This is a genomic window from Bradyrhizobium sp. SEMIA, from assembly GCF_014844175.1.
Lineage (GTDB): Bacteria > Pseudomonadota > Alphaproteobacteria > Rhizobiales > Xanthobacteraceae > Bradyrhizobium > Bradyrhizobium arachidis.
The window spans coordinates 2,662,661-2,719,365 of sequence record NZ_CP046601.1 but is presented as its reverse complement, the minus strand read 5'-3'; the positions used below and the strand labels follow the sequence as shown (position 1 = coordinate 2,719,365).

General features: G+C 64.3%; 51 protein-coding genes and 2 pseudogenes (2 of these 53 running past the window's edge). 21 read left to right on the top strand and 32 right to left on the bottom strand.

Translation table 11 applies throughout. The annotated features are described in order from the left end of the window. Positions 1-721 carry the start of an IlvD/Edd family dehydratase gene (locus tag FOM02_RS13175; RefSeq protein ID WP_265442180.1) on the bottom strand. The gene continues 992 nt to the left of window position 1, outside the view, so 721 of the gene's 1,713 nt are visible here — the first part of the coding sequence; its start codon is at positions 719-721; the stop codon falls past the left edge of the window. Positions 722-895: 174 nt separating this feature from the next. Here FOM02_RS13175 and FOM02_RS13170 point away from each other — a divergent pair, with 174 nt between their 5' ends. Beyond that, on the top strand, positions 896-1,582 hold the full coding sequence (locus tag FOM02_RS13170; RefSeq protein WP_027558520.1) for a GntR family transcriptional regulator: 687 nt from the start codon (positions 896-898) through the stop codon (positions 1,580-1,582). Positions 1,583-1,599: 17 nt separating this feature from the next. On the opposite strand, the gene FOM02_RS13165 is transcribed toward FOM02_RS13170, so the two are convergent. From FOM02_RS13165 to FOM02_RS13155, 3 genes are all read right to left on the bottom strand, one after another. Continuing rightward, positions 1,600-2,058, bottom strand: a complete 459-nt coding sequence (locus tag FOM02_RS13165; RefSeq protein WP_051377995.1) for a MaoC/PaaZ C-terminal domain-containing protein — start codon at positions 2,056-2,058, stop codon at positions 1,600-1,602. A 99-nt stretch (positions 2,059-2,157) separates the two neighbouring features. Beyond that, entirely contained in the window at positions 2,158-2,571 is a 414-nt protein-coding gene (locus FOM02_RS13160; protein ID WP_027558518.1) for a hypothetical protein, read from the bottom strand. 21 nt (positions 2,572-2,592) lie between these two features. Next, positions 2,593-2,856, bottom strand: a complete 264-nt coding sequence (locus tag FOM02_RS13155) for a GlsB/YeaQ/YmgE family stress response membrane protein (protein WP_027558517.1) — start codon at positions 2,854-2,856, stop codon at positions 2,593-2,595. A gap of 192 nt (positions 2,857-3,048) precedes the next feature. On the opposite strand from FOM02_RS13155, the gene FOM02_RS13150 reads away from it, so the two are divergent. The 4 genes from FOM02_RS13150 to FOM02_RS13135 all read left to right on the top strand — a co-directional run bounded on the left by FOM02_RS13150 (position 3,049) and on the right by FOM02_RS13135 (position 6,852). Then, the gene (locus FOM02_RS13150; protein ID WP_027558516.1) at positions 3,049-3,954 is read left to right on the top strand and encodes a transglutaminase family protein; all 906 of its coding nucleotides are present in this window, start codon (positions 3,049-3,051) and stop codon (positions 3,952-3,954) included. Positions 3,955-3,985: 31 nt separating this feature from the next. Further along, positions 3,986-4,816 (top strand): potassium channel family protein, encoded by an 831-nt coding sequence (locus FOM02_RS13145; protein WP_181411689.1) that lies wholly within the window; start codon positions 3,986-3,988, stop codon positions 4,814-4,816. Positions 4,817-5,259: 443 nt separating this feature from the next. Then, positions 5,260-6,252, top strand: a complete 993-nt coding sequence (locus FOM02_RS13140) for a TAXI family TRAP transporter solute-binding subunit (RefSeq protein ID WP_265441822.1) — start codon at positions 5,260-5,262, stop codon at positions 6,250-6,252. Between the two features lie 36 nt (positions 6,253-6,288). Continuing rightward, entirely contained in the window at positions 6,289-6,852 is a 564-nt protein-coding gene (locus tag FOM02_RS13135) for a hypothetical protein (RefSeq protein ID WP_027558513.1), read from the top strand. A gap of 81 nt (positions 6,853-6,933) precedes the next feature. Here the strand turns inward: FOM02_RS13135 and FOM02_RS13130 are convergent, their stop codons facing one another. Then, complete coding sequence (locus FOM02_RS13130) at positions 6,934-7,758, bottom strand: NAD-dependent epimerase/dehydratase family protein (protein ID WP_027558512.1); 825 nt, start codon at positions 7,756-7,758, stop codon at positions 6,934-6,936. Positions 7,759-7,853: 95 nt separating this feature from the next. On the opposite strand from FOM02_RS13130, the gene FOM02_RS13125 reads away from it, so the two are divergent. Beyond that, positions 7,854-8,846: an SMP-30/gluconolactonase/LRE family protein gene (locus tag FOM02_RS13125; RefSeq protein ID WP_027558511.1), complete on the top strand. Its 993-nt coding sequence runs from the start codon at positions 7,854-7,856 to the stop codon at positions 8,844-8,846. A 266-nt stretch (positions 8,847-9,112) separates the two neighbouring features. Here FOM02_RS13125 and FOM02_RS13120 read toward each other — a convergent pair. Next, positions 9,113-10,545 (bottom strand): annotated as a pseudogene (locus FOM02_RS13120) (aldehyde dehydrogenase family protein). 261 nt (positions 10,546-10,806) lie between these two features. Beyond that, the gene (locus FOM02_RS13115; RefSeq protein WP_027558509.1) at positions 10,807-13,170 is read right to left on the bottom strand and encodes a transketolase; all 2,364 of its coding nucleotides are present in this window, start codon (positions 13,168-13,170) and stop codon (positions 10,807-10,809) included. A 133-nt stretch (positions 13,171-13,303) separates the two neighbouring features. Here FOM02_RS13115 and FOM02_RS13110 point away from each other — a divergent pair, with 133 nt between their 5' ends. The 3 genes from FOM02_RS13110 to FOM02_RS13100 all read left to right on the top strand — a co-directional run bounded on the left by FOM02_RS13110 (position 13,304) and on the right by FOM02_RS13100 (position 16,380). Next, positions 13,304-13,765, top strand: a complete 462-nt coding sequence (locus tag FOM02_RS13110) for an Lrp/AsnC family transcriptional regulator (protein WP_027558508.1) — start codon at positions 13,304-13,306, stop codon at positions 13,763-13,765. Between the two features lie 134 nt (positions 13,766-13,899). After that, positions 13,900-14,820: a polyphosphate kinase 2 gene (ppk2, locus tag FOM02_RS13105; protein ID WP_027558507.1), complete on the top strand. Its 921-nt coding sequence runs from the start codon at positions 13,900-13,902 to the stop codon at positions 14,818-14,820. Positions 14,821-14,970: 150 nt separating this feature from the next. After that, a complete protein-coding gene (locus tag FOM02_RS13100) occupies positions 14,971-16,380 on the top strand; it encodes a TAXI family TRAP transporter solute-binding subunit (protein WP_051377997.1) in 1,410 nt (469 codons plus the stop codon). Here the strand turns inward: FOM02_RS13100 and FOM02_RS13095 are convergent. From FOM02_RS13095 to FOM02_RS13040, 12 genes and pseudogenes are all read right to left on the bottom strand, one after another. Beyond that, positions 16,358-17,437 carry a zinc-binding dehydrogenase gene (locus tag FOM02_RS13095; RefSeq protein WP_027558506.1) on the bottom strand — a complete coding sequence of 360 codons (1,080 nt, stop codon included), beginning with the start codon at positions 17,435-17,437 and terminating at the stop codon, positions 16,358-16,360. The genes FOM02_RS13100 and FOM02_RS13095 overlap by 23 nt on opposite strands. A gap of 60 nt (positions 17,438-17,497) precedes the next feature. Next, positions 17,498-18,442, bottom strand: a complete 945-nt coding sequence (locus FOM02_RS13090; RefSeq protein WP_027558505.1) for a DMT family transporter — start codon at positions 18,440-18,442, stop codon at positions 17,498-17,500. A 188-nt stretch (positions 18,443-18,630) separates the two neighbouring features. Beyond that, positions 18,631-19,470, bottom strand: a complete 840-nt coding sequence (locus tag FOM02_RS13085; protein ID WP_027558504.1) for an aldo/keto reductase — start codon at positions 19,468-19,470, stop codon at positions 18,631-18,633. 187 nt (positions 19,471-19,657) lie between these two features. Next, complete coding sequence (locus FOM02_RS13080; protein ID WP_035731456.1) at positions 19,658-20,560, bottom strand: SMP-30/gluconolactonase/LRE family protein; 903 nt, start codon at positions 20,558-20,560, stop codon at positions 19,658-19,660. A gap of 371 nt (positions 20,561-20,931) precedes the next feature. Next, positions 20,932-22,857, bottom strand: a complete 1,926-nt coding sequence (locus FOM02_RS13075) for a methyl-accepting chemotaxis protein (RefSeq protein WP_265441821.1) — start codon at positions 22,855-22,857, stop codon at positions 20,932-20,934. Positions 22,858-23,080: 223 nt separating this feature from the next. After that, entirely contained in the window at positions 23,081-25,783 is a 2,703-nt protein-coding gene (locus tag FOM02_RS13070) for a nitrate reductase (RefSeq protein ID WP_027558501.1), read from the bottom strand. Between the two features lie 15 nt (positions 25,784-25,798). Next, positions 25,799-27,016, bottom strand: coding sequence for an NAD(P)/FAD-dependent oxidoreductase (locus tag FOM02_RS13065; protein WP_167336521.1), 1,218 nt, complete (start codon positions 27,014-27,016; stop codon positions 25,799-25,801). A gap of 10 nt (positions 27,017-27,026) precedes the next feature. After that, the gene (locus FOM02_RS13060) at positions 27,027-27,455 is read right to left on the bottom strand and encodes a globin family protein (protein WP_027558500.1); all 429 of its coding nucleotides are present in this window, start codon (positions 27,453-27,455) and stop codon (positions 27,027-27,029) included. 122 nt (positions 27,456-27,577) lie between these two features. After that, positions 27,578-28,957, bottom strand: a complete 1,380-nt coding sequence (locus tag FOM02_RS13055) for an MFS transporter (protein ID WP_027558499.1) — start codon at positions 28,955-28,957, stop codon at positions 27,578-27,580. Between the two features lie 337 nt (positions 28,958-29,294). Further along, on the bottom strand, positions 29,295-30,089 hold the full coding sequence (locus tag FOM02_RS13050) for an ABC transporter ATP-binding protein (RefSeq protein WP_027558498.1): 795 nt from the start codon (positions 30,087-30,089) through the stop codon (positions 29,295-29,297). A gap of 13 nt (positions 30,090-30,102) precedes the next feature. Beyond that, positions 30,103-30,997 (bottom strand): annotated as a pseudogene (ntrB, locus tag FOM02_RS13045) (nitrate ABC transporter permease). Positions 30,998-31,061: 64 nt separating this feature from the next. Then, complete coding sequence (locus tag FOM02_RS13040; protein WP_027558496.1) at positions 31,062-32,372, bottom strand: CmpA/NrtA family ABC transporter substrate-binding protein; 1,311 nt, start codon at positions 32,370-32,372, stop codon at positions 31,062-31,064. A 673-nt stretch (positions 32,373-33,045) separates the two neighbouring features. Between FOM02_RS13040 and FOM02_RS13035 the strand changes: the two genes are divergently transcribed. Continuing rightward, complete coding sequence (locus FOM02_RS13035; protein ID WP_027558495.1) at positions 33,046-33,885, top strand: formate/nitrite transporter family protein; 840 nt, start codon at positions 33,046-33,048, stop codon at positions 33,883-33,885. A gap of 67 nt (positions 33,886-33,952) precedes the next feature. Then, complete coding sequence (locus tag FOM02_RS13030) at positions 33,953-35,683, top strand: bifunctional protein-serine/threonine kinase/phosphatase (protein ID WP_027558494.1); 1,731 nt, start codon at positions 33,953-33,955, stop codon at positions 35,681-35,683. Between the two features lie 55 nt (positions 35,684-35,738). Here FOM02_RS13030 and FOM02_RS13025 read toward each other — a convergent pair whose 3' ends face one another. Next, on the bottom strand, positions 35,739-36,782 hold the full coding sequence (locus FOM02_RS13025) for a medium chain dehydrogenase/reductase family protein (RefSeq protein WP_027558493.1): 1,044 nt from the start codon (positions 36,780-36,782) through the stop codon (positions 35,739-35,741). Positions 36,783-36,953: 171 nt separating this feature from the next. Here FOM02_RS13025 and FOM02_RS13020 point away from each other — a divergent pair, with 171 nt between their 5' ends. Beyond that, entirely contained in the window at positions 36,954-37,265 is a 312-nt protein-coding gene (locus FOM02_RS13020) for a hypothetical protein (RefSeq protein WP_092214819.1), read from the top strand. Between the two features lie 253 nt (positions 37,266-37,518). Here FOM02_RS13020 and FOM02_RS13015 read toward each other — a convergent pair whose 3' ends face one another. From FOM02_RS13015 to FOM02_RS13005, 3 genes are all read right to left on the bottom strand, one after another. After that, positions 37,519-37,938 carry a nuclear transport factor 2 family protein gene (locus FOM02_RS13015; protein WP_028146354.1) on the bottom strand — a complete coding sequence of 140 codons (420 nt, stop codon included), beginning with the start codon at positions 37,936-37,938 and terminating at the stop codon, positions 37,519-37,521. An 85-nt stretch (positions 37,939-38,023) separates the two neighbouring features. Beyond that, complete coding sequence (locus tag FOM02_RS13010) at positions 38,024-38,716, bottom strand: helix-turn-helix transcriptional regulator (RefSeq protein ID WP_027558491.1); 693 nt, start codon at positions 38,714-38,716, stop codon at positions 38,024-38,026. A gap of 79 nt (positions 38,717-38,795) precedes the next feature. After that, entirely contained in the window at positions 38,796-39,713 is a 918-nt protein-coding gene (locus tag FOM02_RS13005; protein ID WP_027558490.1) for a dioxygenase, read from the bottom strand. Between the two features lie 163 nt (positions 39,714-39,876). Here FOM02_RS13005 and FOM02_RS13000 point away from each other — a divergent pair, with 163 nt between their 5' ends. Next, positions 39,877-41,151, top strand: coding sequence for a serine hydrolase domain-containing protein (locus tag FOM02_RS13000; protein WP_027558489.1), 1,275 nt, complete (start codon positions 39,877-39,879; stop codon positions 41,149-41,151). A gap of 52 nt (positions 41,152-41,203) precedes the next feature. Here FOM02_RS13000 and FOM02_RS12995 read toward each other — a convergent pair whose 3' ends face one another. The 4 genes from FOM02_RS12995 to FOM02_RS12980 form a co-directional block, all read right to left on the bottom strand. Further along, a complete protein-coding gene (locus FOM02_RS12995; protein ID WP_027558488.1) occupies positions 41,204-42,523 on the bottom strand; it encodes a TRAP transporter large permease in 1,320 nt (439 codons plus the stop codon). Next, complete coding sequence (locus tag FOM02_RS12990) at positions 42,520-43,035, bottom strand: TRAP transporter small permease (RefSeq protein WP_027558487.1); 516 nt, start codon at positions 43,033-43,035, stop codon at positions 42,520-42,522. Before FOM02_RS12990 ends, FOM02_RS12995 begins: the two co-directional genes overlap by 4 nt. 83 nt (positions 43,036-43,118) lie before the next feature. Continuing rightward, positions 43,119-44,117, bottom strand: a complete 999-nt coding sequence (locus FOM02_RS12985) for a TRAP transporter substrate-binding protein (protein WP_027558486.1) — start codon at positions 44,115-44,117, stop codon at positions 43,119-43,121. A 387-nt stretch (positions 44,118-44,504) separates the two neighbouring features. After that, entirely contained in the window at positions 44,505-44,738 is a 234-nt protein-coding gene (locus FOM02_RS12980) for a hypothetical protein (RefSeq protein WP_027558485.1), read from the bottom strand. Between the two features lie 138 nt (positions 44,739-44,876). Here FOM02_RS12980 and FOM02_RS12975 point away from each other — a divergent pair, with 138 nt between their 5' ends. From FOM02_RS12975 to FOM02_RS12965, 3 genes are all read left to right on the top strand, one after another. Next, positions 44,877-45,221, top strand: coding sequence for a DUF1236 domain-containing protein (locus FOM02_RS12975; protein ID WP_027558484.1), 345 nt, complete (start codon positions 44,877-44,879; stop codon positions 45,219-45,221). A 351-nt stretch (positions 45,222-45,572) separates the two neighbouring features. Beyond that, on the top strand, positions 45,573-47,030 hold the full coding sequence (locus FOM02_RS12970) for a sensor histidine kinase (protein ID WP_051378002.1): 1,458 nt from the start codon (positions 45,573-45,575) through the stop codon (positions 47,028-47,030). 16 nt (positions 47,031-47,046) lie between these two features. Beyond that, complete coding sequence (locus FOM02_RS12965) at positions 47,047-48,183, top strand: mandelate racemase/muconate lactonizing enzyme family protein (protein WP_027558482.1); 1,137 nt, start codon at positions 47,047-47,049, stop codon at positions 48,181-48,183. A 13-nt stretch (positions 48,184-48,196) separates the two neighbouring features. On the opposite strand, the gene FOM02_RS12960 is transcribed toward FOM02_RS12965, so the two are convergent. The 3 genes from FOM02_RS12960 to FOM02_RS12950 all read right to left on the bottom strand — a co-directional run bounded on the left by FOM02_RS12960 (position 48,197) and on the right by FOM02_RS12950 (position 51,129). After that, complete coding sequence (locus FOM02_RS12960) at positions 48,197-48,661, bottom strand: DoxX family protein (protein ID WP_051395242.1); 465 nt, start codon at positions 48,659-48,661, stop codon at positions 48,197-48,199. Between the two features lie 73 nt (positions 48,662-48,734). Continuing rightward, positions 48,735-50,093: an MFS transporter gene (locus tag FOM02_RS12955; protein ID WP_027558481.1), complete on the bottom strand. Its 1,359-nt coding sequence runs from the start codon at positions 50,091-50,093 to the stop codon at positions 48,735-48,737. Continuing rightward, complete coding sequence (locus FOM02_RS12950) at positions 50,062-51,129, bottom strand: amidohydrolase family protein (RefSeq protein ID WP_027558480.1); 1,068 nt, start codon at positions 51,127-51,129, stop codon at positions 50,062-50,064. Before FOM02_RS12950 ends, FOM02_RS12955 begins: the two co-directional genes overlap by 32 nt. Positions 51,130-51,306: 177 nt before the next feature. On the opposite strand from FOM02_RS12950, the gene FOM02_RS12945 reads away from it, so the two are divergent. Beyond that, positions 51,307-51,861 (top strand): MarR family winged helix-turn-helix transcriptional regulator, encoded by a 555-nt coding sequence (locus FOM02_RS12945; protein ID WP_051378005.1) that lies wholly within the window; start codon positions 51,307-51,309, stop codon positions 51,859-51,861. 16 nt (positions 51,862-51,877) lie between these two features. Next, complete coding sequence (locus FOM02_RS12940; RefSeq protein ID WP_027558479.1) at positions 51,878-53,074, top strand: 3-hydroxybenzoate 6-monooxygenase; 1,197 nt, start codon at positions 51,878-51,880, stop codon at positions 53,072-53,074. Positions 53,075-53,080: 6 nt separating this feature from the next. Here FOM02_RS12940 and FOM02_RS12935 read toward each other — a convergent pair whose 3' ends face one another. Together FOM02_RS12935 and FOM02_RS12930 are read right to left on the bottom strand one after the other, a co-directional pair. Further along, positions 53,081-53,812 (bottom strand): cytochrome c biogenesis CcdA family protein, encoded by a 732-nt coding sequence (locus FOM02_RS12935; protein WP_084334233.1) that lies wholly within the window; start codon positions 53,810-53,812, stop codon positions 53,081-53,083. A gap of 206 nt (positions 53,813-54,018) precedes the next feature. After that, positions 54,019-54,285, bottom strand: coding sequence for a hypothetical protein (locus FOM02_RS12930; protein WP_027558477.1), 267 nt, complete (start codon positions 54,283-54,285; stop codon positions 54,019-54,021). Between the two features lie 494 nt (positions 54,286-54,779). On the opposite strand from FOM02_RS12930, the gene FOM02_RS12925 reads away from it, so the two are divergent. The 3 genes from FOM02_RS12925 to FOM02_RS12915 all read left to right on the top strand — a co-directional run. Then, positions 54,780-55,829, top strand: coding sequence for a LysR family transcriptional regulator (locus tag FOM02_RS12925; RefSeq protein ID WP_265441820.1), 1,050 nt, complete (start codon positions 54,780-54,782; stop codon positions 55,827-55,829). 29 nt (positions 55,830-55,858) lie between these two features. Further along, complete coding sequence (locus FOM02_RS12920; RefSeq protein ID WP_027558475.1) at positions 55,859-56,230, top strand: helix-turn-helix domain-containing protein; 372 nt, start codon at positions 55,859-55,861, stop codon at positions 56,228-56,230. A 379-nt stretch (positions 56,231-56,609) separates the two neighbouring features. Beyond that, positions 56,610-56,705, top strand: the 5' end (the start) of a protein-coding gene (locus FOM02_RS12915; protein WP_027558474.1) for a L,D-transpeptidase family protein. 1,257 nt of this gene lie beyond the right edge of the window; only the first 96 of its 1,353 coding nucleotides appear in the window; its start codon is at positions 56,610-56,612; its stop codon lies beyond the right edge, outside the window.

Here is a 56,705-nt window from a genome sequence, read left to right as displayed (position 1 = left end):
TCTCGGCGGCAACCCTGCCGCTGGCTTCGGCGAGACGGAAGCGCTCGGCATGCGGCGCGGGGATCGTCGCGCTCATTGGCAGCGACAGGCCCATGGCTTCGATCATGCAGGCCATGGTCGAGGCCGTGCCCATCACCATGCAGGTGCCGACCGATGGCGCGAGGCGTCCGTTGACGGCCTCGATCTCGGCATCGTCCATGTCGCCGGCGCGATATTTCGCCCAGAGCCGGCGGCAGTCGGTGCAGGCGCCAAGCACCTCGCCCTTGTGATGGCCGACCACCATGGGGCCGACGGGAATGACCACGGTCGGCAAATCGGCGCTGATCGCGGCCATCACCTGTGCAGGAAGAGTCTTGTCGCAGCCGCCGATCACGATCACCGAATCCATCGGCTGGGCCCGGATCATCTCCTCGGTGTCCATCGCCATCAGGTTGCGCAGATACATCGAGGTCGGATGCGCAAAGCTCTCGGCGATCGAGATGGTCGGGAACACGAACGGCATCGCGCCCGACAGCATCACGCCGCGCTTGGCGGCTTCGATGATCTGCGGGACGTTGCCGTGGCAGGGATTGTAGTCGCTATAGGTGTTGGTGATGCCGACGATCGGGCGCTCCAGCGCGTCGTCGGAATAGCCCATGGCCTTGATGAAAGCCTTGCGCAGGAACAGCGAGAAGCCGGCATCGCCATAGCTCGTCAGACCCTTGCGCAGACCACTCGTCATCATGCCAACTCCCTACGTTGCCATTGTGGTACAGCCTGCCCCTCGATTGTCAATAAGATTGGTCCATATTGTCGCGCCTTCTGGCCTTGAGCGCCACATGGGGCGCGAATTATTGACAATCTGTTCCTTCCCTGCTCCACAGGGCGGACCGGCGAGCGGCCGGAGGCTGAGGGCATGTCCGACATTCGCACCGCAGACAGCATGCCGGTCCGGCGCGACGATCCGGATGACGTCGTCGCGCGGCTCGAGGAGGACATCATCTTCGGCCGTCTGCCGCCGGGCGCGCGCCTGACCGAAGACGCGCTGATGTCGCGCTACGGCACCTCGCGCCATTTCGTGCGCCAGGCGCTGGTCGATGCCGAGCGCCGCGGCATCGTCCGCCGCGAGAAGAATGTCGGCGCCACCGTGCGGTTCTATTCGGCCGAGGAGGTCCGGCAGATCTACGAGGTCCGGGAGATGCTGACGCGGCAGGCCGCGCTGATGATCCCCCTGCCCGCGCCGCAAGCCCTGATCGACGAGCTGACCGCCTTGCAGAAGCAGTATTGCGCGAAGGCAGACATACGCGACATGCGCGGCATCCACGAAGCCAACGACGCGTTCCACGTCGCGCTGTTCTCGGCCTGCGGCAATCCCTATCTGGTGCGCTCGCTGCAGGACTACATGAACCTGACGCTGCCGATGCGCGCGAAGAACCTCGCCGACCGCGAGGGCCTCGCGCAATCGCGCCGCCAGCACGAATTGATGATCGAGCTGCTGAAGGGCCGCGACAGCTGGGCGCTGGCGCAGCTTTGTGTGGATCACATGCAGTTCAGCAAGGCGGATTATCTGGCGCGGATCGCGGGGGAGGAGGCGCGGCGGTAGAGTTTCGCTTCGACGTCTCAGGAGCTAGCGACCGGCCGGCGCGCGACGAGGACTGTGCCGATACATTGCAGCACGATTTCACGCTTTTGATTATGGAGATGGATCTGGTTGCGGACGATACCCCTGTCGGAATGCGACTTGGTTTCGTGCTTCTCCAGAATCGTCACATCAAGACCAAGCTCGTCTCCCGGGCGCACCGGCGTGGGCAACCTGAGTTCATCAAAACCGAGCCCGGCCAGGACACGAAGCGAGAACGGCTGTGTCTTGCTTAACAATGAAATGAGGATTGCGAAGGTGTAAGCACTTGATGCCGTCAGCCCCGCAAAGACCGAGCGTGCGGCAGCTTCCTCATCTACATGAAAGGGCTGCGGGTCGAACTTCTTGGCAAATTCAATGATCTCGTCCTTCGATACCTGATACGGGCCCGCCGTCCGCAATCTGCCGACCTCAGCTTCGTCGAAATACAGGATGGCCATCAACGCCTCCCAAGCGCTGGCTGGATGTGATGCAACCCTACCCGTCCCGCCGCTCAAGGTTCGCAGATGGTGCGGATCGGCGCTACCTCACACGCACGTTCAATACCGCCTCAGCAGGCCGCGATCCACACCGGCATCGCCATAGGCGGCGCAGGCCCGTTTCGGATCATTGATCAAGTCCGCGCGGACGCGCCGGAACGTTTTGCCGGCCGCGTCGGACACTTCGGGGCGGAATTTGCCGGGATCGTAGCTCTCGCCGTCGCGGGCCTTGATGGCCGCGGCATAGGCATCGATCATCGCCATCGCGGCCTCGGGGCTGCCGATCAGCCGGGCGCCGAGTTGAACGCCGCCGCTGCCGTCGACCTCGTAACCGTCGCATCGCTGCTCCAGCACCACCGATGCGGTGACGAGCTGGTCGAGGAACGTCGCCTCGGCGTCGCTGAGCGCTGCGGCTTGTGCCGGTCCCGACACGAGCAACGCGAGCATCGCGACAGCTGGCAGATTGATTTTCATGCCGCCGATCATGTGGACCGATCAGGCGCGCCCCTGACGACCCATCACAAGCCCGTACAGAAACAGGAGGATGATGGCACCGACCACGCTGCCGATGAAGCCGGCACCCTCCCCGAACCGATACCATCCCACGGCCTGGCCGAGCCAGGTCGCAACGAACGCGCCGATGATTCCCAGAACCGTCGTCAAGATGAACCCCTTGGGCTCGGACTTGTCGCCCGGCATGATGAACTTCGCGACGAGTCCAACGATGAATCCGATGATGATCGTCCAAATGATACCCATTCGATCGCTCCAATCGGTCAATTCGCGTAGCAAGGTCTGAAGGAAAGTGTGATCGTTCGAGGTGAAGCCAGAGGATCCCAGGCGACGTTGATCTAGATCAATGGGCAGGCGTCGCCAGACCGAAAGCTCAAATCCGCTCTTCCCGTGTGGGCAGGCGCTCAACGCGCGCCGCAACGCGAAGCGGATCGGTGCATGGCGATCATCGGCGAGATCACGCACACCACGACCTACCGCTATGCCAAGCCGGTGACGTTCGGCACGCACCGGGCCATGTTCCTGCCGCGGCGCGGCGCCTCGACCCGGCTGCTTCGCTGGTCCGCTTCGACCAACGTGCCGTCGAAGGTCCATTGGGTCACCGATTCCCGCTCCAATGCCGTCACGGTGATGGACTTCAGCGAGCCCGGCAGCGAACTGACATTCACCTTCAAGGTTCGCGGCCTCTATTTCGGCATCAAGGGCCTGGAATCGTTCCCGCTGGAGTCCCGTGCCGAGGAAGTCCCCGTGCAGTATACGCCGGATGAGTGGACCGACCTTGCAGGCTATCTGCGTCCGCATGCCGACGATCCGGACGGCAGCCATGCGGCCTGGACCAAGAGCTTCGTTGCCGGCGATCAGGACCGGACTGCCGACGTGCTGCGACGAATGCTTGGGATGTTTCGCAGCGAGTTCAGCTATCGCGGGCGAGAGACGGAAGGCACCCAGTCCCCTGGCGAGACGCTGCGCACGAGATCAGGGACCTGCCGGGATTTTGCCTGGCTGATGATCGAGACGTTGCGCAGGCTCGGCTTTGCTGCGCGTTTCGTCAGCGGCTATCTCTACGACGCCGCGCTCGACGGCGGCGCCGTGGGCATGACCGGCGCCGGCGCGACCCACGCATGGGTGCAGGTGTTTCTGCCTGGCGCCGGCTGGCTGGACTACGATCCAACCAACAGCCTGAGCGCCGGCTTCGATCTCATCCCGGTCGCGATTGCGCGGCATCCGGGCCAGGCCGTGCCGCTGGCCGGCTCGTGGTTCGGCGATCCCGGCGACTATCTGGGCATGTCGATCAATGTCGCCGTTCACAAGATCGGCGAAGTGCTCGATCCTTCGGAAGGATAGACTACCGGCACAGGCGCGGCGGTCGCTGACCATGGTGTTTGTTCGCAACAACGCAAAGGGACATGGGCTGCTCGGCGCCGTCGCCGCCCCGTTCGAGGTCCTGAAAGACCGGATCAGGCAACTCTACGAAGGCGACACGTTCGGCTGCATCAAATTCCGCTACGCCTTGCTCGTGCTCGACATCGTCACGGTCCTGTTCATCATTGCGACGTCGTTCCTGCCGCGCAACAGGGTCATCGAGTCGCTCGATGTCGTGTTCGGTGTGCTGATCCTTGCGGACTTCTCGGCACGGATGATCATCAGTCGTCAGCCGCTGCATGACCTCGCGCGGCTTTCGACCTGGACCGATATCGTCGTGATCATTTCCTTCCTGGCGCCGCTCGCCGGAGAAGCCGGCGGCTTCCTGCGTGCATTTCGAACATTGCGGCTGCTGCGCGACTATCAGATGGTGGCGCGGCTCCGGGTCGACAGCGCCTTCTTCCGCCGAAACGAGGAGGTCGTCTTCGCCGTCGCGAACCTGGGCGTGTTCATCTTCGTGATGACGGGGATCGTCTACGAGACCCAGAAGTCCCACAACCACCAGATCGCCAATTATGCCGACGCGCTCTACTTCACGGTCACCGCACTGACCACGACCGGTTTCGGCGACATCACCTTGCCCGGCACCGTCGGGCGCCTGATCACCGTCGTCATCATGATCTTCGGCGTGACCCTGTTCCTGAATCTCGCCAAAGCCCTGCTCGCGCCCTCGAAGGTGCGCTTTCCCTGCCCGGTCTGTGCCCTCCAGCGCCATGACGTCGACGCGGTGCATTGCAAGGCTTGCGGGACCGTATTGAACATTCCCGACGAGGGGATGGACTAGGCTGCAGCGGCGCTTGCCACGAAGGGCTTCCCTCGCCCCGCAGCGGGAGCACACCTGCGGAGCGAGCACGAACTGACGATAGAGCTAGCGGCAAGGTCCTGCTGCAGGCATTACTACGGAACGCTGCCGCCCCGGGCGCGTTGGAAGGCCGAGCTCTAGCCTCGGTCTTGCTTCGGACGCGGCAGGTGCAGTTTCCCGGAGCATCTCACGCCCAAGAGTGGGCTGACCGAGCAGGTTGAACAATGAGGGTCTGCGGAACGATGCGGGCCGGTTTGTTCATCGCATTGATTGCAGCGGCCTGGCTCGGCGGACAGGTCCAGAACTGCCTCGCGCAAAAGCCGCCACCCGCGTCTCCGAGCGATTCCACGAAGGCGTCTCCGAGAAAGGAAGCCATCCCCAGGAAGCAAACGGGACGATCTGCGGACCCGTACACGGTGGGATTCGTGACCGGTACGCCGCAATGCACTGAATTCGCGATCGCTGAGGACATTGCGACCACGCTCGCTACCGGCCAAGAGACCGGCCCTCATGGCGAGGTCGCCTTGCGGGTTCTGCCCATCGTGGGAAACGGCGGTATTCGTAACGTCCTTGATGTGCTCACGCTCGCTGGTGCCGACGTGGCGATCGCCCCTGTCGTCCTTGTCGATCGGCTGCGGGTGACAAGGACCTTCGGAGATATCTCCGACAGGCTGACCTACATTGCCCCGCTCCATATCGAAGAGTTCCATCTTCTCGCGCGACCGGAGATCGGAAGCCTGACGGAGCTGGCGGAAAAGAGGGTCAATCTCGGGGAAGACGGCAGTGCTAGCGCTATCCTCGGCCGCGAAGTGTTCAACCGTCTGGGCGTCAAGATCAGCGAGTCGAACTTGGGACCGGAGGCTGCGCTGGATGGACTGAGGAAGGGAGCTCTCTCCGCAGCTCTGTTAGTGTCAGGAAAGCCGGTGAGCTTCCTGACGCAGGTCTCGCAGCTCGATGGTATTCGCCTCCTGCCCATCCCCTACTCCAAAGAGCTGCTGCAACAAGATTATCTGCCATCGACGCTTCGCCATCAGGACTACCCGAATATCATCACGGCCGAAGCAAGCGTCGACACTGTCGCGATTAAATCCGCTCTGTTCGCCTACAACTGGCCGATCGGCAGCGAGCGATATCGGTTGCTGGATTTGTTCGTCCAGACATTGTTCACGCGCTTTCCCGAATTTCTCGGCGACGCGCATCATCCCAAATGGCGCGAGGTGAACCTGGCCGCGCTGCTCCCCGGATGGCGACGATTCCGACCGGCAGAGCGGTGGCTCCAGCAGCAATCAGGCGGCGAGGCCGCGCTTCGCAAGGCGTTCGGCCGGTTCCTCGAGGGAAAACCAACAGCCAATCCGCCAGACCGCGAAGAATTGTTCCAGGATTTCCTGCGCTGGAGAGAACGCAATCCCGCCAAGTGAGCAGGCTTTGACAAACAAAACCTCGGGAGGGATCCGATGCGCAAAGCGCTGGTGAGCGCAACCCTCGTCGCGTTGCTCGCCTTGATCGCCGATGTGAGGCGTCCCGCCGCCCAATTTGACCCCTTCTTGCCGCAGGCGCCGCAAACGTTCGCGCCGGGCACCGCACCACCGGCCGACAATGTCGAGCAAACCAGGACAGTCCCCCATCGAAGCAGCCGGGTGCACAGAAAGCACGAAGTCGTTCGTCCGCCGCCAAATCAGCGGGAGGTCGCGGAAAAAAACGGATACAAGCGGGTCAGCGATCTCGTGACCTTCCCGAAGTTCTTTCCGGGCCTTGGCATCATCTTCGTCAAGCCCGACACTTTGCCGCTGGGGCCATTCCTGTGCTTCGATCGCAGGGATCGTCTGATCGCGACCGTGTACATGGTCCCCAACAAGGACATCGACGATCACAAGTCATTGGAGGGGGCGGGGTCAGCGCGGCCTGTTGATCACGTCAGCTTCTACTTCAATCCCGGTCACCCCGGCGTGGACGTGCCGCATTACCATGTGGTGCTCTGGCATGTGACCAAGAAACAGGAAGCGCGCGTTGCAAAATGACGACGCGCGACTGTGGTGCGTCGTTGAAGCCGGGCGCTTGGCCCGGCCGCAGAAATTCCCAGGAGTTGACGAGCGCGTACCCTACCGCTTCTTCCAGTCGATGATCCGGCTCGGGTCGGCGTCGAACTCCATGCTGCAGAACGTGCCGCCCTGGAAATAATCGCCGACCGGGTCCGGCTTCAGCTTGGCCTGCTCGGCCATCGCGTGCTCGCGGAAATCTTCGGCGCGTCCCGTGGGACGATAGCCGAACTCGTAGGCGCGATGGTTGTCCCACCAGGCGCGCTCGTTCAGCGAAGCGCCGTAGAACACCTCGAAATGGATGTCGGGATGTTCGAGCCCGATGCGGCAGAGCTGCACGAGGTCGTCGGGCTTGAGCCAGATCGAGAGCCGGCGCTGATCGAGCGGCATGTCGCCGAAATTGCCGATGCGCAGGCAAGTCACCTTCAGCCCGTGCTTGTCGGCGTAGAGCGCGCCGACCGCCTCGCCGAACACCTTGCTGACGCCATAGCGCCCGTCGGGACGCGGGGTGACGTCGGTGCCGATCTTGTGGTGGCGCGGATAGAAGCCGACGGCGTGGTTCGACGAGGCGAACACGACGCGCTTGACGCCCTTGCGATAGGCGGCCTCGAACAGATTGTAGCCGCCGATGATGTTGGCCTGGAGGATCTGGTCCCAGGTGCCTTCGACCGAATAGCCGCCGAAATGGATGATGCCGTCGACGCCCTCGCAGATCGCCTCACACTGCGCGAGATCGGCGAGATCTGCCGCCTTGAACTTCTCGTCCGCGCCGAGATCGGCCGGCGGCTTGATGTCGGAGAGCAGGAGATCAGGATAGATTGGCGGCAGCAATTTTCGCAGGCTTGTGCCGATTCCGCCCGAAGCTCCCGTCATCAAAATACGCGGCATGTTGTCCCTCGCCGTTAGTGACCGTGACCGATTTGCGGTCACGTGTCTCTAATGATAGCAGGATTGTCCAGAGGGAACGAAACGAGAGAACCGACATGAATGAGGCATCGTCCCACTGCCAGGATTCCAGCCAAGATATCCGCCAAGGCTGGCGGCCGGCGACCTATTACCCCGATCCGGCGATCAAGGCGCTTGATCCTCGTTTCGAAAAATACTGGCTGAAACTGTCGGCGGTGGAACGGATTGCGACCGGGCTGCGCTGGGCCGAAGGTCCGGTGTGGGTCGGCGACGGGCGTTATTTGCTGTGCAGCGACATCCCCAATCAGCGCATCCTCAAATGGGAAGAGGAGACCGGGGCGGTTTCGGTCTTCCGAAAACCCTCGAATTTCGCCAACGGCAACACGCGCGACCGCCAGGGCCGGCTCGTGACCTGCGAGCATGGCGGGCGCCGCGTGACCCGCACCGAATATGACGGCAGCATCACCGTGCTGATGGATCAATTCAATGGCAAGCGGTTGAACTCGCCGAACGATGTCGTTGTTAAATCGGACGGCTCGATCTGGTTCACCGATCCGATCTTCGGCATCCTCGGCAATTACGAGGGCTACAAGTCCGAGCCCGAGATCGACATGAACGTCTACAGGCTCGACCCGGAGACCCGCAAAGCCACCGTCGTCGCCGAGGGTGTGCTCGGGCCGAACGGGCTTGCCTTCTCGCCGGACGAGAAAATCCTCTACCTCATCGAATCCCGCGGCGTGCCGACCCGCAAGATTCTCGCCTATGACGTCTCGCCTTCCGGTGACAAGCTTTCGAACAAGCGCGTCTTCGTCGATGCCGGCCCCGGCACGCCGGACGGTTTCCGCGTCGACATCGACGGCAATCTCTGGTGCGGCTGGGGCATGGGTGATCCCGAGCTCGACGGCGTCGTGGTGTTCGCACCCGACGGCGTCATGATCGGCCGCATCGCGCTGCCCGAGCGCTGCGCCAACGTCTGCTTCGGCGGCGTCAAGCGCAACCGTCTGTTCATGGCGGCGAGCCAGTCGATCTACGCGCTGTATGTGAACACGCAGGGGGCGCTCGGCGGCTAGCGCTGCACTCGTAGGTGGGCAAAGCGCAAGCGTGCCCACCACTTCTTATTTGTCGCGCGAGATCGTGGGCACGTCGCTGCGCTCCTTTGCACGCCCTACGGCACTCCCTTCCGTCATTGCGAACGAAGCGAAGCAATCCAGGCTGCCTCCGCGGCAAGATTCTGGATTACTTCGTCGCTTGCGCTCCTCGCAATGACGACGGAGCGAAAAGAAAAACGCCGGAGCAGTTGCCCGCTCCGGCGTCGTGATCGTCCAATCGCTAAAGCTTACGCCGCGTTGAAGCCGGCGACGGCCTTCACCTCGAGGAAGTCCTCGAGGCCGTACTTGCCCCACTCGCGGCCGTTGCCGGACTGCTTGTAGCCGCCGAACGGCGCGGTGCGGTCGTTGGGCACGCCCTGGAGGTTGACGTTGCCGGCGCGGATCTGGCGGCCGACGCGCTTGGCGTCCTCGACGGTCGCGCCCGAGACGTAGCCGGCAAGACCGTACGGCGTGTCGTTGGCGATCTGCACGGCGTCGGCTTCGTTCTTGGCGCCGAGGATGGTCAGCACCGGTCCAAAAATCTCTTCGCGGGCGATCGTCATCTCGGGGGTGACGTCGGCGAAGATGGTCGGACGGACATAGAAGCCCTTGTTGACGCCTTCGGGCAGGCCCGGGCCGCCGGCGACGAGCGTTGCGCCCTCGTCGATGCCCTTCTTGATCAGCGCCTGGATCTTGTCCCACTGGCCGCGGTTGACGACCGGGCCAATGGTGGTGCCTTCGCCGCGGGGATCGCCCGCCTTGGTCTTGTCGGCGACGGCCTTCGCGATCGCCGCGACTTCCTTCATCTTGGACAGCGGCACGATCATGCGCGAGGGCGCGTTGCAGGACTGGCCGGAGTTGTTGAACATGTGCATCACGCCGCCGGTCACCGCCTTCGTGAGGTCGGCGCCTTCGAGGATGACGTTCGGCGACTTGCCGCCGAGCTCCTGGCTGACGCGCTTCACGGTCGGCGCGGCGCGCTTGGCCACATCGATGCCGGCACGGGTCGAGCCGGTGAAGGAGATCATGTCGATGTCGGGGTGCTCGCTCATGGCGGCGCCGACCTCGGGGCCGAGGCCGTTGACGAGGTTGAACACGCCCTTCGGCACGCCGGCTTCATGGAGGATTTCCGCGAAGATCAGCGCTGAGGTCGGGGTGAACTCCGACGGCTTCAGGATCATGGTGCAGCCGGCGGCAAGCGCAGGCGCGACCTTGCAGGCGATCTGGTTGAGCGGCCAGTTCCAGGGCGTGATCATGCCGACCACGCCGATCGGCTCGCGCAGCACCATGGCGGTGCCGACCGGTTCCTCGAAATGATAGTTCTTGAGCACGTCGAGCGTGGTCATGAGATGGCCGAGGCCGGCGCCGGCCTGGAGTTTTTCGGCCTATCGGGCAGCGGCGCGCCCATTTCGTCGGAGACGGCGGCGCCGATCTCCTTGAGGCGGCCCTTGTAGATCTCGATCACTTTGGTGAGCAGCGCGACGCGCTCTTCACGGCTGGTCTGGGAGAAGGTTGCAAAGGCGCGCTTGGCGGCGGCAACCGCCTTGTCCACGTCAGCCTTGGAGCCCAGCGCAACCTCGTACATCGCCTCTTCCGTCGCGGGATTGACCACGGCGGTTGACTTCTTGACGGCGGGATCGACCCAGGCGCCGTCGATGTAGAATTGCATGCGATTGACCATCTTTGACCTCTTCTTGGGAGCTTGGAGGGGGCGTTTCGGCAGGCATCCTTGCACGAAAGCGCCAGCAGTTGAACCCGCCATATGCGGGGCCAGCGTTGTGGCGGACGGAGATTATATGAGCCGATGGCGGGAACGTGGCAAGTGTGGCGCAGCCGTCATTCCGGGGCGCGGCAAAGCCGCGAGCCCGGAATCCATTTCACCACCTGTACCGAGGCCCGATGGATTCCGGGCTCGACGCTACGCGTCGCCCAGGAATGACAACTACACCGCCATCTTCCGATGCAGCACCGGCGCGCCGGTGGTGAGGCTTTCGGCCGCATCGATGATCGCGTTCGCGTCGATGCCGTAGTGGCGGTAGAGGTCGGCGATGCTTCCGGTCTGGCCGAACTGCTCGACGCCGAGCGCCTCGACGCGATGGCCGCGGACACTGCCGAGCCAGCCGAGCGCGGAGGGATGGCCGTCGATCACGGTCACAATGCCGCAGTCGCGCGGCAGCGGCGCCAGCAGCTTTTCGATGTGGCTGAGATGCTGCACGCCGCGCCGATCGCGCCGCAATTTTCGCGCGGCGGTCCAACCCGCATGGAGACGGTCGGCAGAGGTGATCGCAAGCAGGCCGATGTCGCGCCGGCTCTCGCCGATGAAGCCGGTCGCCTCGATCGCTTCAGGGGCGACCGCGCCGGTATAGGCGATCACGACCTCGGCATTCGGGCCCGGCTTGCGCAGCCAATAGGCGCCGTCGGTGATGCCTTGTTCCAGCTCCGGCGTCATGATCCGCTGCGCCTGCTCGATGCTGCGCGTCGATAGCCGCAGATAGACCGAGCCGCCCTCACCCGGATCGCGCTGCATGTGCTGGAAGCCCCAACCCATGATCACGGCGAGCTCGTCGACGAAGGCCGGCTCGAACGAAGCGAGCCCGTCCTGCGCCATGCCGATCAAGGGCGTTGCGATCGACTGGTGCGCGCCGCCCTCGGGCGCCAGCGTGATGCCGGAGGGAGTCGCCGCAACCATGAAGCGCGCATCCTGGTAGCAGGCATAGTTCAGCGCATCGAGGCCGCGCTCGATGAAGGGATCGTAGAGCGTACCGACCGGCAGCAGCCGCTCGCCGTTGATCTGGTGCGACAGGCCGAGCGCCGAGAGCATGATGAACAGGTTCATCTCGGCAATGCCGAGCTCGAGATGCTGGCCTTTTGGCGAGAAGTCCCAGTTGAACGTGGACGGAATTTTCTCGCTGCGGAATAAATCGGCCTTCTCCGCGCGCGCGAACAGGCCGCGGCGGTTCACCCAGGGGCCGAGATTGGTCGACACCGTGACGTCGGGCGAAGTCGTGACGATGCGGCTGGCGAGCTCGCTGTCGCCGCGCGCGATCTCGTTCAGCACGAGGCCGAAGCCCTGCTGGGTCGACATCTGCGGCGACGGCTTGAAGGCGAGCTGGGCGGGCACCTCGACCACGGGCGCGGTCAGCCGGCGTCCGTCCTGGTTGAACGGCACGCGCGCGAGGAAGGCGTCGAGCTCGGCGGCGTCCTGCGCGAGGCCCTCATACTTGTCCCATTCGTGGCCGGGGCGGATGTTCTGGCTCTCGCGATACTTCTCCATCTGCGCGACCGTCATCAGGCCGGCGTGGTTGTCTTTGTGGCCCTGGAACGGCAGGCCGACGCCCTTGATGGTGTAGGCGATGAAGCAGACCGGGCGGTCGTGATCGATGGATTCGAACGCCTCCAGCATGCTCGCCATGTCGTGGCCGCCGAGGTTCGACATCAGCGCCAGCAGCTCCTCGTCGCTGCGCTTGTCGATCAGCTTCGTGATCGGCCCCTGGTCGCCGATCTCGTCGTGCAGATGTTTGCGGAAGGCCGCGCCGCCCTGGAAGCACAGCGCGGCGTAGAGCGCGTTCGGGCAATTGTCGATCCAGCGCTTCAGCGCCTCGCCGCCCGGCTCGGCGAAAGCTTCGCGCATCAGCCGGCCGTATTTCACGATGACGACGTCCCAGCCAAAATTGCGGAACATGGTCTCGAACTTCTCCCAGAGCCCCTCGCGCACGACGGCATCGAGCGACTGGCGGTTATAGTCCACCACCCACCAGGTGTTGCGCAGGCCGTGCTTCCAGCCCTCGGCGAGCGCCTCCCAGATATTGCCCTCATCCATCTCGGCGTCGCCGACGAGGGCAATCATCCGCCCTTCGCGGCGATCCTTCGCCCAGCCATGCGCCTTGACGTAGTCCTGCACCAGCGAGGAGAACAGCGTCTGCGCAACGCCAAGGCCGACCGAGCCGGTGGAGAAGTCGACGTCGTCGACGTCCTTGGTGCGCGAGGGATAGGACTGCGCGCCCTTGAAGCCGCGGAAATTCTCCAGCTTCTCGCGGCTCTGCCGGCCGAACAGGTACTGGATGGCGTGGAACACCGGGCTCGCATGCGGCTTCACCGCGACGCGATCCTCTGGCCTGAGCACGCTGAAATACAGCGCCGACATGATGGTCGCGAGCGAGGCCGAGGAGGCCTGGTGGCCGCCAACCTTGAGGCCGTCCGCATTGGGGCGGATGTGGTTGGCGTGGTGGATGGTCCATGACGACAGCCACAGCGCCTTGCGGGCGAGGGCAGTCAATGTGTCGAGACGGGCGGAATCAACGGGCATGGGCAATGCTCCCGGAAATCATCCCTCATGATACGCCTGCGAGAAGCGCCAAACTTCTCAATTTTTCGCGCCATACCTGCCGATATTGGGATATTTTACCAATCAATTGCTTCCAGAAGCAGGTTCCATCCCAATGCCCGACCTCGACGCCATCGACCGCAAGATTCTCGCGCTGCTCCAGACCGACAGCCGGCTGACCATGCAGGAGCTCGCCGACAAGGTCGGGCTCTCGGTCTCGCCCTGCCATCGTCGGGTGAAATTGCTGGAGGAGCGCGGCGTCATCTCGCGCTATATCGCCACCGTGGACCAGAAGGCGCTCGGGCTGCACGTCAGCGTGTTCATCTCGATCAAGCTGGCGCGGCAGAAGGAGGAGGACCTCAACCGCTTCGCCCGCGCCATCTCGAAATGGGACGAGGTGCTGGAGTGCTATCTGATGACCGGCAACCGCGACTACCTGCTGCGGGTGGTGGCGGCCGACCTCGCCTCCTACGAGACGTTCCTGAAGACCAAGCTGACCCGGCTCGACGGCATCGCCTCGATCGAGTCCAGCTTCGCGCTCAGCCAGGTGAAATATTCGATCGCGCTGCCGGTCTGACAGCAGGGCTGCCGGGCCGTATCAGGGCCCATTCCACCCAGGGCGGGCGGCCCGGCCGCCAATGTCACATTGCCGCAATAAACCCCGCCGATGGTCGCGGGCGAGAAGGCACCTGAGCCGAAAGAAGGACCACCATGACTGCATCCGACCGCACCTCCGAAACCGCCAAACGCGAGCGCATCATTCAGGAGATGGCCGACGATCTCGACGAGGAGCTGGAGATGGAGCTGGATGATGCCCGTCTCGACGAGCTGCTGGACGAGACCGACATGCTCAATCCGACGGTCGACCGCAAGCTCTATTTCCGCGAGCTGCTCCGCCTCCAGGGCGAGCTTGTCAAGCTGCAGGACTGGGTGCAGAGCGAGAAGAAGAAGGTCGTGGTACTGTTCGAGGGCCGCGATTCCGCCGGCAAGGGCGGCGTCATCAAGCGCATCACCCAGCGCCTTAATCCCCGCATCTGCCGCGTCGCGGCGCTCCCCGCCCCGAGCGAGCGCGAGCGCACGCAATGGTACTTCCAGCGCTATGTGTCCCACCTGCCGGCCGGCGGCGAGATCGTGCTGTTCGACCGCAGCTGGTACAACCGCGCCGGCGTCGAGCGCGTGATGGGCTTCTGCACGGACGAGCAATACCAGGAGTTCTTCAAGACCGTGCCGGAGTTCGAGCGGATGCTGATCCGCTCCGGCATCATCCTGGTCAAATACTGGTTCTCGATCACCGACGACACGCAGCAGTTCCGCTTCACCATGCGCATCCGCGACCCGCTGAAGCAATGGAAGCTGAGCCCGATGGACGTCGAGGCCCGCACCCGCTGGGAGGCGTACACAAAGGCCAAGGAGACCATGCTGGAGCACACGCATCTGCCGGACTCTCCGTGGTGGATCGTCGATGCCGTGGACAAGAAGCGCGCCCGGCTCAACTGCATCGCGCATCTGGTCGACCAGATCCCGTACCAGGAAGTGGCGCGCGTGCCGGTGGTGCTGCCGGATCGCGTGCGCAATCCCGACTATCACCGCGGCCCGATTCCGCCGGAGATGTACGTGCCGGCGAAATACTGACGGCGCCTGCCGCTAAAGCGCGATGAGATTGGGATGAATCGTCATCGCGCTTTAGATTTTTGCTTGAGCATGATCTTTTCGGAAAACCGCGGCGCACTTTTCCGGATCATGCTTTAGCGGCGGACCGGCTTTTCGGACGAGGACAGCGTGATGCCCGTGCCGAGCGATCTGAGCGTGACCAGGGATTCGACCCGCCGCCGCGCTCGCCTCAGCCCGTGGCTCGCGCTGGCGAGCGCGCTGTCCGTGCTGACGGTTGCGCTCGCCCTGTCCTATTGGGCCTGGCAGCCGGCGACGCTGCGCATCGCCGTCGGTCCTGCCGGCAGCGACGACCAGACACTCATCGCGGCGCTGGCGAAGGCGTTCGACGCCAAGGCCGGCGCGATACGCCTTGTCCCGATCGAGACCGACGGCACGCTGCAAAGTCTCAATTTGCTCGGCACCGGCAAGGCGGATCTTGCGGTGGCGCGCGGCGATCTCGCAATGCCGGCCGAGACCAATTCGGTTGCGATCCTGCGGCGGAATTTCGTGGTGCTGTGGGCGCCGACGGGGCGCAAGGGCGCAGCGCGGTCCAAGGTCACCGAGATCGCATCGCTCAGCGGGCGCCGCATCGGCGTCGTCGGCCTCGGCGATGCCAATGTCGACGTGCTGCGCGTCATCCTGGCGGAATCAGGCGTCAACCCGCAGAAGGTGACGATCACCCAGTTTGGCACCGACCGCATCTCCGAGATGACCCAGGATGCCGCGCTCGACGCCTTCATGATGGTGGGGGCGCTCGACGACAAGATCATCGCCGGCACGATCGCCACGACCGCGCGGCTGCGCGGCGAGCCCAAATTCCTGTCCGTCGACGTTTCCGACGCGATCGCCGAGCGGCACCCGCTCTATGAGTCCGAGGAGATTCCCGCGAGCGCATTTGCCACGACGCCGCAGCGGCCCGACGACAAGATCGACACCATCGCCGTCAATCAGTTGATCGTCGCGCCCGCGTCATTGTCCGAGGACACGGTCGGCGCCTTCACCCGCGAGCTGTTCGCGGTCCGGCCGTCACTCGCGAAGGATTTGCCCGGCGCCAGCCACATCCAGAAGCCCGACACCGACAAGGATGCCGCGCTGCCGGCCCATCCGGGCGCTGCCGCCTATATCGACGGCAACGAGCGCAGCTTCATGGACAAGTACAGCGACTACATCTGGGGTGCGGTGCTGCTGCTCTCAGGCCTCGGCTCGGTTGCCGCCTGGCTGCGGCATTATCTCCGGCGCGAGGAGCGCAGCCTGAACGCGCTGCATCGTGACCGGCTGCTGACGGCGATCTCCAGCGTGCGCGAGGCAAGCTCGCTCGACGACCTCGCGGCGATGCAGGGCGCCGCCGACGAGATTTTGCGCGAGACACTCGCCTGTCACGAGGACGGTGCCATCGAGGACGGCGACCTCGCCGCCTTCGGCCTCGTGCTGGCGCAGTTCCACCAGGCCATCGTCGACCGCCGCGCCGTGATCGCGGAGGCGCCCGCAAAGCCGGGCGGCGGCGCGCTTCAGCCGGTGCCTATCTCCACGGCTGCACGATGATCTTGGTATGGGCCTCGGGATTGGCGAGGTCGGCGAACGCCTTGGCGACGCCGTCGATGCCGACCTCGGCGGTCACCATCGCCGCGGCATCCACCTGCCCTTCCGCGATCAGGCGCAGCGACGCGGCGAACTCGTCCGGCGTATAGCCGAGCACGTACTGGACGTTCAGCTCCTTCATGATGCCGAGCATGGGCTCGTTTCTGTCGCTCTCCATGCAGACGCCGACAACGACGATCCTGGCATCGCGCGGCGCGCCTTCGAACACCTGCTGGAGCAAGCCGGGCACGCCGACGCATTCAAAGATGATCGCAGGCTTGAGCGCCGGCAGCATGGCCTGGAACGGCGGCCGCGCGGCTTTCTCCGCCTCCGACATCTGGGCGTGCTCGGCCCAGGTCGCATAGGGCTGCGACACCCTGGGATCGACCACGACGTCCGCACCGAGCTTTGCGGCAAGCGCGCGCCGCGCCGGCGAATAGTCAGCGGCGATGATCGGGTGCAGGCCCTTGATCTTCAGCGCCGCGATCACCGCGAGACCGACCGGGCCACAACCGATCACCAGCGGCACCTCGCCGCTCCCGATATTCGCCTTCGCCACGGCGTGAACGCCGACCGCGAGCGGCTCGGTCAGCGCGGCATGTTCCGGCGCAAGACCATTGGGCACTTCGAGCAGGAGCGGCTCGCTCAAGATCATCTGTTCCGCATAGCCGCCGACGAAGTCGTTGGAATAGCCGATGCCCTTGATGCCCTCCGCTGTCAGCAGCGCGGGCAGCGAGCAGACATGCGTGCCCGGCTTGAGCTTGCGCGCGGTGCCGGGGCCGTAGTCGACGATCTCGCAGCAGAACTCGTGGCCGAATACGACGTCGCGCGCCAGGTCCATCGGCGTGCGTCCGGTCTTCTTCGCCATCTCCACCATGCGAGGGGCGTGCTGACGCGCGTGCAGGTCGGAGCCGCAGATGCCGCAGGCGAGCGTCTTGACCAGCACCTGGCCGGGGCCCGGCGTCGGCTCCGCCATCCGGCCGACGACAATCTCACCGTTCCTGAAAATCGCAGCGCGCATCCGGCCCCTCCCCTGTCGTTGGAGCCGTTGATAGCACGTCTCAGGACGCGCGGACTTGCGTCAGGGGTTCGGGGAACGCTCTTCCAGCACCAGGAGCTGGGCGCGGCGGATGCGCTCGCGATGGGCGATGTAAAGACCGCTGGCGACGATGAAGGCGGCACCGGTGACGGTCCAGACATCAGGGACTTCGCCGAACAGGAAGAAGCCCAAAATGCTGACCCAGAGCAGCTGCGTGTAGGAGAACGGCGCCAGCACGGAGGCGTCGCCATAGCGATAGGCCAGCACCACGATCCACTGGCCGACGGTGGAAGCAACACCGATGACGATGCCGAGCCCGATCGCAGTCCAGCTCGGCGTGACCCAGACGAACGGCACCATCAGGCTGAGGATGGCAACGCCGGTGAGCGCGGAATACGCCATGGTGGTGAGCACGGCTTCGCGCCCGCTCATCATCCGCGTCAGGATCAGCGCGGCCGCCCAGCAGAATGCCGAGACGATCGGGAAGAACGCGGCGACGTGGAACGCGCTCGAGCCTGGGCGCAGGATGATCATCACGCCCATCAAGCCGATCGCGGTCGCGATCCAGCGGCGCATGCCGACCTTCTCGCTCAGGAAGATGATCGAGAGCGCGGTGACGAACAGCGGCGAGACGAAGCCGGTGGCGGAGGCTTCCGCGATGGGAAGAAAGCGAAGGCCCGTGATGAAGAACAGCGAGGAGCCGAGCAGCGCCGCGCCGCGCATCAATTGAAGGCCGAGCCGGTCGGTGTGCATCGCATGCAGCGGCGAGCCCGGCAGCATCACCGGCGTGAACATCAGCGCGAAGGTGACGAAGCGGATCCAGGTGATCTCGATCGACGGCAAGCTCGACGAGAGGTATTTCGCGGTGACGTCGGAGCAGCCGAGAAACACCGTCGACAGCAGCACCAGCGCGATGCCCTTGAAGGGATGGTCGACGCGCGCAGGCGCGCGGCGAGCCTCCTGCTTCTTCTCCGGCACGGAAGGCATGGGAATACTGTCGAGCCTTGCGGCTGCGGCGGGCGGCGGGGTCACGGCTGGAACCTGGGAAAACGACGATTCGGGAACGATCGTAAAAAACGACAAAAGCGCCGCTTTCACAACTTCCGAAAACAGGATGCCGATATGCGCTCACGTCCGCGCGCGTCAATACTCCATTAATAATGGGGCTCTGTGCGCTACAACATGGGCAGGCTGCGCGGCTTCGGACCGCGCGGAAACGCCGCATCGAGCGCCGAAATCTCCTCTTTCGTCAGCACGAGATCGCCGGCAGCCGCATTTTCGCCGGCATGTTCCGCGGACGAAGCCTTCGGAATCGCGAACACCGTAGTCACACGGGTGAGGAAGCTCAGAGCGACCTGACGCGGTGTCGCACGACGTGCCTCCGCGATGCGCGCGAGCACTGCGCCGCCCTTGCTGCGCGCATCCGGGAAATCATCGTGGCCGAACGGCGAATAGGCCACCACAGCGACGCCGTGCTGCTCGCACCACGGGATCACCGCATGCTCGATCGCGCGCTCCTTGAGATGATAGAGCACCTGATTGCAGGCGATGCGGCCCGCGCCGGAGACGTCGAGAATGTCGTCGAGATCGTCGGCGTCGAAATTGGAGACGCCCCAGGACTTGATCTTGCCTGATGTCACCAGCTCCTCGAACGCAGCGACGGTGTCCTCCAGCGGATAGGAGCCGCGCCAGTGCAGGAGATAGCAGTCGAGGCGATCGGTCTTCAGCCGCTTCAGCGAGCGTTCGCAGGCGGTGATGGTGCCGCGGCGCGAGGCGTTGCTCGGCAGCACCTTCGACACCAGGAACACCTCGTCGCGCCGGCCCGCGATCGCGTCGGCAATGACGAGCTCGGCATCGCCATACATCTCGGCGGTGTCGATATGCGTCATGCCGAGATCAAGCCCGCGCTGCAGCGCCGCGATCGCGCGCTTGCGATCGCCATGGTCGAGATACCATGTGCCCTGCCCGATCACGGAGACATTGGCGCCGGTCTTGCTGAAAGGTTTTGTGTTCATGTTTGTCTCCGAACTCCGGTGTTTCTTCCCCCCTCTCCCCGTTCTTACGGGGAGAGAGTTGGGGTGAGGGGCAGCTTCCGCAATCAAGGTAGCAGTTGGACTCGTGGAGAGTCCCCCTCACCCGCATTTGCGCTTCGCGCAACTGAGGCCTCTCCCCGCACGCGGGGAGAGGCGAAAAGCCGCGCGCTTACGAGTTCAATGCGCTGATATCCGCAACCAGCACGCTGCCGGTCGCGGACTCCGTGATATAGAGACGATCCTTGTTCGCGCCACCGATGGCGACATTGGTGCAGTTCGGGCCCGCGCAGGATTTGATCCGCGCGATCAATTCGCCATTCGGCGCGAACACGAAGACGTGGCCGAGCGAGGCGTGGCCGACGAACAGGCGTCCCTTGGCGTCCATGGTCATGCCATCGGGGCCGCTGGTGCCGAACAGCGAGCAGAAGCGGCCGACCTTGGAAACGCTGCCGTCCTTCATGAACGGCAGCCGCCACACCGCATTGTCGCGCGTCATCGCGACGAACAGCACGCTCTCGCTGGGATCGAGCACCAGCCCGTTCGGGCTGATGCCGGTGTCGATCAGGCAGTCGAGCCGCCCGTTCGGTGCGAGCCGGTAGACGCGGCCGCTCGGATCATGCAGGCCGGTCTGGCCCTGATCGGTGAAATAGATGTCACCGTTGGAAGCGAGATGCAGATCGTTGCAGCCGCGGAAGGATTCTGAGTTACGCGCGGTCAGCACCGGCGTGATGCGGCCGGCCTTGGCGTCGAGCTCCATGATGCCATGCATGTAGTCGGCCACCAGGATGCGGCCGTCGGGCGCGATCTTCAATCCGTTCGGCCAGCCGTCATACTCGATCACAAGCGACCACGCGCCGCCGGGCGCAATCCGGAAGATGCGGCCGAACGGAATGTCGACGATGTAGAGATTGCCGTCCTTATCGAACGACGGCCCTTCGATGAAGCTATCGGTCGGCACACCCGGCCGGTTGGCATCGGCCCAATCGGTCCGCACGCCCTTGCGGCGGAATGTGTCGGGCATGGCGGAGAAGAGTTTTGCTTCGATCAGGCGCGGCGGCGTTTCCAGGTACATCATGGTTGTTATGATTGCTGAGAGGGGAAGTGCGGCAACATAGGGCACAATCGCGGGCGCGTCGATTGGAACGACGGGCATGGCTGCGTTGGCAAGATGGACTGCCGCGAGCCGCCAATCGGGCCCCGTCATCCTGAGGTGCGACGCGAGCGATGCGAACGCATCGAACGCGGAGCCTCGAAGGATGAAACGGCCCCGATGGAGCCGGGCCGTCTATCCTTCGAGGCCTCCGCTACGCTCCGGCACCTCAGGATGACGGGGATGGTTGCGTGCCAGCCGTAGGGTGGGCAAAGGCGCGAAGCGCCGTGCCCACGATCTCTTCGTTATTTCGGGTGATGGTGGGCACGCTTCGCTTTGCCCACCCTACGGCACTACGGCAGTTTGCCCTGCCCGGCCTCAAGCCGCGCGGACGGTGGCCAGGAACTGATCGACCTCACTGCCGAGGCGCTTGCTTTCGTCGAGCAGCGCGAGCGCCGCGCCGTGCACCTGGCCGGCGGCAGCGCCGGTTTCGGATGCGCCGCGCCTGACATCCTCGACGCTGGTGGAGACTTCGGATGCGCCCTGCGCCGCCTGCTGCACGTCGCGCGCGATCGCCCGCGCGGCGGCGCCTGTTGTTCGACCGCAGCGGCGATCGAGGATGCAATATCCGCCATGGATTCGATGGTGCCGCCGATCTCCTTGATCGAGTCCACCGACTGCCGCGTCGCCAACTGGATCTGCGCGACCTGACGGCCGATCTCGTCGGTCGCCTTCGCGGTCTGGCCGGCGAGCGCCTTCACCTCCGAGGCGACGACCGCGAAGCCCTTGCCCGCCTCGCCGGCGCGCGCCGCTTCGATCGTTGCATTCAGCGCCAACAGATTAGTCTGCCCGGCCACCGCCGAGATCATGCGCACGACCTCGTCGATGCGGTCGGCCGTCTGCGAGAGCGCATCGATCTGGCCGTTGGTCCGGCTCGCCTGCGCGACGGCAGCGAGCGCCACCTCATGTGACTGCGCGACCCGCCGGCCGACCTCGCCGACCGACGTCACCATCTCCTGGCATGCGGCGGCCGCCGACTGGACGCTCGCCGACGATTGTCCGGATGCGGCAGCGACCGTTGCGGATAAGGCATTGGTCCCCTCCGCCGTATTGGTCAATCCATTGGCCGCCAGCTCGATTTCGGACGAGGCCGCAGTGACCGCATTGACGATGCTGCCGACCGCCGCTTCGAACCGGTTGGCGATCTCGAGCATCACCTGTTTGCGCTGCGCTTCCGCGTCGTGCTTGGCCCGCTCGCGGGCATCGGCCATGTGCCGGTTCTCGAGCAGCTTGTGATGGAAGACCGAGAGCGACGTCGAGATCTTGCCGATCTCGTCATGGCGCGCGACCTGCTCGATCGGACGGTCGAGATCGCCGCTCGCCAGATGCTCCATCGCCAGGACCATGCGGGTGAGCGGCGCAGTCAGCCGGCGGCCGAACCAGAATGCGACGACGATCATCACGGCAACCGTGACGGCGATGGACCAGACCACATAGCGCTGCACGACCGTTAGCTCATCGCTGACGGCCTCGAGGCGTTTGCCGGCCGCGGTCCTGACGGTCTCCAGATTGGGCCGCAGCCGATCGTAGATCTGGGCAAGATCCTCGGCTTCCTCGTTGAGCGTGCTCTGGCCGGCCATGAAGGCGAGGAAGCTCGTCTTGTAGCTGTCGATCAGCTTCTTGATCTCGGCCTTGGCGTCATCGGGCAGATCGGATTTGCCAAGCTCGGTCAGGAATTCTCCGACGCGCTTGCTCAGTTCGTCGCCGTATTTCTCGTCGCCGCGCAGCATGAAATCCTTCTCGTGCCGCCGCATCATCAGCATGAGAACGGACAGCCGCGGCTGGTCGAATGTCTTGAGCTTGCTCTCGACCGAATGCACGGCCGCGCGCAGCTTGCCCTGCAGCCCGTCATTCTCGTTGAAGCCGACGAGCTTCTGGGCGGAGACCACATTGGCGAAGCGGGTGTTGTAGCTGGCGATGACGGGGCGGAACGACAGCGCCTTGCGCAGCGGATCGTCTTCCGCAAGGGCACCGGCGATCTCTTCGACTGCCGCCAGATGGCCGGTCGCCGCGCGCAGCGTCTCGTCATGCGCAGCGACCTTCTTGTCGGTCGGCTTCTGCAGGAAATTGGTGGCGAGTTCGCGCCCCTGCAACAGGCTCTCGGACAAGCGCGCGGTTTCGGATTCGAGCTTCGCGAAGCGGTTGGCGGTTGCGCGGCTCTGATCCTCGATCTGCCGGCCGGCGAGATAGATCACGCCCACCATGAGGACGCCGGTCACGCCCAACAAAAGCACCTGCGTGCGCAGGCCAAGGTGAAAGCTGTGCAATTGAAAAAGACGCGCCGACCGAAGTCTGCCAAACATGTGTTCCCAGCCCCGAAAGTATCAATTCGCAAAAATTGATCCATTCTAGCTGGAATTGCTTAACAGTCCGGCAACCACCGGCCCCGGCACGCCGTCGGCGCGTGGCCCTAGGTCCCCTTCCGACCGGCGGACGGCCGAATTAGCCCGCCGCCCCCGCCAGCTTGGCCTGCTTCGCCGGTGCCTCCGTCGTTGCAATCAGGCGCTTCAGCTCGGGGATGCAGGAGCCGCAATTCGTGCCGGCCTTGAGCTTTGCGCCGATCTCGGCCGCCGTACGTGCGCCGGATGAGATGGCGTCACAGATGGTGCCGCGGCCGACGCCGAAGCAAGCGCAGACGATCGGGCCGGTCGAAGCGGCGCCCTCGCTGGACTTGCCCGACAGCAGCATGCGGCGCTGATCGTCCGTGACTTGGTCGGCGACGAACAGGCTCTTCACCACCTCCCAGTCGCCGGCGTCGTGAGCAGGGCCGACGAACAGGCAGGTCTCGATGCGATCGCCCGCGAACGCGGCGGCACGATAAACGCCGCCGCCGAAGTCGCGATACTCGGCGATGTCCTCACCGGCGACGCCCTCGAGCCAGACCGGCCAGCGCGACAGATCGGCATTGTCTGCGAAGAGATAGCCGAAGCCGCCTGAGACCGTGACGCGGGTCCACAACAGGTTCTGCGGCAGGTCGAGCTGCTTGCGCGACAGCGCGAAGCCGCGGAAGACGTATTCATAGGGCGCGATTGCGGCCGGAGTGGCCTTCGATTCCGGCTGGCCCGAGAACGGATCGGTGAACGACTGAACCAGCGCGCCGACGCGGCCGTGCGAGGCGTTCATCGCGCTCCAGTGGATCGGCGCGAACAGCGTGCCGCGCTGCTGGCGCTCGCTGACGACCACTTTGAGGATGCACTGGCCGTAATCGGTGGTGATGCGGGCATAGCCGTCATCGACGATGCCGAATTTGCCGGCGTCGTCGGGATGAATCTCGACGAACGGCTCGGGCAGATGCGCACCCAGGCGCTGGCTCAACCCGGTGCGCGTCATGGTGTGCCACTGGTCGCGGATGCGTCCGGTGTTGAGCCTGAGGGGACGCGACGGTCCGGTCTCGCCGCGCAGCAACGGCACCTCCGGCGCGACGAAGCGGCCCTTGCCGTCATTGGTGAAGAAGCCGCCTTGCGCGAAGAAGCGTTCGCCCGGTGCTCCACCTTCGCGCACCGGCCACTGCACCGGCTTCAGGGCATCGAAGCCTTCGTCGGAGAGCGACGTCAGCGCGCCGATGTCGAAATCGCGACCGCCATTGTTCTCGAACGCCGAGAGCGCGGCATGCTCGCGGAAAATATCGGCGGCGGATTTGTAATTGAAGCTGTCGCCGAAGCCGAGACGTTTTGCGGTCTCGCTCAGGATCCACCAATCCGGCCGCGCCTCGCCCGGCGCCGGCAGGAACGAGCGCTGGCGCGAGATGCGCCGCTCGGAGTTGGTCACCGTGCCCGACTTCTCGCCCCAGGCGAGCGCAGGCAGCAGCACGTGCGGGCCAGCCTCCACCGTGTCGTTGGAGAGCACGTTCTCGGACACCACGAACAGCTCGAGCTTCTTCAGCGCCTCGCGGACGAAGTCCGCATCGGGTAGCGACACCGCGGGATTGGTGCCCATGACCCACAGCGCCTTGACCTCGCCGCGGTTGATTGCCTCGAACAGCTGCACCGCCTTCAGCCCCTCATGGGTGGCGATGCGCGGCGCGTTCCAGAACCGCCTGACCCGGTCGATGTCCGGCGGCGTGAAGCCCATATGTGCGGCGAGCATATTGGCGAGACCGCCGACTTCGCGCCCGCCCATCGCGTTGGGCTGTCCGGTCAGCGAGAACGGCGAGGCACCAGGCTTGCCGATGCGACCCGTCGCGAGATGGCAATTCAGGATCGCGTTGACCTTGTCGGTGCCCTGCGCCGACTGGTTGACGCCCTGCGAATAGAGCGTGACGACCCTCTCGGTGTCGCGGAACATCTTGAAGAACGTCGCGACATCCTGCTCGTTGAGGCCTGTCGCGAGCGCGGTCGCGGCGACGCTGCCGGCGATGTTGCGCGCGCGCGCCAGCGCATCGTCGAAACCGCTGGTGTTCTGCGCGATGTAGTCCTTGTCGAGCGCGCCATTGTCGGCGAGATGGACGAACAGGCCGGAGAACAGCGCCGTGTCGGTGCCCGGCTTGAGGCCGAGGAACAGATCGACATCGCTTGCGGTGTCGGTGCGGCGCGGATCGATCACGATCATTCGCGCGCCGCGCTCCTGCCTGTTCTTCAACATGCGCTGGAACAGCACGGGATGACACCAGGCTGCGTTCGAGCCGACGAACACCAGCAGATCGGCCTGGTCGAGATCCTCGTAGCAGCCGGGCACGGTGTCGGCGCCGAAGGCGCGGCGGTGGCCGGCGACCGAGGACGACATGCAGAGCCGCGAATTGGTGTCGACGTTCGCCGTGCCGACGAAGCCCTTCATCAGCTTGTTGGCGACGTAATAATCCTCGGTGAGCAGCTGGCCGGAGAGATAGAATGCGACCGCGTCCGCACCATCGCGCGCCACGATGTGCTGCATGCGGTGCGCGACATGGTCGAGCGCATCGCTCCAGGCGACACGCTCAAGCACGCCCTTGCAGCGGATCATCGGATAGAGCAGCCGGCTCTCGAGCCCGACGGTCTCGCCGAGCGCGGAGCCCTTCGAGCACAGCCGGCCGAAATTGGCGGGATGGTCAGGATCGCCCGCGATCGCCGCGCCGCCCTTGCCGTCCGGCGTTGCCAGCACGCCGCAGCCGACGCCGCAATACGGGCACGTCGTTCGGGTCGCGCGAAGGTTTGGATCGATCGCCGTCATGTCAGGCCGCCTCCATCAAGCCGCCTTGGACGGAAGCGCGAGCGTGCGGCCGAACATCATGTCGGTGCGGATCGCCGCGACCTTGTCGCGATTGCGGATCAGCTCGAGATACCACAGCGCATCGACAGTATCGCCGATCAGCACCGCGCCGGTCAGCCGGCCGTCGGCGATGACGAGCTTCTTGTAGGTGCCGCGCCTGCGGTCGGTCAGCACGAGGCTCTCGCTGCCCTCGCCACCCATGAAATCGCCTGCGGAGAACACGCTGACGCCCGAGACCTTCAGATTGGTCGAGACCACACTGCCCTGATAGGCGGCGGGCTTGCCGGCGAGATGCCGAGCCAGCACCCGCGCCTGCTCGTAGGCGGGCTCGACCAGGCCATAGCAGGTGCCGCGATGCTCGGCGCATTCGCCGAGCGCGTAGATGTCGGGGGACGCCGTCTGCATCTCGTCGTTGACCACGATGCCGCGGTTGACGGCGATGCCGGCGTCCCTGGCCAGCGCGATGTTCGGCTTGATACCAGCGGCGAAGATCACGGCATCGGCCTCGATGCGGCTGCCGTCGGCGAGCTCGACCGCCTCGACATGGCCCTCGCCATGAATGCGAGCGGTCGAGGCGTTGAGCAGGATGCGGATGACCTTGCGCTCGACCAGCGTCTTGAGCAGATCAGCGGCCGGCCCATCGAGCTGGCGCTCCATCAGCCGGTCCATCAGATGCAGCAGCGTCACGGGCGCGCCGGCCTTGGCGAGACCGTAAGCGGCTTCGAGTCCGAGCAGGCCGCCGCCGACCACGACGACGCGCTTCTTCGCGGCTGCAAGCGTCAGCAGCAGGTCGACGTCACGGGTGTCGCGAAAGGTGTGCACGCCGGCAAGATCAGCGCCCGGCACGTTGAGCCGCAGCGGCGTCGAACCGGTCGCGAGCACCAGCTTGGAATATTCCATGCTCTCCTCGCCGGCGATCTTGAGCTCGCGGCGGCCGGTGTCGATCTCGGTGACGCGGTAGCCGTAGCGCACGGTGACGCCGCGATGGCGCCACCAGTCCGCCGGCCTGAGCTCGATCTCGTGCGAGCCGGTCTCGCCGGCCAGCACGGAGGAGAGCAGCACGCGATTGTAAGCGAGCCGCGGCTCCTCGCCGATCACAGCGACCGCGTAGCGGCCGAGCGCGGTCTTGGCGAGCTCGTCGACCAGACGAGCTGCCGCCATACCGTTACCGACGATGACCAGCGGTTCACTCACAAGGCATCTCCTATTCGGCAGCCTGCGCCTGCGCGCCATAGGCCTCGGAAATCATGTAGCCGGACAGCACACCGTAGGCGTCGGTCCAGGCGGCGGCGAGCTCGGGCGTCCAGGCCTCGCCAAGACCCTTCTCCAGGGTCCACAGCAAGGTCGCGCCGACCACGGGATAGTGCTCGGCCTTGGCGCCGTAAGCGACGTGGCGCTTGGCGAGCGCAGAGGCCGCGGGAAGAATCGTCTCGAGATTCGACAGGCCGTTGACGACGGCAGCGAGCATGCCCATCAGCTTCTTGCGCTGCTCGGTCATGTCTTCAGGAAACATCGCGCGCACGGACGGCGCCACTTCGAACAGGCGGTCGTAGAACAGTTTTGAGGCTGCTTCCGAAATCGGTGCGACCTTGGAAAAGCTTTGCTGCACGAGGGCGATCTGCTGAGGCGTCATGATGGTCTCCTGTCTGTTTCGGTCTGCCTTTGTCCGCGCCGTTGCGAACAAGGTTCATGGGTCAAACGTCATCAGAGCGGCTTCTCCCCGCGTACGGAGAGAAGCGATTTTCATACCAAGTATTAGACCCTTGCTTCCGCAAGGCTCGGCGCGCCTTCGCCCTGCGGGCTGCGACGCAGGTAGAACCACCAGGTCAAAGCCAGGCACGAGGCGTAGAAGCCGAGATAGATCGCGAGCGCGAGCTGCGGACCGCCGGTCAGGGCGATCGACTTGCCGAAACCGCTCGGGATCAGATAGCCGCCGACGGCACCGACCGCGCCGATGAACCCGACCGCCGCACCGCTCTCGATGCTCGCCGTCTTCAAGGCAGCCGCACGCGCGACGTCGCCCTGCCCGCGCACCCTGAACAGGTTCTGCTCGCGGAAGATCGAGGGGATCATGCGGTAGGTCGAGCCGTTGCCGATGCCCGTGGTCACGAACAGGATCAGGAACATCGAGAGGAAGCCGACGAAATCCTTCTGTCCGACGAAATAGACCACGCCGACGGTGGCGCCCGCCATCACGATGAAATTCCAGAACGTGATGATGGAGCCGCCGACCTTGTCGGCAAGCCAGCCGCCGAACGGACGGGCCAGCGAGCCGACCAGCGGACCGAGGAAGGCGATCGAGATCGTCACCGACGGAAACAGCGTCTTGAGCAACAGCGGGAACGCCGCGGAGTAGCCGATGAAGGATCCGAACGTGCCGATATAGAGATACGCCATGATCCAGGTGTGCTTGCGCTTGACTACCGCGAGCTGGTTCTTGATCGACGATTTCGCCGTGGTGAGGTTGTTCATGAAGAACACCGCGCCAAACACCGCGATCGCGATCGGCAGCACCCACATCAGCCCGGCGTTCTGGAGGAAGATGCCGTCGACGGGGGAAGCCTGGAACAGGTTGATGACGGCGAGCGTCATCAGGATCGGGGTCAGGAGCTGCACGCTGGAAACGCCGATATTGCCGCCTGCAGCGTTGAGGCCGAGCGCCCATCCCTTCATCCGGTCAGGGAAGAAGAAGGAGATGTTGGTCATGCTGGAGGCGAAGTTGCCGCCGCCGAGACCGGCGGTCGAGGCGACCAACAGCATCAGCCAGAACGGCGTATCGGGCTGGCTGACGAAGTAGGCGAGCGACAGCGTCGGAATGAACAGGATCGCCGCGCTGAAGATGGTCCAGTTGCGGCCGCCGAAGGTCGTCACCGCGAAAGTGTAGGGAAAGCGCATCAGGGCGCCGATCAGGCCCGGCACCGCGACGAGCTGGAACAGCTGGTCGGTGGTGTAGTGGAAGCCCGCCTGCGGCAGCTTGGTGGTGACGATGCTCCAGATCAGCCAGACCGAGAAGCCGATATGCTCGGCCACGATCGACCAGATCAGGTTGCGTCGCGCGATAGTCTTGCCAGTCGCATTCCAGAACGCCTCGTCTTCGGGGCGCCAGTCTGAAATCCAAGTCGGATTCTTCGTCATTGAGTATCCCTTCCAGGCTCACCGCTGCGTCGTTGCAGGCTCAGCTCCGGTCACGGAGGCACGCTCCGGGGCTTCTCCCCGGTGGCGAGTTCACGATGCTGATTGATGATGTTGAGGGACGTCGTCGTTGGCGTCGGAAAAGGTGTTTCAATTTCCGTGCCAATTGCGCGCACGCTGGAAACACAGGGATTTCAGGACGTTATTCGCATTGCCCGAAATCTTCGCAGGGCTTTTCCGCACGCTAAATTTGCGATTCGCTCAATCCTTGTGCGGCGCACAAGGATTGAGCTCGATGTCAATTATTTAGGCGCGCTCGTCTCGCGCATTAACCTTTGGTTTACGCGGCCTCTACGAAGCGATGACGCTCGTAGAGGAATTCGAGGACGCGCTGCCGGCACTTCAGATAGGTCGCGTTGGTCGCAAGCTCGAGCCGCTTGCGCGGCCGCGCCAGCGGCACGTCCAGCACCTCACCGATCCGTGCGCTCGGCCCGTTCGTCATCATCACGATGCGGTCGGAGAGCAGCACGGCCTCGTCGACGTCGTGGGTGATCATCAGAATGGTGTTGCCGAGCTTCTGATGCAGCGCCATCACCGAGTCCTGCAAATGCGCCCGCGTCAGCGCGTCGAGCGCGCCGAACGGCTCATCGAGCAGCAGCACCTTCGGCTCCATCGCCAGCGCGCGGGCGATGCCGACACGCTGCTTCATGCCGCCGGAGATTTCCGAGGGACGCTTGTCCCTGGCATGCGCCATCTGCACCAGGTTGAGATTGTGCATCACCCAGGCGTCGCGCTCGGCCCTGGTCTTGGTCCTGGCGAAGACCTTGTCGACGCCGAGCTTGACGTTCTCGTAGACGGTGAGCCACGGCAGCAGGCTGTGGTTCTGGAACACCACGGCGCGATCGGGCCCGGGCGAGTTGACCTCACGGTTCTCCAGCAGCACGCCGCCGGTGGTGGCACCCGTCAATCCCGCGATGATGTTGAGCAGGGTCGACTTGCCACAGCCGGAATGGCCGATGATCGAGACGTATTCGCCCTTCTCGATCGTGAGACTGATGTCCTTCAGCACCTCGGTCGTCGCGGCGCCGCGGGTAAAGATCTTGTCGATGTGGTCGAGCTTCAGATAGGCGGTCATGTGCCCTTCTCCCTCAGTTCTGCGCGGTGCCGCGGGTGACGATCTTGCCGAGGCCCGCGATCAAGCGGTCGAGCACGAAGCCGACGATGCCGACATAGAACAGCGCCAGGATGATCTCGCTGATATGCGAGGAATTCCAGGCGTCCCAGATGAAGAAGCCGATGCCGACACCGCCGATCAGCATTTCAGCTGCGATGATGGCGAGCCAGGACAGGCCGATGCCGATGCGAAGCCCCGTGAAGATGTAGGGCGCCGCCGCCGGGATCATGATCTTGGCGAAGAACTCGAGCGGATTGAGCTGCACCACCGCCGCGACGTTGCGATAGTCCTGCGGAATGTTGCGGATGCCGACCGCCGTGTTGATGATGATCGGCCAGATCGAGGTGATGAAGATGACGAAGATCGCCGAGGGCTGGCCGTCGCGGAATGCGGCGAGCGAGAGCGGCAGCCAGGCCAGCGGTGGAATGGTGCGCAACACCTGGAACAGCGGATCGAGCCCGCGCATCGCCCAGACCGACTGCGACCAGCACGCCGAGCGCGATGCCGGCGATCGCCGAGAGCGAATAGCCGAGCGCGACGCGCTGGAGGCTGGCGGACAGATGCCAGAACAGGCCCTTGTCGATGCCGCCATGGTCGAAGAACGGATCGAAGATCAACTCCTTGGTGTCCTTGAACACCTTTGACGGCGGCGGTAGCGCAGAGCCTGCACGGCGGCAGACCAGCTCCCAGACCAGCGTCAGCAGCGCGATCACGACCAGCGGCGGGATCACGCGCACGGCGAGCTCCCGCGCCATGCGCGCATAGCTCTCCGCGCGCGGCGGACGCTTTGGCGTCATCGCGACGACTGGCGCAATGGTCGCGGCAGGCGTCGCGGTCTCAACCTCAATCTTCGTGGCAGGCATGTTCATCGAAATCCCTCTCCGGCTTTCCGCAAGGACGATGCGGCCGCCCGAAGGCGGCCGCGAGGCTCCATCAGACTTCGACGCGCTTGATCGCGAGCGACTTCAGATAGGCAGCCGGATTTTCGGGATCGAACACCTTGCCGTCGAAGAAGGTCTCCTTGCCGCGCGAGGTCGAGGCCGGGATATCGGAGCTAGCCACGCCGAGCGTCTTCGCCGCATCCTTCCAGAGATCCTCGCGGTTGACCTTGGCGATCAGCGCCTTGGTGTCGAAGCCGGGCTCGTACTTGCCCCAGCGGATGTCCTCGGTGAGGAACCAGAGATCGTGGCTCTGGAACGGATAGGAGGCCTGGTCCTTCCAGAACCGCATCTGCTGCGGCGAGTTGTCGACGACGCGGCCGGTGCCGTAGTCGAACTTGCCCTTCATGCGGTCGGTGATGTCCTCGACCGGGCAGTTGATCCACTGGCGCTTGGCGCAGATCACCGCGGCTTCCTCGCGGTTCTCCGCCTTCTCGGCCCATTGCTGGGCTTCCATCACCGCCATCAGCAGCGCCTTCGCCGCCTTCGGATATTTGTCGACCCAGGCCGCGCGCATGCCGAACGACTTTTCGGGATGCTTGTCCCAGAGCTCGCCGGTGGTGATCGCGGTGTAGCCGATGTCCTGATGGATGAGCTGGAGATTCCAGGGCTCGCAGACGCAGAAGCAATCCATGGTGCCAACCTTCATGTTGGCGACCATCTGCGGCGGCGGCACCACGATGGTTTCGATGTCCTTGTCCGGATCGATGCCGCCAGCGGCGAGCCAGTAGCGGATCCACAGGTCATGCGTGCCGCCCGGGAAGGTCATTGCGGCCTTCACCGCCTTGCCGCCGGCCTTCTTCTTCTCGAGCGCCGCCTTGAAGGGCGCGGTGTCGATGCCGACCTTGAGGTCGGCATATTCCTTGGCGACCGAGATGCACTGACCGTTCAGGTTCAGCCGCGCCAGGATGTACATCGGCGTCGGCTGGTTGTTCTGCGTCACCTTGCCGGCCGAGATCAGATACGGCATCGGGGTGAGGATATGGGCGCCGTCGATGCCGTTGCCTTCGGAGCCGAGCACGAGATTGTCGCGCGTCGTGCCCCAGGACGCCTGCTTCTGCACCTCGACATCGGGCATGCCGTATTTGGCGAAGATGCCCTTCTCTTTCGCAACGAACAGCGGGGTCGCGTCGGTCAGAGCGATGAAGCCGAGCTTGGCGCCCTTGACCTCGGGGCCTGCATCCTGCGCGAAGGCGCCGGCGGGGAAATTCAGCTTGGCGGCGGCGAGAAGAGCGACGGTCGAGCCGGTGGCCTTCAACAATTGACGGCGGCTCAGGCCCGAAGGCTGGCGGGTGCGCTTGGTCATAGGCAGTGTCGTCCTTTGCATCGTTGCAGAATTGTTGGCGTCAGTGCGCGCGAGCAGCCCGTCCGTGGGATTGCGCCGGCTTTGGCGCATGCGGACGCATGGCGGGGGAGACCCCCGTCTGGTGGCGTCAGCAAATCGGATGAGAAGTCTCGCGGGACGGCTTCAATGGCGTCGACATGGAACTATTCAAGCTTCATGCCAAGCCCACGATGGCAAAAAGCCATTCTTGTTGAATGGGTTATAGGCTCTGCGCCAGCCTGCCGCAGGCGAGATCCGCTCGCCGAATTTGCGGCTTGCTCAATCTTTGTGCGGCGCACAAGTCTTGTGCAGTCGCTTATGCAAGAGGCCGGCGGGCGTCCAAAGGCGCGATCCAATGGCGCGCCATCGCACTGATATCACTCGGCTTTCAGAATTCTCGCGCTCGGCACGCAACTTGCTTCTATCTAGGTGTCAACGAAGACTGCGGCTTGCCGCATTGCTGCGGCCTCTGGCGGCCGCAAGAGGAAGCTCAACTTGCTTCGCGGCCCTTCTCGGCTCAGTCGTCGTGACGCGATTCCCAGGGCTTCCAAATCTCCCAACTCTCGTGCGCGGCAGGCCACCCGCACGGCCAATGACGTTCAGCCGCTCTCTTGCGAGAGCGTCGATCTCACTTACGAAGCAAAAGGAACCATTGATGTCGTATCTCGCGCCTTCGGAATTCGTCACCAAGATGGTGGATGCGGGTGAGTCCAAGATCTTCATGTCCACCCGGGATACGGTCATCCGCGCCTATATGGCTGGTGCCATTCTCGCCCTCGCCGCCTGGTTCGCCGTCACCATCAACGTCAACACCGGCCAGCCGCTGGTCGGCGCACTGTTGTTTCCGGTCGGCTTCGTCATGCTGTACCTGCTGGGCTTCGACCTCCTCACCGGCGTGTTCGTGCTCTCGCCGCTCGCCCTGATCGACAAGCGCCCCGGCGTCACGTTCGGTGGCGTGCTGCGCAACTGGGGCCTGGTCTTCCTGGGCAATTTCGGCGGCGCCTTCACGGTCGCGTTCATGATGGCCTTCGTCACCACCTTCGGCTTCACGCAGGACCCCGACAAGATCGGCACCGCCATCGGCAATATCGGCGAAGGCCGGACGCTGGGTTATGCCGCGCATGGCGCGGCCGGCATGGCGACGCTGTTCATGCGCGGCATGCTCTGCAACTGGATGGTCTCGACCGGCGTTGTCGGCGCCATGATCTCGACCTCGGTCCCCGGCAAGGTCATCGCGATGTGGATGCCGATCCTGGTGTTCTTCTACATGGTGTTCGAGCACTCGGTCGTGAACATGTTCCTGTTCCCGTCCGGCCTGATGCTGCACGCGAAGTTCTCGATCATGGACTATCTGATCTGGAACGAGATCCCGACCGTGCTCGGCAATCTCGTCGGCGGCCTCGCCTTTACCGGCATGACCCTTTACGCCACGCATGTCATGACCCTGCCGAAGCGCCAGCCTGGCAAGGTGACGCCGCCCCGCGTCGCGGCCTGATCGCAGGCACCTCAACAAGAGAGCCTCGCCCGGTTAGGGTAAGGCTCTCTTCGCCTTGGTGACGACGATGACGCGCGGACTCCTGATTTCGATCGGCCAGCACTCGGACAAGGGTCGCAAGCCCGTCAACCAGGATTTTCACGGTGTCCTGATTCCGGACGAGCCGCTGCTCAGTCTGAAGGGCATTTCAGCCGTCCTCGCCGACGGCATCTCCAGCAGCACGGTGAGCCAGATCGCCAGCGAGTCGGCGGTCAAGAGCTTCCTGATGGACTATTACTGCACGTCGGAATCCTGGACGGTGAAGACCTCCGCCCGCCGCGTGCTGGACGCGACCAATTCCTGGCTGCACGCGCAGACGCGCAAGAGCCAATATGCCTATGACCGCGACAAGGGCTATGTCTGCACGCTGAGCGCCATGGTCATCAAGGCGACCACCGCGCACATCTTCCATGTCGGCGACTGCCGCATCTACCGCCTCGCCGGCAAGGCGCTCGAGCAGCTGACCGACGATCACCGCATCATCGTCTCATCCGAGCAGACCTATCTTGGCCGCGCGCTCGGCATCAACCCGCAGCTCGAGATCGACTACCAGGCGCTGGAGATCGAGGCCGGCGACACCTTCCTGCTCGCGACCGACGGCGCCTATGAATTTGTCGACCCGCGCTTCGTCACGAGCGCCATCAACGAGCATGCAGGCGAGCTTGACGCCGCGGCGAAGGCGATCGTCGAGGAAGCCTACCGGCGCGGCAGCGACGACAACATCACCGTGCAGATCCTGCGCATCGACGCGGTGCCGCAGCGCGAGCCCTCGGGCATCTTCAACCAGACCTCGGAGCTGCCGCTTCCGCCATTGCCGGAGCCGCGCGCGATCTTCGACGGTTACAGGATTGTCAGGGAGATCCACGGCAGCAGCCGCAGCCACATCTATCTTGCCGTCGACACCGAGCCCGAGCAGCCGGTCGCGCTCAAGCTGCCGTCGATCGACCTGCGCGACAACGCCGCCTATCTGAAGCGCTTCCTGATGGAGGAGTGGATCGCACGCCGGATCGACAGCCCGCATGTGCTCAAACCGCTCTCACAATCGCGGCGACGCAGCTATCTCTACGTCGCGACCGAATTCGTCGAGGGGCAGACCCTCAAGCAGTGGATGACCGACAATCCGCGCCCCGATCTCGAAACCGTTCGCGGCCTGATCGAGCAGATCGCCGCGGGCCTGCGCGCCTTCCACCGCATGGAGATGCTGCATCAGGATCTCAGGCCAGACAACATCCTGATCGACAAGACCGGCACCGCGAAGATCATCGACTTCGGCTCGGTCAGGGTCGCCGGTGTCGCCGAGGCCGCGCCGCCAGACGAGACCGACGACATCCTGGGAACGGTCCAGTACACCGCGCCGGAGTATTTTCTCGGGCAAGGCGGCTCGCCGCGCTCCGACATGTTTTCGCTCGCCGTGATCTGCTACCAGATGCTGACGGGCAAGCTCCCCTACGGGACCCAGGTCGCCAGGATCCGGCGCAAGGCGGACGTGCGGCGGCTGAAATACCGCCCGGCCGATGACGACCGCAACGTGCCCGCCTGGGTCGACGGCGCGCTGCGCCGCGCGCTGCATCCCGATCCCTACAAGCGCCACGAGGACCTGTCCGAATTCGTCTTCGAGCTGCGCACGCCCAATCCGGCCTATCTCGACACGCGGATCACGCCGCTCCTGGAGCGCAGCCCGCTGATGTTCTGGAAGCTGACCTCGGCGGTGCTCGCCTGCGCGGTCATCGTGCTGCTCGCGCTGCTGCACGCGCGGTAGGGCCGCGGTCCACCGTGGCCGAGACGTCAGGGGTGTATCGTGCCGGCGCGCTGCGTCAGGCGGCGCGCTGGCTGCGTCGCGAGTTGAGATCCGGGCAAAGCACGAGCTTGCCCTCAAGACCGCCAGCCTCGAGGCGACGGTGAGCATCGGCGACCGCCTCGAAGGAGATTCGCTCGGCGATGCGCGGCCGGATGGCACCGGTTGCCAGAAGCCCGAACAGTTGCTCCAAGTCCTCCTTGAACCAGGTGGGATGTCGCGCCCGCATGGCATTGACCGAGTAAAAGCGAGCTCGCTTGCCGCCGGGCAACAGTCTCCACAGGTAGAGGCGCGCGATCTCCATCAAGATAGGAAGCATTCGACGCTGCGCCTGCACGCTCGCCGAAAAGCCGGTGGCACAGAGCAGGCCACCTGGCTTGAGCGCCGCGTATGAGCGGCGATAGCCGTCTTCGCCAACGCCGTCGACGATGACGTCGAACCCACCCGGCACAATCCACGTGAAGTCCTCATGCTGGTAGTCGATCGGCGTTGCCCCGAGGTCATGGACGAGCGCCATGTGCTCGCAGCGTACAGTGCCCCACAGCTCGAGACCGGCCAGCCGCCCGAGCACGAGCAACGCCTGGCCGACTGCGCCGGCGGCGCCGTGCACGAGCACACGTTGGCCTCGCTGGACCTTGGCCGCGCGGTGCAGAAGCTGGTGCGCGGTCGTCCAGCTCAAAATGAGCGCAGCCGCTTCAGCCGGGTCGACGTCCGCCGGCACGCGGGCCACGTTGTTCGCCCGAAGCGTGCGATAGTCGGCGTTTGACCCGACCACCGTCATGTCGGCCACGCGATCGCCAATCCGAAAATCGTGCACGCCTTCGCCGAGCTGATCAATTGTCCCCACCACGTCGTAACCCATCACGAACGGCGGCCGGAGGCCCATCGTTTGCGGATATAGATGGCGCCTGATCAACACCTCGGTGTAGTTGAGGCTCGACGCGAGGACGCGAACGCGCACCTCGCCCGAGCCAGCGGTCGGCAGGGGAGCGTCGATAACCTCCAGTCTCTCGGGATCACCGAAGCGGCTGACCTGAACAACTCGATTGCGCTGCTCGATCATGGCCATCTCCATGCAGTGCCGCCATTCAGCGCAAGGACGGTCAGAATGCCGCCGGGCCGGAGAAATGGAATTGATCCAGATCAAGCTTGCGGCTGCACTCTTTGGAATTCTCCTCTAGCCAAATGACCAACCCGGTTGTTTGGCGTCATCATTTGCTCATTGGAGGGGAAAATGCCTGCAGTCATAATGCAGTTCGTTTCGCATCCAAGACCCGGTAGTGATCTTGCGACCGTCTTGCAGCTGGCAAAGGAGGCCGCGTCACTTTGGAAGAAACACGGGGCCGATGTCAGCTATTGGTCGGTGATCGGCGGCGAGATCGGAAACTATGCCTTCGTCGCTCGCTTCGATAGTGTAGAAGCTTATGGGCGCACCTTAGCATCACTGGGTGCCGATCCGGCTTTTGTTGAATTTCAAGCCAAGCGGCTCAAGGCCGGGCAATCGGATTGGGTACGCTCCAACGTTGCCATCCAAGTCGATCTTTGACAGAGCGCCTTCTCTCTCAAATGCGAGACCGCCCTCGGGCGGTCTCTTGCTGCGCGGCCGATGTCGAGCGTTGGTCCAACGCGGATATCGCGTGAGATCGCCGCGGGCCTGCGCGCTTTCCGGAGCGCAGCCCGCTGATGTTCTGGAAGCTGACCTCGGCGGCGCTTGCCTGCGCGGTCATCGTGCTGCTGGCGCTGCTGCACGCCCGGTAGGGCTCAGACTGATCAAGCCGCTGACGTCAGCTTCCAGCTGGCTAGACGATGGGCAGCGACGACGAGCTGTCTTTTGCCCAGACGTTGAACGTCGCTTCCCATTCGGCTATTTCGCCGCCGCGCATGGTGAGGAGCTCAATTCCACGCCCCTGCATCTTGCGGCCGTCTCGCCCGTCATCCCATTCCCCCACCCAGGAGCACGCAATTACATTGCCCGATACCGCGCGCAGTCGTTTCTTCAGCCGGTAATTCTTCTGACGCGCAAAACGCGCGAGCAGAAACTTCTCGAGCGGCGGCCTGCCACGTGTTTCGGGAAAGTCCGCAAACCTGACCACGACATCCGCGGCAAAGGTCTTCATCACGCCGGCGATATCGCCCGCGCTCATCAGTTGCTGGGCACGATCGAGCACTGCCTCAGCGTCCTGGAGGGTAAGCTGGCTGTTTTGAGATTCTGTCGGCATAGGCGCTCCTCGTAGCCCGGCTGATGCGGCCGGATGGCAGCGCAATCCTAGCGGACTCGAACTGACAGATTCCGTCAGCAGCAGATCAGGCGAGTTCGGGCAATCCCTCGATTTCCCGCCATTCCTTCACGAGTGCGTGGCGGCGTCTCGGATAGGCCTCTCCGGTCTCGATGAACGCCACGATCCGGTCGGTACGGAATTGCCGATAGCCCTCGCGCAGTTCGCACCACGCCGCAAGCAGTCGCACCGTCGCGCAAAAGGTAAGAAGGATCGGCCATATCCTGCGTTCGGTCAGCACGCCCACTTCGTCGCGGTAATGGATCCACAGCTTGCGCTCCAGCCGGATGGCGTCCCGAACGAGTGCCATGTCGACGCTCTCGGCTCCGATCCATTTGACGGGACCTGCAACAACGCCGGAGGCGTTGGCCTCATTGCTTCTCTCCGCAGGCAAGACCGCTGTGATCTTCGCCAATGCGTTGCGCGCGGCCTTCGTAAGCGCAGCGTCCGCGCTCCGCTCCACCATCTGCGAGCCGAGCGCCAGCGCCTCGATTTCGTCGCGCGAGAACATCAGCGGCGGCACCGTGAAGCCGGGTCGAAGCACGTACCCGACGCCGGCCTCGCCCTCGATTGGCGCGCCTCTGGCGGTCAGCGTCTGTATGTCGCGATAGATAGTTCGCAGCGAGACGCCGAACTCATCGGCGAGTTGCGCTCCCGCAACCGGACGTCGCCGGGTTCGAAGGAACTGGATGAGTTCGAGGAGCCTCTCGGACCGGGACATTTTGGACAATCCTCCAAGGCGGCCGAATCACGCCGGCACGCCAATAGCGCAGATCGCGCGCCTCGGGAGCGCTGAGCCCTCACGCCGGCTCCGCCGCCTTCACCCCGAGGGGCTTCGGCGCCATGCCGCCGCCGGGCTTGAGATGGAATTCGTAGCTCATCAGGTGCCACCGCCCGTTCGCCTTGGTACCGTCGGGCATCTCAGGCTCGTTGCGCGGCTCGACCTTGGCGACGAGGTCGTCCTTGACGCCGAACACCACGTCGGAATCGAGATATTTGTCGCCGTCCATGAAGACGTGGGTGATCAGCGGTTCATAGCCCTTGGCGTTGACCAGGAAGTGCACATGGGCGGGACGCATCGGATGGCGCTTGGTCTGCATGATCATCTCGCCGACCGGGCCATCGGTCGGGATCGGGTAGCTGCACGGCAAGATGGTGCGGAAGAAGAAGCGGCCGTCGCCATCGGTGATGAAGCGCGCCCGTGCGGAGGCGCCGACCTCGTCGTAATTCGCCTTCTGTGAATCGTAGAAGCCGTCGTCATCGGCATGCCAGACGTCGACGGGGACGCCCGCGAGCGGCTGGCCCTTCAGATCCGTGACGCGGCTCTGCACGAACATCCGCTCGCCGGTCTGGTTGTTCGGCGAGATATCGGTGCCGTGCGCAGTCACCTTGTGCTCGCCGACATAGAACGGGCCGAGCACAGTGGTCTGGGTGGCGCCGTCGCGATCCCTGTGGTTGACCGCATCGACCAGCATGGAGACGCCGAGCACGTCGGACAGCAGGATGAACTCCTGGCGGGTGTCGGTGCATTTCTGCCCCGTCCGGGTCAGGAAATCGATGGCGTATTCCCATTCCTCGAAGGTGAGACCGGTCTTGCTCACGTAATCGTGCAGCGACTTCACCAATTCCTGGAGCAGGAATTTCGCCCGCGGATTCGGTGTGCTGTCGAAGCTCTTGACGACGGCTTCAGTGAGTTCGGTCTCGTTGAACTGGGTCATAAGCGTTTGCCCTCGCGTTTTTCTCGTTGGCCCGGGTGGGCTCGTTGGAGGCGTTCCAGGGCGGAGCCTACACCAATCGGCGGGGCCGCGTTAAGCGCAACCGGCTTGGAATGGGGGCGCCATTTGGCTATCAACATCCGACAAAACTGCCCGGAGGAACTTGATGCTCGCGCCCACCCCCGCCTCGCCCGAATCCGTCGGCATGTCCAAGGCCGCGCTCGACCGCGTCGATGCGCATCTGAAGCGCCGCTACATCGATGCCGGCCGCTTCCCTGGCACGCATCTGTTGGTCTACCGCCGCGGCAAGGTCGCGCACTCCTCGGTTCAGGGCTTTGCCGATCTCGAGCGCAAGCTGCCGGTCAAGGACGACACCATCTACCGCATCTATTCCATGACCAAGCCTCTCACCAGCATCGCGTTCATGATGCTGGTCGAGGAAGGCCTCGTCGCGATCGACGAGCCCGTCGCAAAGTACATTCCTGAATGGAAGGATCTCGGCGTGTTCGTCGCCGGCACCGCGCCGGCGTTCCTGACCCGGCCGCCGTCCCGGCCGATGCTGATCGTCGACCTGTTGCGCCACACCGCCGGCCTCACCTACGGCTTCCAGCAGCGCTCCAATGTCGATGCAGCCTATCGCAGCGAGAAGATCGGCGAGGTCGAGAAATCAGGCACGCTCCAGACCATGATCGAGGGCCTCGCAAAAATCCCGCTGGAGTTCTCCCCGGGCGAGTCCTGGAACTACTCGGTCGCAACCGACGTGATCGGCTACCTCATCGGCAAGATCTCAGGCGTTTCGTTCGAGCAGTTCCTGAAGCAACGCATCCTCGATCCGCTCGGGATGACCGACACCGATTTCCACGTGCCGGCCTCGAAGGCGCATCGCTTTGCGGCCTGCTACTCGGCCGATCCCGCCGGCGGCATGACCTTCCATGCCGGTCAGCGCCGCGAAGGCCTGACGCTCCAGGACGACCCGGCGACGAGCTCGTTCCTCACCCCGCCCTCCTTCATCTCCGGCGGCGGCGGACTGTGCTCGACGGTTGCCGACTATCTCACCTTCTGCCGCGCGCTCCTCAATGGCGGCGAGCTCGGCGGTGTCAGGCTGATCGGGCCGAAGACGCTGGCGCTGATGACGACCAACCACATTCCGGGCGGCCGCGCGCTGCCGGAGGTCTCACGCTCGCTGTTCTCGGAGGCCACCTACAACGGCATCGGCTTCGGCCTCGGCTTTGCCGTCACCATGCGCCCGGCCGAGACGCTGATCGCCGGCAGCCCGGGCGAGTACAATTGGGGCGGCGCGGCCACCACCTCGTTCTGGATCGACCCGGCCGAGGAACTGATCACCATCTTCATGACGCAGGTGCTGCCGTCCAGCGCCTATCCGCTCCGGCGCGAGCTGCGCAGCATGGTCTATGCCGCGATCACCGAGAGCAATCTGTAGACCAGTGGAATCGATCCCGCGGCCGACGGACGTGGGATCGCACGATCAGAGCTCATTTGAGCATCTCCGGCACGATCAGGCGTGGCAGGAACAGCGACACGCTCGGCCAGACGATGACTGCCGCCAGCACGAGCAGCATCGGAACCAGCATGATCACCGTGTCCTTCAACGCATAGCGCAGCCTCACGCCTGCGACCGAACAGGCGATCATGAGACATAAGCCGTAAGGAGGCGTCACCAGTCCGAAGGCCAGCGACACGATCGAAATGATCGCGAACTGGACCGGATGAAGGTCGACGGCCTTGGCCAGCGGCTCCAGCACGGTGCCGACGATGATGATGGCCGGAATGGCGTCGAGGAAGCAGCCCACCACCAGAAAGCAGAAGGAGATGAAGAAGCCGGCGGTGACAGCGTCCATGCCCCATGTCGAGACGTTGGCCAGCAGCTCCTGCGGGATCCTGTAGTAGGCGAGCAGCCAGCCAAACGCGCTTGCGGTGCCGACGCAAAACAGCGCGACACCGGCTAGGCGCCCGGTGTCGAGCAGGGCCTTGTACAATTCGCGCGGCCCCGTCTCGCGGTAGAAGAACGCCGAGAGCGCTATGGAATAAAGCACCGCGACACAAGCGGACTCGGTCGCGGTGAACCACCCGAGCAGAATGCCGCCGACGATGATGAACGGCGTCATCATGGCCGGTATCGACTGCCAAATGGCGCATCGCATCTCGACCCAGGTCGCCTTCGGATAGGTCGGGTAGCCGCGGCGCACCGCATAGATGTGCACCGTGGCCATCTGCGCGCCTGCGATCAGCAGACCCGGCACGATGCCGGCCAGATACATCGCCGCAATCGAGGTCGAGATCAGCCCGCCCCACACGATCATGAGGATCGACGGCGGGATGATGACCGCCAGAACCGCCGACACCGCCGTGATGGCGATGGAAAACGAAAGGTCGTAGCCTTCCTTGGTCTGCGCATCGATGAAGATTTTTGACTGGCTCGCCGCGTCAGCCGTCGACGAACCCGAAATGCCGGCAAAGAAGACCGACAGCACGACGTTGATCTGCGCCAGGGACCCCGGCCAATGCCCGACCATCGAGCGCGACAACGCCACCAGGCGGTCGGTGATGCCGCCGATGCTCATCAGGTTCGCCGTCAACAGGAAGAAAGGCACCGCCAGCAGGATGAATGAATTGTAGGCATTGAAGGTCTCCTGCGCGAGCGTCATCAAAGACAGACGCGGCTCGACCAGCAGGATCGGCACGCAGGCAAGCCCGAGCGCGAAGGCGACCGGCACGCGCACGATGAGCAAGCCGATGAAGACGCCGAACAGCACCACCGCAGCCTGTCCGGCTGAGAGTACATTGCCGCTCATCGCGGTGCCCCGACCAGAACGCGCATTTCATCGACGATCTGTTCGCCCGCAAAGACGATCCACGTCGCGCCGGTCAGGGGCCAGGCGACGTGAATTAGCCAAAGCGGCAGATCGGCCAGCTCCGAAGTCCTGTTCCAGGCAAAGCGGGTGAACTCGAGACCGGCCGACACGAACACCAGCGCCAGCGCCAGCACCCCGAGCCGCGCGAGGATCCGCACCGCAGCCTCCGACCGCCGTGCCAGATCGGGCCACACGTCGACCTCGAAATGTTGCGCTTCCCGCACACCGACCATGGCGCCGATCATGATCGTCCAGACGAACAGGAACCGCGCCATCTCCTCGGTCCAGATATAGGAAGGAATGAAGGGCGTGTAGCGCGAGATGATCTGCAGCGTCACGGGGACGACGAGAATGCCGACGCAGGCCGCAAGCAGGATTTCCAGCAGTTTCGCATATGCCGCCGTGACGCGACGCCACAGCGACGGTGGGGACGGGACGGGCATGTCGGACATCGGGACTCCGTGCGGCAACTCATGCGCCACGGCCGGGCAAGAAGCGGGGCTTGCCCGGACATGCGTCGGCGGATGCGACGCGCTCAGGCGACGTTGATCTTCTCGAAGATGCCCTCTGCGCCAATCTCCTTGGCGTAGATGGCCATCACGGGGTCGGCGAGTTTCTTCATGGCGTCCCGCTCCTCGAAGGGAACGCGCTTGAGCTTGCCGGCCTTCTCGAGCGTGTCGAGCTTGATGACCTCTTCGCTCGATTCCAGCTGACGGCCGTAGTCGCCGGCTTCCTTGCCGGCCTTCATGATCGCGTCCTGCAAGTCCTTCGGCAACGTCTTCAGCGTCTTCACCGAGAAGCAGATCGGCCGGATCGAAACGGCATGCTGAGTGAGGCTGAGATGCGGGGCCACTTCGTAGAACTTCATCGCCTCGACGCCGGCCGCCTCGTTTTCGCCGGCCGATATCACGCCGTTCTGGATCGCATTGTAGATTTCGTTATAGGCGATCACCGTCGGGCTCATGCCGACGGCCGCAAAGGTCTTCGACCAGATCGGCGCGCCCTGCACGCGAACCTTGAGGCCCTTGAGGTCGGCGAGATTCTTGAGCGGCTTGTTGGCGAAGATATTGCGGATGCCGCCGCCGGAATAACCGATCAGAACCACCTCGGCTTTCGCCGCGACCTCGTCGGCGATCGGCGCCAGGATACTGGCTTCGACGACCTTGTTCATGTGCTCGATGCCCTTGAACACGAAGGGCGCATCGATGAACGGAGCCGCCTTGGCGAAGGTCGACATGTGGGCCGGCGAGACGATGCCGTAATCGACCGCCTTGCCCTGCGACATGTACTCGAAATACTGCTTCTCGAGACCGAGCGAGGAGTTCTTGTGTAGGGTGAAATTGACGGGCTTGCCGTAATATTTCTTCACCAGCTCCTCGAACCGGATCAGTGCCCGGTTGAAGGCATGGTCGTCGTTGAACTGGACCGCGCCGTTCAGCGTGATCGGTGCCTGCGCCCTGAGGATCGACGGCATGCCGATCGTGGCCGCCGCAGTGGTTGCACCGATACCAGCGAGGAATGATCGTCGCTTCATCGTCTCCCCTCCCTTTGATGCTCCGGCCCTGTTGCCGGGCCGTGCGCGCAGCCGGTATGCGGCTTGCGAGAGGAAGCGTATGAAAAACCCCGGCGGGACGAAAGTCATTTCGCACGCGCCGGAGGTACTCTTCGTCGCAGGACTGCTCCTGGACGACCTGTTGCACTGCAACTCGCGCTGCTGCCGGCGCGCAGCGGGTCGCATGGGCAACCTCCCCGCTCGCGCGGGATACCGGAAGACGTGCGGACCAGTGCGCTGCACGCAAGTGACCCGCGCGTCTTCCGCGACAGGCCCCTAGTGCATGTGGCCAATCAGATAAATGCCGCCACCGATCACCAGCACAGCCGGCACGGCCCACAAGATCAGAACTGGCATGTGTCATCCTCCTCAGTTCGACGTGCAGACCTTGACGGTCTTCATGCCGCTTTCGGCTTCGGTGCGCGACTTGTAGATCGTGCCCGAGGGGCTGACGACGGTCATGGACGAGTCCATCGGCTTCTTGTCGACGATGGTGCACTTCTTGGTCTTGACGTCCTGCACGACATAGAACTCGTCGGCAGCGAACGCCGGCAGGGACATTGCAGCAACCATCAGTGCCGCAGTTGCGATTTTCAGCTTCATCTTTCTCTCCTCCTCCAGTTCCGGGCATTCGGCCCGGTCGAGTCACAAACGGGAAAAAGCGGTAGTTTGTTCCTGGAGGCGGGAACGCCATGCACGGTGGGATGTTGTTGCGGCGCTTATTCCCATGAGGAGGAGAAGATGAAGAAGCTGTTCCTGCTATCCGCGGCAGTGGTGATGATCTCGACCGGCGCGTTCGCGCAATCCACCGTGGTGACCACCACCGGAACCGGCCATGCGGCCGCCGTGCAGATCGAGCCGCAATATCGCACCAAGATCAAATCCTACGTCACCGAGCATCGCATCCGCCCGGTGACGACGAAGGAAAAGATCATCGTCGGCGCGACAGTTCCGAGCGAGGTCGAGCTCGAAGCCGTTCCGGCGGACTGGGGTCCGTCGCTGACGAAATATCGCTACGTCTATTCTGGCGATCGCGTGATGCTGGTCGATCCCGGCTCGCGCACCGTCGTTCAGGAAATCGATTAAGGCGTAACGGACGGGTGGCGGCCCCAACGGCAGCCGCCCTTTCCGGAGTTCAGCGCATGAGATCGCATCGAGAAGCCCGGATCGCCGGGCTCAGCCTGGCGGCTGTTTACGCCATGTGTCTACTATTGACCGCAATCAGCATGACCTGAAGCGCAGGGCGTCCCGCAACTGCGCTGCAATATCGCTCTCCAAGACCGCTCGCCGCATGCGAAAATCGTGGCGCCGCGCAAAGCCCGCCCGTATGGTCCTGTTCAAAATCATAATCCGGCGCCGTTGCGCCGGAACCGGGACGCCCGCGTTTTGTCAAAGCTCACCCTGCCGGTCCGGCTTGCCCTTCTGGTCACGGGAACGATGTTGCCGCTGATCGTCTTCGCGGTCGGCCTTGCCTATTCCAACTACCGCCAGGACCGCAGTGACGCGACGCAGCGCGTCGTGGAGACGGTGCGAAGCATGCGCCTCGTGCTCGATTCCGAGGTGCAGCGGATGACCGGCGGCTTGCAGGTGCTCGCGCTGACGAACGCGCTGCGCGACGACGATTTCCCGAACTTCCGCCGCATCGCGCTCGGTTTCCTCGATCAGTACGGCAAGGGTGGCCTGCTGCTGATCTCCGACCGCAAGGGCCGCGTGCTGTTCTCCTCGGCGACGGAGGACACCGCAAGCCTGCCGCGGCGCAGCCATCTGGAGACCGTCGAGAAGGTGTTTGCGACCAAGGCGCCGCAATATTCCGACCTGTTCACCGGCGCGATCAACGGGCGACAGGTGTTGACCGTCGAGGTACCGGTCTTCCGCGACGGCGAGGTAATCTACGATCTCTGCTTCTCTCCGCCGGTCAGCATCTTCCAGGAGCTGGTCGAGAAGCAGCGGCCCGACCAGCAGTGGACGGTATCACTGCTCGACACCACCGGCACGGTGTTCGCCCGCGTGCCCAATCCCGGTGAGACCTTCGGCAAGCGCGCCTCGCCCTCGCTGTTTGCGGAAATGTTTCGCACGCCCGAGGCGAGCCTCTCCTCGATCTCGCTCGACGGCGTTGCGCTCGCGTCCGCCTACACGCGATCGCGACTGACCGGATGGACGATCGCCGCGGGCGTGCCGGAAAGCTCGTTGATCGCGCCGCTGTGGCGCAATATTGCGATCTCCAGCCTGATCGGCGGCGTGCTGCTATTGATCGGCCTCACCTTCGCGGTGCGGATGGCGACCACGATCGCGCGCGGCGAGATGCTGCACAATCTGCTGATCGAGGAGCTCAATCATCGCGTCAAGAACACGCTGGCCTTGATGCAGGCGATCGCGGTGCAGACCTTCCGCAGCGCCAGCCGCGACGAGCGGACCAAGTTCGAGGGACGGCTCGGCGCGCTCGCCGAGGCGCACAATCTGCTCAGCCAGGAGAAATGGGCGGGCTCGGAGCTGCGCGAGGTGATCGCCCGCGCGCTCCAGCCGTTCCTGCTCAGCAATCCCGACCGCATCCGCATGGCCGGACCCGCGGTGCCGCTGTCGCCGCGGCTTGCCGTGGTGCTGTCGATGATCGTGCACGAGATCGCCACCAACGCCGCGAAATACGGCGCGCTGTCGAACGAGACCGGCCGGGTGACGCTGGACTGGGAGGTCATCGCCGATACACCGAAGCCGCGGCTACGGCTGATCTGGACCGAGATCGGCGGGCCGCCGGTGACGGAGCCGGTGCGGCGCGGCTTCGGCTCGCGCCTGATCGAGCGCAGCGCCCGCGACCAGCTCGGCGGCGAGGCCACCGTCGACTTCCTGCCGCGCGGCGTGGTCTGCACGATCACCTGCGCGCTGGACGAGACGCGGTGAACGAGGAGGATCGGCGATGAAGATCACGAAAGTTCGGGCACACATCCTCGAAGCAAAACTCTCGCAGCCCTTCGCCTATTCGCGCGCCTGGTACGACACGCGTACCGCAATGCTGGTGGAGATCGAGACCGACGCGGGCCTGACCGGCTGGGGCGAGTGCTACGGCCCTGCGCGGATGACGGCGGCGGTGGTTCAGAACATCGCGCCGTGGCTGATCGGCGAGGATCCGCTGCGCACCGACGTGCTGTGGCAGATGGTCTACGCGCGCCTGCGCGACCACGGCCAGAAAGGCGTCGTGATCCAGGGACTGAGCGGCATCGACATCGCGCTGTGGGACATCAAGGGCAGGCATTTTGGCGTGCCCGCCTACGTGCTTCTCGGCGGCGCGGCGCGCAAGGAGGTGCAGGCCTACGCGACCGGGCTCTATCGGCGCAAAGCGGGCGACCCGCTGAAATATCTCCCGGAGGAAGCCGCCGGTTATGCCGCCGAAGGTTTTCGCGCCGTGAAGCTCAAGGTCGGCTTCGGCATCGCCGAGGACGCCGCGGTGACGCGCGCCGTGCGGGAAGCGATCGGTGGCGACGTCGCGCTGATGGTCGACGCGAACCACGCCTATGACGCGGTTGCTGCGATCCGGCTCGGCCGCATGATCGAGCCCTGCGACATCGGGTGGTTCGAGGAGCCGGTGCCGCCGGAGGACGTCGCGGGCTACCGCGCGGTGAGATCCGCGCTCTCCATTCCCGTCGCCGGCGGCGAGTGCGAATTCACGCGCTTCGGCTTCCGCGACCTGTTTGCCTCGCATGCGCTCGACATCGCCCAGCCCGACACCTGCGCGGCCGGTGGCCTCACCGAATGCAAGAAGATCGCCGACATGAGCGAGGCGTTCGGCATCCGCTACAATCCGCATGTCTGGGGCACCGGCATCGCGATCGCGGCCTCGCTCCAGCTCCTCGCCGTGCTGCCCTCGCACACGCCGACGTCACTGACGCCGCTCGAGCCGCTGCTCGAATTCGACCGCACGGAACATCCGATCCGGCAGGCGATCTTGAAGACGCCGATCGAGCACGCGAACGGGGTCGTGCGCGTGCCGGATGCGCCAGGACTAGGCATCGAGGTCGACCGCGAGGCGCTCGCGCGCTTTACAGTCGGCGCTTAGGCGTAGCGTGGGATCAGGTCAGCTCGGGAGCCCCTTTGGAGCCGGGCTTGATGGCGGCCTGCACGGCATAGGCACCCGGCCCAAAAGAGGCAATGAGCGCAAGAGCGCCAAGCAGACCGAGATTCTTCAGGAAGTTGATGGTCTGCATGACGACCTGCGCCTCCGGCGCAGCCCAGAAATTGTGGAACATCAGCGTCGCCGCGATCGTGAACAGGAACAACACGAGCGCCGCCTGGCGCGCGAACAGGCCGAGCAGCAGGGCCGTCCCGCATCCAAGCTCGACCGCAACGGCGCCGGCGGCGAGGAGCATCCCGAATCCGTCCGCGCCTCCGGGCAGACGGCCGGCCGTCACGGCGAATGCCATCACCTTCCCGATGCCGCTGTAGAGAAATAGCGGCGCGATCGCGACACGCGCGAACAGAAGCACGAAGGCATCGTGCAAGCCCGTGGTCTCGGCGGAACGAGCGGATGTCGGCATTTCGGATCTCCTCTGATTAAGCCTAGTCAGTCAAAGTGTCGTTCTGGTCCCAAGCCCGATCGGCGCGCCCGCATCATTCCGCGGGCGCCGCGTCAGCGCTCGGGAGACGCCTTGCAGCGACAGCGCCAAGCGATCCGATCGCCAGCGCGCCGACGATGGACGCCCCGCCGATCGCCCAGAACACCGCGTCGGGGCCGCCGGTGATCTGCTGCAAGAGGCCGATGACATAGGGCCCGAGGATCGCGCCGACCCGGCCGATGCCCAGCTCCATCCCGACACCGCTGGCGCGGAAGCAGGTCTCGTACGAGCCGGCGGTGAAGTTGTTGAGGACGTGCTGCGCGCCGATGATGCAGAAGCCCGCAACGGCCACGATGGCCAGATTGACGCCGTGACCGCTGACGAAGACGAGCGCCAGCACGGCAATGCCGCCGGTGAGCCACCAGGTCGCGAGATAGCGCGGCGTCAGCGAAAAGTTGCGATCGGCCAGCATCGCGAGCGTGAGGCCGCCGATGAACGACATCGCCTGCATCAGCGCGCCGAAGCCGAACGAGGCCGCAAAGGTCTCCCCGCGCTTGAGCATGACCGTCGGAATCCACCCCGTGAGGCCGAAGATGGCAAACAGGCTGAGGAACGCCGTGACCCAGATCGTCAGCGAGACGCGGCGATAGCGCGGGCTCAGCAGCGCTCCGATCGTGCTCTGTGGCGGCTTGCTCTCGGCCGACGTGAACGTCGCGGTCCGGTAGACCGGCGCCCGCTCAGGCCGCAGCCGCGCGAGCAGCGCACGCAGCTCCGGGATCCGCGACCGGCTCGCCAGAAAGCGCGGGCTTTCGGGGAGAAGCGCATGCGCCACGAAGGTCAGCGGGATCGACAGCGCGCCGATGTAATAGAGGATCTGCCAGCCATAGTGCGGCGTCAGGAACACCCCGACGAGACCGGCGGCAACACCTCCAAGCGACCAGCCGAGCGTCACACCCCAGAGCGAGAACGTGTTGCTGACGCGCTTCGGCGCGAGCTCGTTGATGAAGGTCGTCCCCAGCGGGAGCAGCACGCCGAGGCCGAGCCCGGTGACGAAGCGAAGCGCGCAATAGCTCCAGAAATCGCTTGCGAGCACGGCCGTGAGCAACGTGAAGACGTTGACGATCCACAAGCCCGCGAGCAGCGTGCCGCGCCGGCCGAAGCGATCCGCCACGCTGCCGTGGCCGATCGCGCCGAACAGGAAGCCGACCAGGCCCGAGCTCACCAGAAATCCCGCCTGGCTCGGTGCAAGGCCCCAAGGCTGGGCCACATAGTGGATGACATAGGCCGGATTGAAGGTGTCATAGCCGTCGAACAGGGTGATGAGCGTGATCAGGATGCCGAGCAGCTTGTGGAACGGCCCGATCGGAGCGCCGGACAGTTCCTCATGCACGTCGATTTCGGACGAGATGCTCACGGGATTCCTCCATGGAAATTGATGATCTGTTCTGCTCTGCGGCAGATTGGATTGATGGCTCGCCGAGCCCGAACAGGGCGCGTGCGTTGTCGCGGCCGATCTTGATGCGGTCGCCTTCGGAGATCGCAGCCGTGTCGAACCAGTCGGCGGCGTGGTCGATGTTCTCGAACGGCCAGTCGGCGGAGAAGAGGATGCGGTCGGCGCCGATCTCGAGCATGGCGTCGATCAGCGTCTGGGTGCGGAAATTGCCTGACGTCGTGATGTAGAAGTTTTCCCGGAAGTACTCGGCGATCTTTCGCTTCGCCGGATAGGCATTCTGGGTCCGCATCCACTTGTTGTGATTGTCGACACGCCACATCGAATAGGGCAGCCCCTCCCCCATGTGACCGATGATGATCTGGAGCCGCGGATGGGCGTCGAACAGGCCCGAGCCCATCAGGCGCAAGGCATGCACCGCGGTTTCCTGTCCGAACGCCCAGGTCGGCCCCAGCAGCCAGCGATGACCCTCGTAGATCGCCGCGTCCTTCGCGAGCGGATTGCGCGGATGCAGATAGAAGGGGACGCCGAGGCGCTCGACCTCCGACCAGAACGGCCAGAACTCCTTGCGATCGTAATAGATGGCGTGATCGGTGCCGGCGATCTCACTGAAGCCATTGACGAGCGCGCCACGAAAGCCGAGCGCGCTGACGCAGCGATCGAGCTCGTGCGCGGCCGCGTCGGGATCCTGCATCGGCAACGCCGCGAGGCCCTGGAAACGGTCGGGGCGCCTTGCGACCTGCTCGGCGAGAAAGTCGTTGGCGCGGCGCGACAGATCGATCGCGCGCTCGCGGTCCGCAATGGCCTGCACCGCCGGCGCGTTCAGCGACAGCAGCATCATCTCGATGCCGTGGGCGTCCATCTCGGCAAGCCGGCGTTCGTGAATGTCGAGCAGCCGCGCCTTGAGCTCGCGCCAGTCGTCGGCCGGAGCGAAGCCGGCGCTGTCCTGGACGGTGTCGTCCATCGCGAAATGCTCCTCGAGCGCAATCTTGCCCTGCATGGCGTCGTTCCTTCGGCTTTGCTTTCGGCGTTGACAAAGCAAAGCACCGGGCGCAAATACTTGTCAATGAGAAAGTTGCATTTGCAAATGATTGATATGCAAATATTGCCCATGCGAAGGTCGGCGCTTATTCCGGGCGGAGCTCTCCTGCCAGGACACAAGCCCGGACCTAAACTCATGTATCGATTTTCGAATTCGCTTCCCTATCTGCTCGCCCGCCTCGGCGTGCGCATGGGCGACTTGTTCACGCGCGTGATCCGTCACGAGAAGTTGACGCTGCCGATGTATCGCGTGCTGGCCGCGCTCTCGGAGCAAGGCCATCCGCTCCGCCTCGGAGAGATCGCCGAGCTGACGTCGGCCGAGGTCTCCACCCTGTCGCGCATCGTTGCCGAGATGAGTCGCGCGGGCCTGCTGACGCGCGACCGGCCCGAGAACGACCAGCGCAGCCTCCAGGTCGCCCTGACGTCCAAGGGCGCGGAGCTCGCGGGACGGCTGATGCCGCTCGCCGCCTATTATGAAGAGGTCGTCACCGGCAGCATGTCCGCGAAAGAAGCGGCCGAGCTCAAGCGCGTGCTGGTCGAGCTCTACCACAACATCGATCGGCTCGAGCAGGAAGTCGAGGCCGGCCTGATCACCGTCGCGCCGCCGGTCCGGTCAAAGGACGTCCGCGACGAACGAGCCGAGATACGCGCCAAGGCGAGCCCGCCGCGCGGAAAGACATCAAGAAAATAGCGAGACAGGAGAGGACATGCGACAGGATCCCATCATCATTGCCGGCGGCGGCATCGGCGGACTTGCAGCCGCAATCGCACTGGCGCGGAAGGGCTTCCCTGTCACGGTCCTCGAGCGCGCATCGCGCTACCAGGAGATCGGCGCCGGCATCCAGCTTGGACCCAACGCATTCCACGCGTTCGATCGCCTGGGGCTCGGCGATGCCGCGCGCGCCATCGCCGTCTTCATCGACCAGCTCCGGCTGATGGATGCGATCTCCGCGGAAGAGATCACCAGCATCGATCTGACCAGCTATTTCCGCCGGCGCTTCGGCAACCCCTATGCGGTGGTCCATCGCGGCGATCTGCACGGCATCTTCGTCCGCGCCTGCGAAGCGCATCCCAACGTCAGCTTGAGAATCGACTGCGACATTGTCGGCTACGAACAGAACGGCGCGCGGGCCACGGCGCTGTTGAAATCCGGCGAGCGCATCACGGGGTGCCTGCTGATCGGCGCGGACGGACTCAGATCCCGCATTCGCCAGCAGATGGTCGGCGACGGCGCACCGCGGATCGCCGGCCATACCACCTATCGCTCGGTGATCCCGACCGAGCAGATGCCGGAGGATCTGCGCTGGAATGCGGCGACGCTGTGGGCCGGTGCCAAATGCCATCTCGTGCATTACCCCCTGTCGGGCTGGAAGGTGTTCAATCTCGCGATCACCTGTCACAACGATCCCGCAGAAGCTTTCGCCGCAAGGCCGGTGACCCACGAGGAGGTCCTCGAGGGTTTTCGCGACGTGCATCCGCGCGCCAAGGCGATCATTCATCACGGCCGCGACTGGAAGGCGTGGGTGACCTGCGACCGCGATCCGACCGATCGTTGGATCGACGGCCGCGTCGTCCTGCTCGGCGACGCGGCGCATCCGATGCTGCAATATTTTGCGCAAGGCGCCTGCATGGCGCTGGAGGATGCGGTGTGCCTCGCCGAACGGCTCGCGGAGACCGAAGGCGACATCGCCCACGCGCTGGAGCGATACAGAAATGCCCGGATGCTGCGCACCGCGCGCGTCCAGCTTGGCGCGCGCGAGCTCGGCGACCACGTCTATCATCCCTCAGGCGTCCATGCGCTGCTGCGCAATCAGCTCATGCGCGAGACCAGCCTGGAGCGCTTCTGCGAAAACCTCGCCTGGCTCTACCAGGACCCGTTCTCCGAACGACCGGCGGCCGCCTGATTGGTGCTACCCGATCGTCTGGAGCGCCGGGAACGTCTCCAGCAGCCAGATGCTCACATTCGAGACCGCACCGGTGAGGAAGCCGATGCCGGTGATCACCATCAGCACGCCCATGGCGCGCTCGACATTGACGAGCTGGCCCTTCATGCGCGCGAACAATTTCGAGAACTGCTCGATCATCAGCGCAGCGATCAGGAACGGAATGCCGAGGCCCGCGGAATAGACCGCGAGCAGGCCTGCGCCCTTGGTCACGGTCGCTTCCGCCGCGGCGATCGAGAGGATCGCGGCGAGGATCGGACCGATGCAGGGCGTCCAGCCGAAGGCAAAGGCCAGGCCCATGACATAGGCGCCCCAGAGGCCGACGGGTTTTGGCGCCGTCAGGCGTCCCTCGCGCATCAGCAGGCCGATGCGCGTCAGCCCCAGGAAGTGCAGGCCCATGACGATGATCACGACGCCAGCGAGGATCGACAGCTCGGCCGACCAGGCGCGGATCAGGGAGCCGATCAGCGAGGCGCTGGCGCCGAGCGCCACGAACACGGTGGAGAAGCCGAGCACGAACAGCAGCGCCGCCATCATGATCGCGCGCTTGGAGGTCGAGGCCGGTTCCTCGCTCTCGACATGCTCGATCGTGGCGCCCGTCAGATAGATCAGATAGGGCGGAACCAGGGGCAAGACGCAAGGGGAGAGGAAGCTGACGAGGCCGGCAATCAGCGCCGCCGGGATCGAAACATTTTGCATGATGCAGTCGGAGCCATCTCAGGCTCTTGGGCCGCGCGCGGGGGATGCGCGCGCACCGGAGCCGAACGGCTCTGGTGTAGCCGATGCGGCACAATGCGCAACAGAGGCGCGATCAAACCAGGGCTCCTCCCGATGCCGTCTGCGATCACAGATACGGCATCGGGATGCGCACAAACCTCGCCAAAAAGCGAGCTTCGGCGGCGCGGCTACTTCACCACGCGGAGCAGCGGACGCCGGGGCTGGTCCTGCGTCTGCTTGGAAGGGGGCGGCGGTTCGCTTCCAGCGTTCCGCAGCATTTCGTCGCACAGCGCCTTGAGATCGGCACTGTCAATTCCTTTGAGCTTCATCCGCACGTCGAGAATGACGATGGACAGCAGTTCGGCCGACTCACGGCTGTTGATCTCGTTGAGGACCTTGCGGCACCCCTCAAGGGTTTCCAACACCGACTGCAACTGTTCGTCTGAATGCGACACTTGCGTTCTTTCCGTTAATTCGGCCGGTGAGACGTGTTTGCGACCACCCCTTCGGCCCCCATGGGTCGCCGAAGATAGCATGAGGCCGTGGCGCCTCCGAACATGATTTCAGTGTGTTTCTGCCTTGAAACCGCGGTTTCGGCGAATATCGCCCGGCTACGCTGCCGGCCGTTGCCGAGGCGGCCCGTGGTCAAACGCCCGGCGCGCCGTGATTGATCCATCCCGAAGGGCCGCGCCAATCCTTGCGCAAGGACCACCATCGGGGGCAGCGCCGACAATCCCGCAGCCATGTCTCGGCTCGCAACGGAACTCACGCTACACCCCTCACCCGGGCAATTGTCCGCCCGATTCCCAGCCTTTGTCCCAGCTCCCGGCAGCACTCCAATACCTCCCGGTAGGTAGTAAGGATGACGTTCAAAACTCGTCATTCCCCAACCCGTCGTGGTTGTGGTTCGCGCCAGATTCTGCCAGTTTAGCGGACCGAAGGGACTTGTATGCACTCCTTGGCGGAAAGGGGCGTTCCTCTGGGGGAACGCCCGAAGACAAATCTCAGCGGCCTCTCGGATTGGGATGCGGCCCGCATATTTCTCGAAGTCGTCCGTTGCGGCAGTTTCCGTTCGGCGGCCGAACGCTTGTCGCTGTCGATCAACGCAGTGCGCCGCCGGATCGATGATTTCGAACGCCAGACCGGCGCCACCCTCTTCACCCGCGACGTCCACGGCACTCATCTGACCGACGAAGGCTCGCTTGTGGTGTCCGCCGTGGAGCGGATGGAGGCGGCCACCTTCGACGTGCTGCGCGCCAGCGATTCGATGGCCAACGTCCTGTCCGGCGAGGTCCGGGTCGCCGTCACCGAAGGGCTCGGCACATTCTGGCTCGCTCCGCGCCTCGTCGAATTCCAGCAGGCCTATCCCAAGATCCTGGTCGATTTGCATTGCGCGATGCGCTCGGCCGACGTCTCCCGCCACGAGGCCGACGTCGCCATCCACCTGTCGCGTCCTTCGGCGCTCGACATCAAGCTGGTGCGGCTCGGCCGCATGCATCTGATGTTCTGGGCGTCGGAAAAATACCTTGAGAAATACGGCACGCCGCGCTCGGCGGCGGAATTGATCAAGCACCGTTTGGTGCTGCAATTCGCCGACCAGCTCGCTGCCAAGGAAACATTCGAGAGCTTCTTCCCGGGCGTTCAGGAACGTGACCTCCTGGTCATGAAGACCAACGTCTCGAGCGCCAACTACTGGGCGGTCGCGAACGGCGCCGGAATCGGCGTATCCCCGAGCTACGCCATTGCGCTTGGCGGGAAGTTGATTCCACTGGAGGTCGAATTGAACCGACCGCTGGATATCTGGTTGTCCTACCATCCCGGTAGCGGCCGGATTCCACGCGTGCGGCACATGATTGACTGGCTGATCGAGGCTTTCAATCCGGCTCGCTTCCCGTGGTTTAAGGAAGAGTTCGTGCATCCGCATGAATTCAAGGACTCGTATATGGGCGAACCCCTGACCCAGCTCTTCGGGGGATTTTCAACCGAAGAACAAAGGTGAAAACTAAAATGAAAGCAGCGGCGAAAAGGATGAAGCAGCGCAGTGCCGGCAAGCCGGACATTGAGCTTGGCAAACGGATCCGTCTGCGGCGTGTCGAGATGAAGATCTCGCAGGCCGAGCTGGGCGAGAAGCTCGGCGTCAGCTTCCAGCAGGTCCAGAAATACGAGAAGGGCGTCAATCGTGTCGGCGCGGCTCGGCTTCAGCAGATCGCCTCCGCGCTCGATGTGCCCGTGACCTTCTTCTATGACGGCGACAACAAGGCTCGCGAAGTCGAAAGCCTCCTGTTCCTGGACTCGGCTTTCAGCCTCCGCCTGCTGCGCGCCTACAGCAAGATCAAGGACCAGACGGTGCAGCGTCAGCTCGTCTCGCTGATGGAATCGATCGCAGCGAACGAGGGCTGAGATCGGGTCTGGCTGCTACGGCCGATGTTCAATCCGCCGCGACGCGGGGACGTGGCTGGATTGAACGAGACCGACGGCATCAGATTTGGGCTCGCGCGCGTGCGCGCGGCCTTTCTCGGGGCGGCTTGGCCGCCCTTTTTTCTTGGCTATTGAGCCGCCATTCGTCGCGGATATCGCGAACCCATCCCACCCCTGGCGCGACCCAATCGAGAAGCCCCGCATCGGGCGCGCGGGGTTTTCGCCTGCCGAATGGGACCTCAACTCTGGTGCCGTAATTTCCCGCCGGTTTGACCAATCGGCGCAAGCGGCGCGGCGGGCCTTGGAATTGCCAATGCGAGCGCCCGTTGCGGGCCTCGTTCTCAGGGGGAAGACGGGACACATGTCGAAACGCGTTGCGATGATCATTGCCCTCGGCGTGCTCACGAGCGCCTCCGCGCTGGCGCAGACGGAGACCATTGGACAGGCCGGGCCCAAG

Coding starts and splice junctions, on each gene's coding strand:
- FOM02_RS13170 (WP_027558520.1), top strand. CDS start 896: ATGTCCGACATTCGCACCGCAGACAGCATGCCGGTCCGGCGCGACGAT.
- FOM02_RS13165 (WP_051377995.1), bottom strand. CDS start 2,058: ATGGCCATCCTGTATTTCGACGAAGCTGAGGTCGGCAGATTGCGGACG.
- FOM02_RS13160 (WP_027558518.1), bottom strand. CDS start 2,571: ATGAAAATCAATCTGCCAGCTGTCGCGATGCTCGCGTTGCTCGTGTCG.
- FOM02_RS13155 (WP_027558517.1), bottom strand. CDS start 2,856: ATGGGTATCATTTGGACGATCATCATCGGATTCATCGTTGGACTCGTC.
- FOM02_RS13150 (WP_027558516.1), top strand. CDS start 3,049: ATGGCGATCATCGGCGAGATCACGCACACCACGACCTACCGCTATGCC.
- FOM02_RS13145 (WP_181411689.1), top strand. CDS start 3,986: ATGGTGTTTGTTCGCAACAACGCAAAGGGACATGGGCTGCTCGGCGCC.
- FOM02_RS13135 (WP_027558513.1), top strand. CDS start 6,289: ATGCGCAAAGCGCTGGTGAGCGCAACCCTCGTCGCGTTGCTCGCCTTG.
- FOM02_RS13130 (WP_027558512.1), bottom strand. CDS start 7,758: ATGCCGCGTATTTTGATGACGGGAGCTTCGGGCGGAATCGGCACAAGC.
- FOM02_RS13125 (WP_027558511.1), top strand. CDS start 7,854: ATGAATGAGGCATCGTCCCACTGCCAGGATTCCAGCCAAGATATCCGC.
- FOM02_RS13115 (WP_027558509.1), bottom strand. CDS start 13,170: ATGCCCGTTGATTCCGCCCGTCTCGACACATTGACTGCCCTCGCCCGC.
- FOM02_RS13110 (WP_027558508.1), top strand. CDS start 13,304: ATGCCCGACCTCGACGCCATCGACCGCAAGATTCTCGCGCTGCTCCAG.
- ppk2 (WP_027558507.1), top strand. CDS start 13,900: ATGACTGCATCCGACCGCACCTCCGAAACCGCCAAACGCGAGCGCATC.
- FOM02_RS13100 (WP_051377997.1), top strand. CDS start 14,971: ATGCCCGTGCCGAGCGATCTGAGCGTGACCAGGGATTCGACCCGCCGC.
- FOM02_RS13095 (WP_027558506.1), bottom strand. CDS start 17,437: ATGCGCGCTGCGATTTTCAGGAACGGTGAGATTGTCGTCGGCCGGATG.
- FOM02_RS13090 (WP_027558505.1), bottom strand. CDS start 18,442: ATGCCTTCCGTGCCGGAGAAGAAGCAGGAGGCTCGCCGCGCGCCTGCG.
- FOM02_RS13085 (WP_027558504.1), bottom strand. CDS start 19,470: ATGAACACAAAACCTTTCAGCAAGACCGGCGCCAATGTCTCCGTGATC.
- FOM02_RS13080 (WP_035731456.1), bottom strand. CDS start 20,560: ATGTACCTGGAAACGCCGCCGCGCCTGATCGAAGCAAAACTCTTCTCC.
- FOM02_RS13070 (WP_027558501.1), bottom strand. CDS start 25,783: ATGACGGCGATCGATCCAAACCTTCGCGCGACCCGAACGACGTGCCCG.
- FOM02_RS13060 (WP_027558500.1), bottom strand. CDS start 27,455: ATGACGCCTCAGCAGATCGCCCTCGTGCAGCAAAGCTTTTCCAAGGTC.
- FOM02_RS13055 (WP_027558499.1), bottom strand. CDS start 28,957: ATGACGAAGAATCCGACTTGGATTTCAGACTGGCGCCCCGAAGACGAG.
- FOM02_RS13050 (WP_027558498.1), bottom strand. CDS start 30,089: ATGACCGCCTATCTGAAGCTCGACCACATCGACAAGATCTTTACCCGC.
- FOM02_RS13040 (WP_027558496.1), bottom strand. CDS start 32,372: ATGACCAAGCGCACCCGCCAGCCTTCGGGCCTGAGCCGCCGTCAATTG.
- FOM02_RS13035 (WP_027558495.1), top strand. CDS start 33,046: ATGTCGTATCTCGCGCCTTCGGAATTCGTCACCAAGATGGTGGATGCG.
- FOM02_RS13030 (WP_027558494.1), top strand. CDS start 33,953: ATGACGCGCGGACTCCTGATTTCGATCGGCCAGCACTCGGACAAGGGT.
- FOM02_RS13025 (WP_027558493.1), bottom strand. CDS start 36,782: ATGATCGAGCAGCGCAATCGAGTTGTTCAGGTCAGCCGCTTCGGTGAT.
- FOM02_RS13020 (WP_092214819.1), top strand. CDS start 36,954: ATGCCTGCAGTCATAATGCAGTTCGTTTCGCATCCAAGACCCGGTAGT.
- FOM02_RS13015 (WP_028146354.1), bottom strand. CDS start 37,938: ATGCCGACAGAATCTCAAAACAGCCAGCTTACCCTCCAGGACGCTGAG.
- FOM02_RS13010 (WP_027558491.1), bottom strand. CDS start 38,716: ATGTCCCGGTCCGAGAGGCTCCTCGAACTCATCCAGTTCCTTCGAACC.
- FOM02_RS13005 (WP_027558490.1), bottom strand. CDS start 39,713: ATGACCCAGTTCAACGAGACCGAACTCACTGAAGCCGTCGTCAAGAGC.
- FOM02_RS13000 (WP_027558489.1), top strand. CDS start 39,877: ATGCTCGCGCCCACCCCCGCCTCGCCCGAATCCGTCGGCATGTCCAAG.
- FOM02_RS12995 (WP_027558488.1), bottom strand. CDS start 42,523: ATGAGCGGCAATGTACTCTCAGCCGGACAGGCTGCGGTGGTGCTGTTC.
- FOM02_RS12990 (WP_027558487.1), bottom strand. CDS start 43,035: ATGTCCGACATGCCCGTCCCGTCCCCACCGTCGCTGTGGCGTCGCGTC.
- FOM02_RS12985 (WP_027558486.1), bottom strand. CDS start 44,117: ATGAAGCGACGATCATTCCTCGCTGGTATCGGTGCAACCACTGCGGCG.
- FOM02_RS12980 (WP_027558485.1), bottom strand. CDS start 44,738: ATGAAGCTGAAAATCGCAACTGCGGCACTGATGGTTGCTGCAATGTCC.
- FOM02_RS12975 (WP_027558484.1), top strand. CDS start 44,877: ATGAAGAAGCTGTTCCTGCTATCCGCGGCAGTGGTGATGATCTCGACC.
- FOM02_RS12970 (WP_051378002.1), top strand. CDS start 45,573: ATGTTGCCGCTGATCGTCTTCGCGGTCGGCCTTGCCTATTCCAACTAC.
- FOM02_RS12965 (WP_027558482.1), top strand. CDS start 47,047: ATGAAGATCACGAAAGTTCGGGCACACATCCTCGAAGCAAAACTCTCG.
- FOM02_RS12960 (WP_051395242.1), bottom strand. CDS start 48,661: ATGCCGACATCCGCTCGTTCCGCCGAGACCACGGGCTTGCACGATGCC.
- FOM02_RS12950 (WP_027558480.1), bottom strand. CDS start 51,129: ATGCAGGGCAAGATTGCGCTCGAGGAGCATTTCGCGATGGACGACACC.
- FOM02_RS12945 (WP_051378005.1), top strand. CDS start 51,307: ATGTATCGATTTTCGAATTCGCTTCCCTATCTGCTCGCCCGCCTCGGC.
- FOM02_RS12940 (WP_027558479.1), top strand. CDS start 51,878: ATGCGACAGGATCCCATCATCATTGCCGGCGGCGGCATCGGCGGACTT.
- FOM02_RS12935 (WP_084334233.1), bottom strand. CDS start 53,812: ATGCAAAATGTTTCGATCCCGGCGGCGCTGATTGCCGGCCTCGTCAGC.
- FOM02_RS12925 (WP_265441820.1), top strand. CDS start 54,780: ATGCACTCCTTGGCGGAAAGGGGCGTTCCTCTGGGGGAACGCCCGAAG.
- FOM02_RS12920 (WP_027558475.1), top strand. CDS start 55,859: ATGAAGCAGCGCAGTGCCGGCAAGCCGGACATTGAGCTTGGCAAACGG.